Origin of the sequence: Streptomyces sp. NPDC006643, from assembly GCF_042870175.1 — a bacterium.
In the GTDB taxonomy this organism is placed as follows: Bacteria; Actinomycetota; Actinomycetes; order Streptomycetales; family Streptomycetaceae; genus Streptomyces.
Map to the genome: position 1 here is coordinate 57,672 of NZ_JBIAHA010000002.1, position 56,805 is coordinate 114,476.

A 56,805-nucleotide genomic window follows, 5' to 3' on the forward strand; every position below is an offset into this window, starting at 1 on the left:
CTTGGCGACGGAGTCGATGAGGGCACGCAGGTCTTCGGGGCGGTTGCCCATGGTGATGATCACCGCACCGAGACGCATGTCACTCACCTCAGCCTGCTGGACGCGAGGATCGACACGAGGTGCAGCAGCGTCTGCACGACGGCGATACCGGCCAGGACGGCGACGCCGAGCCGGGAAAAGAACAGATCGTCCCGGACCGTGTCCAGGATCGCCAGGAGCAGGATCAGCAGCGACGCCTCGATCCCCAGGATGAGCCGGTGGAACTTCAGCGCCCCGGCGGCCCTGCGGGCGAGCGCCATACCGGACGAGCGCGGCTCGGAGGCCGCCTCCTTGACCGGGGCCAGGCCCTGCTGGTGGCGGGCGACGCCGACCAGATCGGTCTCGGCCTTGATCATGATGGCGCCGAGGGCGGCGAGCGTACCGAGGAAGGCCCACAGCCAGTCGATCCGTCCGGTGCCCCACAGGTCGGCGGCGCGCAGCCCGAAGCCGACCAGGACGGCGGCGTCGCACAGATAGGCGGCGACCCGGTCCAGATAGACCCCGGTCATCGAGTACTGCTTCTTCCAGCGCGCGATCTCGCCGTCGACGCAGTCCAGCAGCAGATAGAGCTGGACCGCCAGCACACCGAGCACCGCGCCCGCGATGCCCGGCACCAGGAGGGCGGGCAGGGCGAGGGCGCCGGCGACGGTCATCACGTAGGTGATCTGGTTGGGCGTGACGCTCGTGTTCACCAGGTACCGGTCGACGCGCAGGGAGATCTCGCGCATGTAGAGCCGGCCGCCCCAGTGCTCGCCGCTCCGCCGGTCCTTGACGCCCGGCGGGTGCACGACCGGACGGAGTTCAGCTACTGATGGTCTTGGCATAGTCGGCGTACGCGTCCCTGATCTGGTCGGTGGACAGGTCGAGGTGTTCGAGGATGGTGAAGCGGCCCGGCCGGGTCTGCGGCGCGTACTCGACGGCCTGGACGAACTCGTCGGCGGTGAAGCCGATCTCGGCGGGCAGCACGGGCAGTTCGTGTCTGCGCAGCACCTCGGCGAAGAGCCGCGACTGCTCGTGGGCGCCGCGCAGATACATCGCGAAGGCGGCGCCGATGCCGACCTGCTCGCCGTGGCTGGCGGCGCGCTTGGGGTGGAGCAGGTCGAAGGCGTGGCTGATCTCGTGGCAGGCGCCGGACGAGGGGCGGGTGTCGCCGCTGATCGAGATGGCGATGCCGGACAGCACGAGTGCCTCGGAGAGCACGGTGAGGAACTCGTCGTCGGCGACGGTGCCGGGGTGGCGCAGGACCGACTCGCCGGCGGTACGGGCCATGGCGGCGGCCAGTCCGTCGATGGGCTCGCCGTTGACCTCGTGGGACAGCTCCCAGTCGGCGATCGCCGAGAGGTTGGAGATGGCGTCGCCGATCCCGGAGCGCACGAAGCGGGGCGGGGCGTCCCGTACGACATCGAGGTCGATGACCATCGCGATGGGCATCGGGACGCCGTAGGAGCCGCGGCCGTTGTCGTTGTCGAGGGTGGCGACCGGTGAACACAGGCCGTCGTGGGCGAGGTTGGTGGCGACGGAGACCATCGGCAGGCCGACCCGCGCGGCGGCGTACTTCGCGACATCGATGATCTTGCCGCCGCCGAGGCCGACCACCGCGTCGTACCGCTTGCCCTTGATGTCGTCGGCGAGCTTGACGGCGGAGTCGATCGTGCCGTCGGCGACCGGGTACCAGGCGGCGCCGGGCAGCACCGGTGACAGCTTCTCGCGCAGCGCCTGCCCCGAGCCGCCGCTGATGGCGATGGCGAGCTTGCCGGACGCGGAGATCCGCTGGTCGGCGAGGAGGCCGGCCAGATCGTCCAGGGCGCCGCGGGTGATGTCGACGACGACCGGGGACGGGATGAGTCGGGTCAGTACTGGCACGCGATGACACGGCCCTTCGCGAGGTCGTCGTGGTTGTCGATCTCCACCCAGGGGACGTCGCCGATGGGGGCGACGTCGATGGTGAAGCCTCTGTCCACGAGTTCCTGGTAGCCGTCCTCGTAGTAGAGGTCGGGGTCGCGCTCGAAGGTGGCCTTCAGGGCGTCGGCGAGTTCGTCGGCGGCCTCGGGCTCGATGAGCGTGACGCCGATGTACTCGCCGGTGGCGGTGGCGGGGTCCATCAGCTTCGTGATGCGCCGTACGCCCTTGTCGCCCTCGGTGATGACCTTCATCTCCTCGTCGGCGAGCTGCTTCACCGCGTCGAGAGCGAGGATGATCTTCCGGCCCTCGCCACGGGCGGCGAGCAGTGTGCGCTCGACGGAGACGGGGTGGACGGTGTCGCCGTTGGCGAGGATCACGCCGCGCCGGATGACGTCACGGGCGCACCAGAGGGAGTAGGCGTTGTTCCACTCCTCGGCCTTGTCGTTGTCGACGAGGGTGAGGGTGAGGCCGTACTTCGCCTCCAGGGCCGCCTTGCGCTCGTACACGGCCTCCTTGCGGTAGCCGACGACGATCGCGGCCTCGGTGAGCCCGATCTCCGCGAAGTTGCCGAGGGTCAGGTCGAGGACGGTCGTGTCGCCGTCCACCGGCACGAGGGCCTTGGGGAGGGTGTCGGTGTAGGGGCGCAGGCGCCTGCCGGCACCGGCTGCCAGTACGAGGCCGATCATGCGGTTTCTCCTTCGTCGTGTACGGCGGGGGCTCCGGAGGACACCCAGAACCGGATGGACTCCGCGAGCGCGATCACGGCGACGAGGACGGCGATCACCGTCAGTTCCGGCGGAAGGTCGGACTCAGCTGTGGTGACGGCGGCGAGTACGGCGACGAGCAGCGTGCGGCCCTCGTGTCCGCCGAGCGCCCGGACCAGCCCGCGGGGCGGGGCCCCGGCGCCGCCGCGGATGCGGTACACCGTGTCGTAGTGGTGGTAGGCCACGGCCGCGACCAGCCCGAACGCGGCGGGCAGCGCGCCGGGGACGTCGGCGCGGGCGGCGAGGAGCAGGACGACGCAGTACTCGGTCGCCCGGAAGACCGGCGGGACGAGCCAGTCGAGGGGGCCGCCCATCCGGTGGGCGACGGCGATGCCCGACGTCACGACGTAGATCAGGGCGCCGACGACGAGTACGGGGCTGCCGAGCGGGCCGAAGGCGGCCATGGCGACGGCCGCGGCGGCGCCGACGACGGCGATCAGGAGCGGCAGCACGGCGGGCAGGGCGCGCGCCGGACGCCGTACGAGGCGGGCGACCAGCTCGGCGAGCGGTCCGGTGTCGGAGAGGTCGGAGAGCGCCTGGGCGGCCCGGTCGGTGCGGACGGCCTTGCGGGTCACCGAGCGCAGCACACGGCCGGCGGTGGTGTAGCAGGCGGCGAAGGCACAGCCGACGAGGAGCGCGTAGAAGACGATCCGGGGTGTGGTGAGGGCGGTGAGGACAGCGATCATCGCCCAGCGCTCGCCGATCGGCAGGACGATCATCCGGCGCACCCAGACGGTCCAGCCGACGCTGTCGAGCCTGCTGGAGAGCGCGGTGGTGGGGGTGCCGACGACGGCTTTGCCGTTGACCGTCGCGGCGGTGCTGTCGGCGTTGGCCTCGTTGAAGGAGAAGTCGACGAAGTGGCGGACGGACTGGAGGACCATCGCGGCGAGCGCGAGCGCCCATACGTCGTCGCCGCCCCGGGCCGCGCCGAGGGCGAGACCGGCGTAGTACGCGTACTCCTTGGCCCGGTCGAAGGTCGCGTCCAGCCAGGCGCCCATCGTGGAGTACTGGAGCGAGTAGCGGGCGAGTTGTCCGTCGGTGCAGTCCAGGACGAAGGAGAAGAGCAGCAGCAGTCCGGCCGCGACATAGCCGCCCCGGGTGCCGGTCGCCGCGCAGCCCGCCGCGATCAGGGCGGTGAACAGGGACGCGGTGGTGACCTGGTTGGGCGTCAGTCCGCGCCGGGCGCACCAGCGGGCGAGATAGCGGGAGTAGGGGCTGATGCAGAAGGTGGTGAAGAAACCGTCGCGTGCCTTCACGGCGGAGCGCAGCCGTACGGCCTCGTCGTCCACGGCCGCGACGGCGGCGAGCGCCTGTTCACGGGCGGCGGGTCCGTCGGGGACGGCTGCGACGAGCGAGCCCAGTTCGGGGTGCTGCACGGCGGTGCCGTCGGCGTCGAGCGCGGCGGCCACCCGGTCGGCGAGCGGGAGTTCGGCGGTCGCGGACGCGGTGGCGGGCGTGGACGCGGTGTACGTGGCGGGCGCCGGGTGCGTCGCGGACACGGCGGCGTCCGCCGTGGCGTCCGCGCGGTGCGCGTCGTCGGTACGGCCGGCCGGCGTGCCGTGCGTCACGGTGGCCAGCGCCACGGACAGCGCGGCACGCGCCTCGGGTTGAGCGGTCAGCGCGCCGGGGACGGCCGCCGCCGGGAAACGGGGATCGGTCAACGCCAGCCGCAGCGTGTGGAGATGGCCCACGAAGCGCTGGTCGACGAGGGCGACACGGTCGGCGGCCGGCACCGAGGCGAGCAGACCGATGGCCGCCGCCGCGTCGGGGGCGGTGCGCACGTCGAATCCCAGCGACCGCAGATCGCCTTCGAGCGGCGATCCGGGTACCGGCGTACCGGTGAGGATGGCGGTCGACAGACGAATTCACTCCTTGACACTGCGGGGCGGACGCGGCGGCTCTGCCCGGGGTCCGGGCCGGCGGCATGTCGGCAGAGGCTATCGGATGAACGGAAGGCCGAGTTCACCGCCCGTTCACGCACCGGACGCCATGAGCCGGGCCAATTCCGACCCGCCGGGAGATCATCATTGTCGATCGATGCCCCGCCCCACAAACCGTGGCCGCCGGGGACCCGTGCGGCTCCCGTAAGACATATCCGACTCCGCACGGTCTGCACCGTCGAAGCCACGACCGCCAGGTGAACGTCCGGTAACCGTACGACCACCGGGGCCGTCCCGCGGCAGGCTCTATGGTGACGGCATGACTTGGCTGATCACAGGTGGAGCGGGGTACATCGGGGCGCATGTGGCGCGGTCCATGGCCGGGGCGGGTGAACGGGTCGTGGTGCTGGACAACGTCTCGTCCGGTGTCGCGGACCGGCTGCCCGCCGAAATCCCCCTGGTGCGGGGCTCGTTGCTCGACCGGGAGGCCGTCGACCGGGCGCTGGCCGACCACGCCGTCACCGGTGTGGTGCATCTCGCGGCCAAGAAGCAGGTCGGCGAGTCGGTCGAGCAGCCGCTCGCGTACTACCGGGAGAACGTGCACGGGCTGACCGTGCTGCTGGAGGCGGTGGTCGCCGCCGGGGTCGGGCGGTTCCTCTTCTCGTCGTCGGCCGCCGTGTACGGCGTGCCCGACGTGGAGCTGATCACCGAGCGGACACCGGCCGTGCCGATCAACCCGTACGGCGAGACGAAGCTCACGGGCGAGTGGCTGGTACGCGCCACCGGCCGGGCGCACTCGCTGTCCACCGCGTGTCTGCGCTACTTCAACGTGGCGGGGGCGGCGAGCCCCGAACTGGCGGACACCGGGGTGTTCAACATCATCCCCATGTTCTTCGACCGGATCACCCGCGGCGAGCCGATGCGGATCTTCGGCGATGACTATCCGACACCGGACGGCACCTGTGTACGGGACTACATCCATGTCGCGGATCTCGCCGACGCCCATCTCGCGGTGGCCCGCCGGCTGGCCGAGCGGGAGACGCCCGGCGACCTGACGTACAACATCGGGCGCGGCGAGGGCGTGTCGGTGCGCGAACTCGCGGATCTGGTGGCCGAGGTCACGGGCCGCAGGACTCCCCCGGTCGTCGAGCCGCGGCGGGCCGGTGACGCGGCGAAGGCCGTCGCGTCGGTCGACGCGATCACCACGGACCTGGGCTGGACGGCCCGGCGCGGGGTACGCGAAATGGTCGAATCGGCGTGGGAAGGGTGGCTGCTGCGCCACCCCGAACTGCCCGCCGGCTGACCCGTAAAAGATCTTGGCGCATCGCTGACCTGCGGGCATTCCCGCAGGTCAGAGGGAATGACAACGGTGTTCACTCCCGTGTTGCTCGATACCCCCCACCCGTAGTTCACTGGGCCGCGTCGGCACGATCGAACTGACCGGGAGGCAACCTCATGGGGGCTGGGCACGATCACGGACACACACACGGCGGCGCGCCGCCTCCCGGGACCGCGACCGCCGCGTACAAGGGGCGGCTGCGGATCGCGCTGGGGATCACCCTGTCCGTCATGGTCATGGAGATCATCGGCGGGATCGCGTCCGACTCGCTGGCCCTGATCGCCGACGCCGCGCACATGGCGACGGACGCGGTCGGGCTGGCCCTGGCACTCCTCGCGGTCCACTTCGCCAACCGGCCGTCGACCGGCAACCGCACGTTCGGCCTCGCCCGCGCCGAGATCCTGGCCGCGCTCGCCAACTGTCTGCTGCTGCTCGGCGTCGGCGGCTTCCTGCTCTTCGAGGCGGTCGAGCGCTTCATCACCCCCGCCGACACCAAGGGCGGACTCGCGATCATCTTCGCGGCGGTCGGTATGGTCGCCAATCTGATCTCCCTCTCCCTGCTGATGCGCGGCCAGAAGGAGAGCCTCAATGTGCGCGGCGCGTATCTGGAGGTGCTGGCCGACACGCTGGGTTCGGTCGCCGTGCTGATCTCGGCGACGGTCATCCTCACCACCGGCTGGCAGGCGGCCGACCCGATCGCCTCCCTGGTGATCGGGCTGATGATCGTCCCGAGGACGGTGAAGCTGCTGCGCGAGACGCTGAACGTGCTGCTGGAGGCGGCGCCCAAGGGTGTGGACATGGCCGAGGTCAGGGCGCACATAGTGGCACTGCCCGGGGTGGAGGACGTGCACGACCTGCACGCCTGGACGATCACCTCCGGTATGCCGGTGCTCTCGGCGCACGTGGTGGTGAGCCAGTCCGTACTGGACTCCGTCGGCCACGAGAAGATGCTCCACGATCTCCAGGGCTGCCTCGGCGACCACTTCGACGTCGAACACTGCACCTTCCAGTTGGAGCCGATGGGGCACGCCGAGCACGAGGCGAATCTCTGCCACTGATCGCTGCCACTGCTCTCTGCCACTGAGGGGGGCCCGCGCCCCGGGTTGGGGCCCTGTTAGAGTCGCGGCCGGAGGCGCGGTGCCTCCCCCTGTCGTGAGAGGAGCTGAGGTTGATGACCGTCGCAGTGGAGGTCGCCATGCGCGGCACACGGTCCTTCCTCACCTTCCGGGCTGCCGGCTGACCGGTCCGCACCACACCGGTCCGCGTCGGCCGGAGCCCCTCACACAAGGGTTCTCACGTTGTCCGACAACGACACGCACGACATCAACGACATCCACGAAGCGTTCTTCGCTCTCCACCACGGGCTGCCCCGGCAGGGGCCCGGCTCCGACGCCACCACCCGGCGGCTGCTGTCCTACGCCGGACCGCTGCCGTCGCAGCCGCGTGTGCTCGACCTGGGCTGCGGCCCCGGCCGGGTCTCGCTGCTGCTGGCAGCCGAGGCCGACGCGCGGGTGACCGCCGTCGATCTGCACGAGCCGTTCCTGGCCGAGCTGCGGCAGAGCGCCGAAGCCCGGGGGCTCACCGGCTCGATCCGCACGCAGGTGGCGGACATGGCCGAACTCCCCTACCCGGACGGGTCGTTCGACCTGGTCTGGGCGGAGAGCTCGATCTACTCCATCGGCTTCGACACGGGTCTGTCCCGCTGGCGGCGGCTGCTCGCACCCGGCGGCGCCCTGGTCGTCACCGAGTGCGAGTGGACGACGGCCGACCCGAGCGCCGAGGCGCGTGCCTTCTGGGACGAGCAGTACGCGCTGCGTACGACCGCGGAGAACACGGCCGCGGCCGTCGCCGCCGGTTACGCCGTGCTGGAGGTGTACCGGCAGCCTTCGGGCGACTGGGACGAGTACTACGGCCCGCTCACCGAGCGGGCCGACTCGGCCGACCTGCGGGCGCCGGGTATGGCGCAGGCGCTCGACCTGACCCGTGCGGAGATCGCGATGCGCCGCGAGCACGGTTCGGAGTACGGCTACACCGGCTATGTCCTGCGTCCGGATCCGGCGGCCGGGGCCGCCGGCGGGACGTCCGGGGCGCCGGCGGCGTAACGGTTCCCACCTCGGCGACAGCCGGGACGTGACGCCCGTGTCCGCCCCCGTGGAGCACACCACGGGGGCGGACATGCCCGTTTCGCGGAAGTGCGGACAAGACGCTCTCGTACGGCAGACTTGGGGGCCGAGGACCGAAGCGAAGGATGGCTATGCCGACCACACCTGTCACTGCCACGAGCACCTCGCCGAACGGCGCCCAAGAAGCGATCATGCTGGAGCTGGTCGACAAGGACGGCAATACCATCGGCACGGCGGAGAAGCTCGCGGCACACCAGCCACCGGGTCAGCTGCACCGCGCGTTCTCCGTGTTCCTCTTCGACGAGCGGGGCAGGTTGCTGATCCAGCGCCGCGCGCTCGGCAAGTACCACTCCCCCGGCGTCTGGTCGAACACCTGCTGCGGGCACCCGTATCCGGACGAGGCGCCCTTCGCCGCCGCCGCCCGGCGTACGTACGAGGAGCTCGGCATCTCGCCCACGCTGCTCGCCGAGGCGGGCACGGTCACCTACCACCACCCGGACCCGGGGTCCGGTCTGGTCGAGCACGAGTACAACCACCTCTTCGTCGGGCTGGCCCAGGGGACGCTGCGGCCCGACCCGACCGAGATCGGCGACACGGCCTTCGTCACACCGGCGGAGCTGGACGAGCGGCACCGGTCGGCGCCGTTCTCCGCCTGGTTCATGACCGTGCTGGACGCGGCGCGCCCCGCGATGAGGGAACTCACAGGGCCGGCCGGGGGCTGGTAGCCGGGCCGCGCTCCTCCTGGATCACCGGGGTCAGGGCGGGCACCACGACGGCGTCCGGCGTCAGCGGCAGCAGGGCCCAGACGATCTTCCCGCCGCTCGCCGTGTGCTCGACGTCGCAGGTGCCGCCCGCCTCCAGGGTGATCTCCCGTACGAGCAGCAGTCCGCGCCCGCCGGTCTGCGCGTAGTCCCGCTCCAGCGGCTTCGGCCGGTAGGGGTGGCTGTCCTCCACGGACACCCGGATCCAGTCGGCGGCGATGGCGACCTCCACCGCCAGCTCGGGCGAGAGCAGGGCCGCGTGCCGTACGGCATTGGTCACCAGCTCCGACACGATCAGCAGCAGCCCCTGGGCGGTGTCGTCGGACAGCGGGACGCCCTGCCGGTCCAGCAGGTCCCGGACGGCGTGCCGGGACTGCGGCACGGAGACCTCGACGGTGGGCGCCGTGAACCGCCAGACCCCCTCGTACGGCTCCGGTCTGGCCGGCACACTCCCGAGGCTCTCCATCACCGCGACACCCATCCTCGGTTCCCCAGCGCTCCGGGCGCGCTGTCCGTCGGACACCGAGTCTTCGGAACAACGCCGGACGGACCGGGGCACTGAACAGAAGTCAGCGCCTATCGATGGATAGTGTCCGGGCCCGCCCGACCCTGTTGCGCGTTTGACCGACCGTGTCTTTTTCCGGCCGCCTCGTGATCATGGGTTCGGCTTGGTGATCACGCGTTCACCGGCCCCGGATAGCATCCGGCGCATGGATCCCACGCCCACCGAAACCGCGGCGCCACGGCTGACCGCGACCGTCGCCGACGGGGTCGCCACCGTGACCATCGCGCACCGGGCCAAGCGCAACGCGCTGACGCCGCAGATGTGGCGGGCGCTGCCCGAACTGCTGGCCCGGCTGGCGTCGGATCCCGCCGTACGCGCCCTGGTGCTCACCGGCGCTGGTGACGTCTTCAGCGCGGGCGCCGACATCGGCGCGCTGCGTGAGCCCGGCGACGCCACGCAGGATCTCAGCGTGCGGGCGGAGGAGGCGCTGGCGGCGTTCCCCAAGCCGACGCTGGCGGCCGTACGCGGCTACTGCGTGGGCGGCGGCGCCCAGTTGGCGGTCGCCTGCGACCTGCGGTTCGCGGAGGAGGGCGCCCAGTTCGGGATCACACCCGCGAAGCTCGGTGTCGTCTACCGGTCGTCGTCGACCCGCCGGCTGGTCTCCCTGGTCGGGCCGTCGACCGCCAAGTACCTGTTGTTCTCCGGGGAGTTGATCGAGACCGGGCACGCCCTGCGGGTCGGCCTGCTGGACGAGGTGCTCGCGCCGGGCCAACTGGGCGTGCGGGTGGCCGAGTTCACCCGCGTACTGGCCGCGCGCTCGCAGCTCACCCAGGCGGCGGCGAAGGAGTACGCGACGGGCCGCGAGGACCGGGACGCGTACTGGGACGAGCAGGCCCGCGGCAGCGGCGACCGGGAGGAGGGCGTGACCGCCTTCCTGGAGCGCCGGACGCCGCGGTTCGGGTGGACGGTGCGGGACGGGGCCTGAGACGCCGCCCTGGGACGGCTGACGGCCGCCACCCCGGGCTTCCCGGCGTACTGACCAGTCGGTAACGTGCGGGCATGACGACTCTCGCCCCACGCGCCGGACGCCGCTGCCACAACGCCGTCAATCCGCTCCACTCGACGGTCTACTTCTCCCCGGACCTCGGCAAGGAACTCGCCGAGGTCGGTGTCGGCGACCCGAGGGCCGCCTATTTCGCCGGGCGCGGCGCCGCGATGGGCGCGGTCGGGCCCGGCGTGATCGCCGCCGCCTTCTACAACTTCAACTACGAGCTGGTCGCCCGGCACGTCCCGGCCGTGTGGCGGGTCGCCTCGCCCGAGACCGTCCTCGACGCCCGGCTGCGCGCCGTCGACTCCACGCTGCGGCGTGTCCTCGGTGACGAGGCCGTCGCGTCCGACGAGATGGCCGAGGCCGCCCGGCTCGCGCTGCGCGCCGCCGAGGCGTGCACCCGGCACGCACGGCCGCTGTACGCCGCGCACGCCGATCTGCCGGTGCCCGAGCAGCCGCACCTCGCGTACTGGCACGCCGCCACGCTGCTGCGCGAACACCGTGGTGACGGCCACGTCGCCGCGCTGCTGTCCGCCGGGCTCGACCCCGTCGAGGCGCTCGTCAGCCACACGGCGACCGGCAAGGGCATGTCACCGCGCTGGGTGCTCCGTACCCGGGGCTGGGCCCGTACGGACTGGGACGCCGCCGCCGGGCGGCTGCGGGAGCGCGGGCTGCTGGACGACGCGGAGGAGCTGACCGAGGCCGGCGTCGCGCTCCGTGCCGAGCTGGAGGAGCTCACGGACCGGCTGGACACCGCTCCGTACGAGCATCTGGGCACCGACGGGGTCGAGCGTCTCACCGAGCTGGGACGCGGGTTTCTCCTGGCCGCGGCCGGTGCCGGGGCCTTCCCGGACGACCTCATCGGGAAGGACTGACGTTTGCGGACGCGCTGAGCGGCAAACTGGAGTGTGTGGGTCAGTACAACCGATCCGCACATCTATCGGGAGGTTTCAGTCATGCGTGCCATCGCAGATGCACTTCGCGCCGTCGGTGGCGCCATCGCCACCGTGGTCACCCTGCCGTTCCGGCTCGTCGCCAAGCTGTTCGGCGGCGCCTCGCGCGGCACCGGTGGTGGTGGTCGCCCGCGCCGCGCCTGACCCGGTCACGTCTGCCGCACCCCGACTCCGAGAGGGCGCGCGACACGGCGCCCGGCCACCCGGCACAATGCAGGCACAAGCACAGCCAGCACGAGAGCCGAGTCGGGGAGAACGTGACGACGTCCATCGAAGGCAGGATCGCCGGGGAGCTCGGCGTACGCGAGCGGCAGGTGAAGGCGGCCGTCGAGCTGCTGGACGGCGGATCGACCGTGCCGTTCATCGCTCGCTACCGCAAGGAAGCGACCGAGATGCTCGACGACGCGCAGTTGCGTACGCTCGAAGAGCGCCTGCGCTACCTGCGTGAACTGGAAGAGCGCCGGACGGCGATCCTCCAGTCCGTGAACGAACAGGGCAAGCTGGACGAGGCCTTGGAGGCGCGGATCCGGGCCGCCGACACCAAGTCGCGGCTTGAGGACATCTATCTGCCCTTCAAGCCCAAGCGCCGTACGAAGGCGCAGATCGCCCGCGAGGCCGGGCTCGAACCGCTCGCGGACGGACTGCTGAACAACCCGTCGGTGGACCCCCTGACGGCCGCGGCGGCATTCGTCGACCCCGACAAGGGTGTCGCGGACGCCGCCGCCGCGCTGGACGGCGCGCGTGCCGTCCTCACCGAGCGCTTCTCCGAGGACGCCGACCTGATCGGCGAGCTGCGTGAGCGCATGTGGACGCGCGGCCGGCTCACGGCGAAGGTCCGGGAGGGCAAGGGCAACGCGACGGAGGGTCCCGCCGCCAAATTCGCGGACTACTTCGACTTCGCCGAGGCCTTCACGGCGCTCCCCTCGCACCGCATGCTCGCGCTCTTCCGCGGCGAGAAGGAGGAGATCCTCGATCTCAGCCTGGAGCCGGAGGCCGACGACGCCGACGCGCTGCCGGGTCCGAGCGCGTACGAGAACATGGTCGCGCGCCGCTTCGGCGTCGCGGACCGCGGCCGGCCGGGCGACAAGTGGCTTGCCGAAACGGTCCGTTGGGCCTGGCGTACCCGGATCCTCGTCCACCTCGGTATCGATCTGCGGCTGCGGCTGCGTACGGCCGCCGAGGACGAGGCGGTACGGGTCTTCGCGTCGAACCTGCGCGATCTGCTGCTGGCCGCGCCCGCGGGGACACGCGCCACGCTCGGGCTCGACCCCGGTTTCCGTACGGGGGTCAAGGTCGCCGTCGTCGACGCGACGGGCAAGGTCGTCGGTATCGACACGATCCACCCGCACGTCCCGGCGAACAGGTGGGACGAGTCCCTGGCGACGCTCGCGCGGCTCTGCGCCGAGCACTCCGTGGACCTCATCGCCATCGGCAACGGCACGGCGTCCCGTGAGACGGACAAGCTGGCGGGTGAACTGATCGCGAAGCACCCGGAGTTGAAGCTGACGAAGGTGATGGTCTCGGAGGCGGGCGCCTCCGTGTACTCCGCCTCCGCGTTCGCCTCCCAGGAGCTGCCGGACCTCGACGTGTCGATCCGCGGCGCCGTCTCCATCGCGCGGCGCCTCCAGGACCCGCTCGCCGAGCTGGTCAAGATCGACCCCAAGTCGATCGGCGTCGGCCAGTACCAGCACGACCTGTCCGAGGTGAAGCTCTCGCGCTCGCTCGACGCGGTCGTGGAGGACTGTGTGAACGGCGTCGGTGTCGACGTCAACACCGCGTCCGCGCCGCTGCTTTCGCGGGTCTCCGGCATCGGTGCCGGTCTCGCCGAGAACATCGTCGCGCACCGGGACTCCAACGGGCCGTTCCGCTCACGGCGCGCGCTGAAGGACGTGGCGCGGCTGGGGCCGAAGGCGTACGAGCAGTGCGCGGGCTTCCTGCGGATCCGGGACGGGGACGATCCGCTGGACGCGTCGTCCGTCCACCCGGAGGCGTATCCGGTGGTTCGCGCGATGGTGAAGACGACGGGCGGCGAGGTCGCGGCGCTGATGGGCAACGCGGGGGCGCTGCGCTCGCTGCGGCCCGCCGACTTCGTCAGCGACGCGTTCGGTCTGCCGACGGTCACGGACATCCTGCGCGAGCTGGAGAAGCCGGGGCGGGACCCGCGGCCGGCGTTCAAGACGGCGACGTTCAAGGACGGCGTCGAGAAGATCGGCGACCTCACCGCCGGGATGGTGCTGGAGGGCGTCGTCACGAACGTGGCGGCGTTCGGGGCGTTCGTGGACATCGGGGTGCACCAGGACGGACTGGTGCATGTGTCGGCGATGTCGAAGACGTTCGTGAAGGACCCGCGCGATGTCGTGAAGCCGGGCGACGTGGTGCGGGTGAAGGTGCGGGAGGTCGACATCCCGCGCAAGCGGATCTCGCTGACGCTGCGGCTGGACGACGAGGCGGAGTCCGGCGGGGGCGGTGGCGACGAGCGGGCGCCGCAGCAGCGGCGGGGCGGCGGCGGTGGCGGTGGCAAGGGCCGCGGCTCCGGCGGCGGCGACCGGGGCGGCGACCGGGGCGGTTCGAAGCGCCAGCAGCCCGCGAGGCCGGCGAAGCCCGCGCCCACGAACAGCGCGATGGCCGACGCGCTGCGCAGGGCGGGGCTCGGCGGCTGAGCGAGGGCTACTGCGTCCTCGGACCGTTCCTCCGGGAACGGTCCGAGGGGCCCGCAGCCGCCCGCTTCCCCCGCTGACTCGTCAGGACTCCGTCACCTTGCCCGCCGCGATCTCGATACGGCGGGTCGTGTTGACCGACTCCAGCATCCGGCGGTCGTGCGTGACCAGCAGCAGCGTGCCCTCGTAACTGTCGAGTGCCGACTCCAGTTGTTCGATCGCCGCCAGGTCCAGGTGGTTCGTCGGCTCGTCCAGGACCAGAAGGTTCACGCCCCGGCCCTGGAGCAGCGCCAGGGCCGCGCGGGTGCGTTCGCCCGGGGAGAGCGTGGTGGCCGGGCGCAGCACATGGGCCGCCTTGAGGCCGAACTTGGCCAGCAGCGTGCGGACTTCGGCCGGCTCCGTGTCCGGTACGGCCGCGCAGAACGCGTCGAGCAGGGTCTCCGTGCCGTGAAAGAGCGCGCGGGCCTGGTCGACCTCTCCCACCACCACGCCCGAGCCGAGCGAGGCCGCGCCCGTGTCGGGTGAGAGCCGGCCGAGGAGGAGCGCCAGCAGGGTGGACTTGCCCGCGCCGTTCGCGCCGGTGATCGCGACCCGGTCCGCCCAGTCGATCTGGAGCGAGGCGGGTCCGAAGTGGAAGTCGCCGCGCCGGACTTCGGCGCCGTTCAGTGTCGCGACGACCGAGCCGGAGCGCGGGGCCGAGGCGATCCGCATCTGGAGTTCCCACTCCTTGCGGGGCTCGTCGACGGCCTCGGCGTCCAGACGTTCGATCAGGCGCTGGGTCTGACGGGCCTTCGCGGCCTGCTTCTCGGTGGACTCGGAGCGGAACTTGCGGCCGATCTTGTCGTTGTCCGTCGCCTTGCGGCGCGCGTTCTTGACGCCCTTCTCCATCCAGGAGCGCTGCGTCTGTGCCCGCCCCTGGAGAGCCGTGCGCTTGTCGGCGTACTCGTCGTACTCCTCGCGGGCGTGCTGTCTGGCCCGCTCGCGCTCTTCGAGATACGCCGCGTAGCCGCCGCCGAAGAGGCTGACCTGCTGCTGGGCCAGGTCGAGTTCGAGGACCTTGGTGACGGTGCGGGTCAGGAACTCACGGTCGTGGCTGACCAGGACCGTGCCGGCGCGCAGGCCCGTGACGAAGGATTCGAGCCGTTCGAGTCCGTCGAGATCGAGGTCGTTCGTGGGCTCGTCCAGGAGGAAGACGTCGTAGCGGGAGAGCAGCAGGGACGCGAGTCCGGCGCGGGCCGCCTCACCGCCGGAGAGCGCGGTCATGGGCTGGTCGAGCCCGACGGTCAGCCCGAGGGACGCGGCCACTTCCTCGGCGCGCTCGTCGAGGTCGGCGCCGCCGAGTCCGAGCCAGCGCTCCAGCCCGACGGCGTACGCGTCGTCGGCGCCGGGCGCGCCGTCGACCAGGGCCTGCGTGGCCGCGTCGAGCCCGGCCTGGGCGTCGGTGACGCCCGTACGGCGGGCGAGGAAGTCCCGTACGGATTCACCGGGGTGGCGCTCGGGCTCCTGCGGGAGATGGCCCACCGCGGCGGTGGGCGGGGAGAGGCTCAGCGCCCCGTCCTCGGGCGTGTCGAGCCCGGCGAGCAGCCGGAGCAGGGTCGACTTCCCGGCCCCGTTGACCCCGACGAGACCGATCACGTCGCCGGGCGCGACGACGAGGTCGAGCCCGGTGAAGAGTGCGCGGTCGCCGTGGCCGGCGGCGAGATTCTTGGCGACGAGAGTGGCAGTCATCAGACCGTCGATTCTAGATGGTGGGTGGTCGGAGGAGGCCGGCCGGCTTGTAGAGGGCCAGGCTGCCCGCCACGGCGCCGGCCGAGCGGATCGCCCGTCCAGTGGACGCAGGCGGGCCGCCGCAGCGTGTTCCCGCGTGCCAGGGGGTGTCTTGCCGATCAGGCCGGATCAGGGAGCGCCCGCCGCGCAGCGGCTGATGTCACGTTGGTGCGGTGCGTCGCGAGGCGGAGGATCGGCCTCGTACCGGGCGTACTCGCATAACCCAGCGACTCCGGGACCCAGGGGAAGCGCGGGAGCCGAGGGTGCCGAGGGTGGCGCCGTGCAGGGGGCACAGGGGCGCCGGCATCGGCGCGAGGCCGTCGGTCTCCGGGATTCGAGACGCATGTGTCGTACGGCGATTCGCGGCTCGCCGGGGCCGTCGTCGGTACGTCGTGGGCGGGCCCAGTCTCGCCCGTCGGGCACGGGCTGTCCGGCGAATCGCGCCCTCGGCTACCGTCCCGGCATGACTGAGACCGTGATCGTGATCGGTGGCGGGGTCGTCGGGCTGACGACCGCCGTCGTACTGGCCGAACAGGGCCGACGGGAGCGGCGCGTCCGCGTGTGGTCGCGGGACCCCGCCGCGGACACCACGTCCGCGGTGGCGGGCGCGCTGTTCTGGCCGTACCGGATCGAGCCCGCCGAGCTGGTCGGTCCGTGGTCGCTGCGCTCGCTGCGCGAGTACGTGACGCTGGCCCGGGATCCGGAGGCGACCGGCGTACGCGTGGTGGCGGGCGTGACGACCGACACCCCGTGGACGGAGCTGGGGAGCTGGGGGCGGGAGCTGCCCGAGCTGCGGGAGGCGCGCGCCGACGAGCTGCCCGCCGGGGCCCGTCAGGGGCTGCGCGGCCGGGTGCCGCTGATCGACATGCCGACGCATCTGCGGTATCTGGAGGAGCGGTTGCGCGCGGCCGGCGGGAGTGTGGAGCGGCGTACGGTCGCCGGCTTCGAGGAGGCGGCGGCCGAGGCGGCCGTCGTGGTCAACTGCTCGGGGCTCGCCGCCCGCGAGCTGGTGCCGGACGCGTCGGTGTTCCCGGTGCGGGGGCAGCTCGTGATCGTGGAGAACCCGGGGATCGAGGAGTGGCTGGTGTCCAAGGGCGAGGACCCGGCCGGCCCGTCGTACCTCTTCCCGCAGCCGTTCGGTCTGATACTCGGCGGCACCGCCGAGGAGCACGCGTGGGAGCCGCGTCCCGACCCGGCGACCGCCGCCACGATCGTCGAGCGCTGTGCGGCGCTGCGGCCGGAGGTGCGGGGCGCGCGGGTGCTCGGGCACCGGGTGGGGCTGCGTCCCGCGCGGCCGGCGGTGCGGATCGAGGCCGTCCAACTGCCGGGCGGGGCCCGGCTGGTGCACAACTACGGCCACGGCGGCGCGGGCGTCACCGTGGCCTGGGGCTGTGCGGAGGAGGCCGCCCGGCTGGCGGGGTGAACCCCGACGGGGCCGCCCGCCGGGGTGAATCCCGGCGGGCGGCCTCCGTACCCAGGAGGCCGGTCAGCGTGGAGCCGACGTCTCCGGGGTGCTGCCGGTCGGCTCGTCGTCGGGCGTCGGGCCGATCTGGATCTCGAAGTCGCCGTCGTACTGCTCGTGTCCGGCGATGACGGCCGACTCGACGACCTCGGCGCCCCGTTCCCCACGGATGATCAGGGGGTCGTGGCGCAGGTCGCGCAGGAGGGCCACACACATGCCGATCATGACGAGCGCGAAGGGCGCGGCGACGAGGATCGTCATGTTCTGGAGCCCCTGGAGCGCGTCCTTCTCGCCGTCGCCGACGAGCAGCATCACCGCCGCGACGGCGCCGGTCACCACACCCCAGAAGACGATCACGTACTTGTTGGGTTCGAAGTGGCCCTTCTGGGAGAGCGTGCCCATCACGATGGACGCGGCGTCGGCGCCGGAGACGAAGAAGATACCGACGAGGATCATCACCAGCACGCTGGTGACGGTGGCGATCGGGAAGTCCTGGAGCAGCTGGAACAGCTGCCCCTCGGCCGTCGCCTCGTTGCTGAGGTCACCCTCGCGCCGCTGGAGCCTGATGGCCGACCCGCCGAAGATGGCGAACCAGATCAGGCTCACGGTGCTCGGTACGAGGATGACGCCGCCCACGAACTGACGGATCGTCCGGCCCCGGCTGATCCGGGCGATGAACATACCGACGAAGGGCGTCCAGGAGATCCACCACGCCCAGTAGAAGACCGTCCAGCTGCCGAGCCAGTCGGCGACGCCCCGGCCGCTGCTGGCCTCGGTACGGCCGGCCAGTTCGGCGAGGTCGCCGAAGTAGGCCGCGATCGATGTCGGCAGCAGGTCGAGGATGAAGACGGTGGGGCCGAGGATGAACACGAACAGGGCGAGGAACAGCGCCAGCACCATGTTGGTGTTGGACAGCCACTGGATGCCCTTCTCCACACCGGAGACCGCCGAGGCCACGAACGCCAGGGTCAGGACGGCGATGATGACGACGAGCAGCGCCGTGCTGACGTTGTCCCGCCAGTTCAGCTCGGTGAATCCGCTGCCGATCTGGAGGGCGCCGAGGCCCAGCGAGGCGGCCGAGCCGAAGAGCGTCGCGAAGATGGCGAGGATGTCGATGACGCGGCCGGGGCCGCCGTACGCGTTCTTCTCGCCGATGAGCGGCACGAAGACCGCGCTGATCGTCTGGCGCCGCTTGCGCCGGAAGGTGCTGTACGCGATGGCGAGCCCGACCACGGCGTAGATGGCCCAGGGGTGCAGCGTCCAGTGGAAGAGCGTGGTCGCCATGGCGGTCTCGGTGGCCGCCGCCGCGTCCTGCGGATTGGTGCCGGGGGGCGGGTCGGTGAAGAAGGTGAGCGGTTCGTTCACGCCGAAGAACATCAGGCCGATGCCCATGCCCGCGCTGAACATCATCGCGACCCAGGACACGGTCCTGAACTCGGGTTTCTCACCCTCTTCACCGAGTGTGATCCTGCCGTAGCGGCTGATCGCCAGCCAGAGGGCGAAGACCACGAAGCCCGACGCCACCAGGACGAAGGCCCAGCCACCGTTGTGGATCAGGCCGGAGAGCATGGAGCTGGACGCGTCCTCCAGGGAGTCGGTGGCGGCCACCCCCCAGACCACGAAGGCCAGTGTGAGGACGGCCGTGACCCCGAACACCACCCGGTCGGTCCGGGGGCGTTGGGAGTCCTGGGGATGTCCCGGCCCGGCCGTCGTGACCGGCGGCGGGCCTCCTTCGGCTCCCGATTTCTGAGCGTCCTGCGACACGGGCAACACCTTTCGGGGTTTCACGGAGATTGCGTCGGCGCTCCGTTACGCCTTAGCACATGTGACGTGGGTCTCTTTCTATCAACAAGCCTCCACCGGTTGTCCAACGGTGAGGTGGTAGGTGGCGCGTCCGTCGAGGAGAAGCGGCACCAGATTGCGCTGGGACTGACGCAGCGGCACGAAGGCGCCGTCGCCACGCGCGGGCAGGGCCTTCACGCCGTGCAGCGCCAGTTCGTCCTTCACGTCCGCGTACTGGGCGGCGTCGAGCCGGTAGCCGCAGGGCGGGTTCTCGACCGTGTCCTCGGGGGTCGCGGGCTCGTTGTCCCCGCCGCCGAAGTAGACCGGGCCCCGGTCGAGCAGTCCGGCGGCGCGGGAGAGTGCGGTGGCGGCGGAGAGCTGTACGCGGCGCTCGTCGGCGTAGCCGAACAGGCCCTTCAGGGAGTCGAGTTGACTGTCGACACGGCGCCGGTTGTTGAGCGCCGGGTCGTTCTCCTCCGCCTCGGACGCCGGGTCGACGCGGCTCTCGATGAGCAGGCCGACGGAGTGCTTGACCCCGGACGCGTTGCGCAGGATGCGCTCCTGGCCGTCGCCCGCGGTCTGCTTGATCGGGTCGCCGGTGACGGGGTCGGTCCAGATGCCGTACGTGCCGATGGTGTGGTCACCGGCGCGGGCCGCCGGGCGTACGTACGCCTCAGACAGGGTCTGGGCCTCCTTGTGCACCCGGGAGGAGGTGTTGAGGTTGCGCGGCCAGAGGTCGAAGAGGTCCTTGTCGTAGTACGGCGGGGTGGCGCCGTACTCGTGCAGGTCGTAGATGACGTCGGGCTTGCGGTCGCGGGTGAGGGCGGCCATGGCGCGGCCCTCGGCGGTCTTGAGCGCGATGTGGTCGCGGTTGATGTCGACGCCGTCGGAGTTGCCGCGGGTGTCGGCGGCCCGGCCGTCGGGGTTGGCGGTCGGGACGACGAGAACGCTCGTACGGTCCAGGAAGCGCTTCGTCGCGCGGTCCTTGGGGTAGGCGAGGTCGCGGACGGTGGTGAGGCAGGCTTCCCGGCCCGACGGCTCGTCGCCGTGCTGGCTGCAGATCAGCAGGAGGCTGGTCACCGAGCGCTTGTTGCCCAGCTCGACGAGGTTGAGCGGTCGGCCCTGCTTGGTGGTGCCGATGGTGCTGACGGCTGCCCGGTCGCCGCCGCGGTCGACGGCGGCGAGGAATTCCTGCTCCTGCGCCAGGGTGGTCCACTCGGCGCCGTCGCTCTGCTCGAAGCCGGTACGCGGCGGGGTCTGGGCCGGGGCGCCGGCGGGGGTCGCGGGGAGGGCCGACGAGGGGAGCGCGGTGAGGGGGACGACAAGGGCGGCGGCGGCCACCGTCAGTGCGAGCGTGCGAATCCGGGACGTCATCTGGTGCGGTCTCCGATGCTCGGCGGGGTGGTCCGGTGGACACATGCCCCGTGAACGGATTTCCATGGGGCGGAAACGTACTCCGGTGAACAACGGTGCGACAGAGGGCTGTCCGTGATCAGCCGTATGTCGGGAGAGACCCGCCGCCGCCGGCCGGGTGAGGCGGACCGTCCCTGCTGAGGCGTGTACGCGAGTGCTTGGGAGCGCTCTCTTGCCGCCGGGGCCAGCGGATACCCTGTACCGGTCCCGGCAGCCCGTACGGGCGTCCGCAACCACGAGGAGCGCCCGTCTTGCCCGATCAGTCGCCTGGTTCCCGGCCCACATTGGAAGCCGTCGCGGCGCGTGCCGGCGTCTCCCGGGCCACCGCGTCCCGGGTGGTCAACGGTGGCGCCGGGGTGCGGCAGCCGCTGGTCGACAAGGTGCTCAGGGCCGTGGACGAGCTGGGGTACGTCCCCAACCACGCGGCCCGCACCCTGGTCACCCGGCGGACCGGCGCGGTCGCCGTGATCATCGCGGAGCCGGAGATCCGGATCTTCTCCGACCCGTTCTTCTCGCAGCAGATACGCGGCATCAGCAAGGAACTCACCGCCCACGACACCCAGTTGGTGCTGCTCCTGCTCGAAGGGCCCGGCGACTTCGAACGGATCGCCCGGTATCTGGCGGGCGGCCATGTCGACGGCGCGCTGGCGTTCTCGCTGCACATCGACGACCCGCTGCCGGGGATCATCCGCCGGTCGGGGACACCGACGGTGTACGGCGGGCGGCCGAGCTGGACGTCGGCGCCGAGCGACCAGGGCGTGCCGTACGTGGACGCGGACAATCGCGGTGGCGCGCGGGCGGCCGTGCAGTATCTGCGGGATCTCGGGCGGGAACGTATCGCGCACATCGCGGGACCGCGCGACCAGACCTCCTCCACGGACCGGCTCGACGGCTACCGCGACGTACTGCTCGACGCCGACCCGACGCTGATCACCGAGGGCGGGTTCACGGTGGAGAGCGGTGCGCGGGCGATGAAGGAACTCCTGGACCGGCGCCCCGACCTGGACGCGGTGTTCGCGGCCAACGACCTGATGGCGTCCGGCGCGCTGCGGGTGCTGCGTGAGCGCGGGGTGTCGGTGCCCGACGAGGTGGCGCTGGTCGGTTTCGACGACATGGTCTCCGTCGCCGAGGACACCGATCCGCCGCTGACCACGATCCGGCAGGACGTGGAGGGGCAGGGGCGGCTGATGGCGCGGCTGTTGCTGCGGGGGCTCGACAAGGACAGCGAGGAGGCGCGGGCGCCGGCGTCCGTGATCACCCCGACCACATTGGTGCGGCGGGCCTCGGCCTGAGGAGTGTCACTCCGATCAGACCGGGACCCGCCGCGGGTGGGGGGTTGGGCGGTGGTTCGCCGGTGCCGTGGACCGGTGGGATCAGCCCGTGGTGCTCGCCGCCGAACGTGCGGGCACCGTGAGCGTCGTACCGTCCGAGAAGGTGACCGTCTGCTGCGTCGAGGCGAAGTTGTGGGCCGCGTACGTGCTCACCCCGCCCTTGGTGAAGACGGCCGAGGTCGGGATCGACCCGGTGATCGCCGGGTCGGGGGCGCCGACCGCGTCGAGGGTGTTGATCCAGTGGTTGACATGGGCCTTGGACTCGCCCGCCTCCGGGGAGAGGGCCGCCTGACCGGCGTCCCACTTGGCCTTCGCCTTCGCCGGGTCGGAGATCGCCTCGAACTCCCAGAGGATGTCGCGCCATTCGACGGCGGGGCCGCCGTTCTGCTGCTCCATCTCGGCGATGTTGCGGCCGATGGCCTCCTTCTCACGGCCCAGGTGGAGTGAACCGCCGGTCACGGGAAGGACGTTGATGCCGTGGATCTCCTCGGGGTTGGCGGTCCACCAGGTGGAGTACGCGCCGCCGCTGCCCCACACCATGCCGACCGTGCCGCGCTGGAAGCTCTCGGGGAAGACCTCCTGATCGGCGTCGAACCAGTACTGCCCGATCGCCTCGGACTCGGTGGCCAGCAGATACGAACCCAGCTCACGCAGTTCGTCGTTGCCGGTCGCCGAGCCCCAGAGGACCAGTCCCGCGCTGAGGTTGATGGACTCCGACGACGACTCCTGGTTGTTGCCGGCGGCGAAGCCCTGATGGCCGGAGGCCCAGCTGTGGCCCGCGTACACGTCGAAGCCGCGCAGGAAGGGGAAGTCGCTGTCCGTACGGCTCGGGTTGGCCGCGTCGCGTACCAGCGTCTCGACCATGCCGCCCCAGGCGGACTCGGCGGCCCACGCCTGGTCGTACTGGGCGACGATCGCCGCCGCGTACACGTAGTAGCTGTAGTGGAAGTGGTGGTCGTTGAGTTCGGTGTCGCTGCCGTACGACGCGGGGTAGCCGGTCAGCGTCTTCCAGTCGTTGTCGTAGCTGAACTCACTGGCGCCGCCCGCCGTGAACCACTCCTCCAGCCGGCCCTTGAGCAGGCCCACGATCTTGTCGCGGGTCGCCGTCTCACCGATCTGGTCGGCTATCGGGGCCAGTTGGGCGAGCCGGCCGAGCGCCTTGCCCGTCCAGTAGGTGTCGGTCGCGCCCGAGAACGGGTCGCCGGCGTTCACCACGTCGTCCAGCTGCGCCTTGAGCGTGGCCGCGTCGACCCCGTTCGACTCCGGCAGCGCGGGCAGCACACCGGACGCCCGCTGGCTGGTGGTGAAGGACGTGGACTCCCGCACCTTCATCGTGCCGCGCGGTGACACATAGGTGTACGGGGTGAGTTCGTCGGTCGTGTTGAGCCACTGGTGGCGGTAGAGGGCCTGGAGCGTGCCCGTCTCGGTGCCTTCCTGCGGCTCGGTGGTGAGGGTGTACGTCGCCTCGACGTCGCCGCCCTCGGCGTTCCAGCTGGTCGTGGAGCCGGTGACGAAGCTGTAGGCGTACTTGGCGTACGTCGCGAGCGCGTCCTCGGACGGCAGCAGCGCGAGCGAGAAGTAGTCCTTGTCGCCCAGCGCGGCCGTGACGCTGGAGCCGGAGACCGACCAGTCGCTGCCGGTCGGCGCGAAGAGCGCGTAGTGGTGTCCGGCGACGGTGATGCCGAGGACGTTGCCGTCGTCGGAGAAGACGGTGGGCGCCGACGCGGTGGTGATGCTGGCGTCGCCGCCCGAGCCCTTCGCGTACACGTACGGCATGCCGTGGCCGATGGTGGTCCGCAGGGTGCGGGTGCCGTCGGACCAGTAGGGCGTGACCGTCCAGTCGGACCAGTCGTCGGCCTTGGTGTCCGGGGAGTTGAGCCCGGTCAGACCGAGGGTGAGGTCGGCCTTGTGCGCGTACTCGTACTGGCGGCCGTCACCCACGATGGCGGGGGTCGTGGGATAGCCGACCTCCAGTCCGCCGGCGGTGGCCTGGTAGGTGAGGGGGTGGCCGTACATCGGGGTGGAGTACGGGTTGTCGCCGTAGCGCTGGTAGGCGACCGATGTCCACCAGTCGTTGGTGGGCACCGGCCGGTCCTTGGCCGCCTCGGTCAGCTTGGGCGTGACCGGGGCGCCGACGTTGTTGGTGGGGCCGGAGGTCCCGGCGGGGCGGGTGTCGGAGTAACTGCCCGAGCCGACGGGGATGTTCGCCGCCGCGGCGGGACCGGCGGCGGGGCCGAGCCCTACGGCGGCCATGGCGGTGACCAGAACCAGCACCGAGGCCGGTCGTCTGGAGCGGGAGGTGGGCATGTGACGGCACCTCGAAGTCATGGGGGGAGAGTGGGTCCGAGAGCGCTCTCAGATGTAAAGGAACGTAAAACTTCTGAAACCTGAGTGTCAATAGAGCGGACAGAGAAGGCAGTTGTGTTCGAGTCTTGACGGAACGGCACCGTGTCGCGCGTGGATCAGCGGCGGCGCGGGTCCGGTGCGAACGCCACGGATCCGAGCCGGGCGCCCCGGAGTTGGGCGACGACGACCGTCGCGTCCCACTCCTCGGAGGTCACCACCCGGGGAGCGAGTCCGGCGCCCCGGGCCGTATCCACCGCGCCGGGCACCTGGCGCTCGCTCGTCTCGAACAGCAGATGGCCGCCGGGTGCCAGCCAGCGGGACGCCCCGGCCGTCACACGCCGCAGGACGTCGAGCCCGTCGGCGCCGCCGTCGAGCGCCACCAGCGGCTCGTGTTCGCGCGCCTCGGACGGCAGGAGTCCGACCTCCTCGGTCGGTACGTAGGGGACGTTGGCGAGAAGGATGTCGATACGGCTCCGAAGGTCGTCCGGCAGGGCGTCGAAGAGGTCACCTTCGAGGACCGTGCCGCCCGAGCCGATGTTGCGGCGGGCGCACGCGACGGCCGAGGGGTCGATGTCGGAGGCGTACAGCTCGACCGGGCCGTGCGCCGTCGCGAGCAGCGCGGCGCCGAGCGCGCCGGAACCGCAGCACAGATCGACCACGACGGCGGGCCGTCCGGCACCGGTCTGGTGGGCCAGGGCCGCCGCCTGCCGTACGAGGAACTCGGTGCGGCGCCGGGGGACGAAGACCCCGGCGTCGACGGCGATCCGCAGGCCGTAGAACTCGGCCCAGCCGATGACGTGCTCCAGGGGCAGTCCGGCGGCGCGGCGGCCCACCATGGCGGTGAGATCGGCGGGGGTTCGCGCGGCGGAGACCAGGAGCCGGGCCTCGTCCTCGGCGAAGACACAGCCGGCGGCGCGGAGTCTGGTGACGACGGCGGGGAGGGAGGGCAGGGCGGAGGAGAAGGGGGTGGAGGCTGTTGCCGACATGGAAACCTTTCGGGGCGCCTACGGGCGCTCCGGCGGTCTCAGTCTGTCGGACGGACCGCGCGGCCGTGGAAGGGGAGCACCCGGCCTGACACTGCGGTAATGGGTCCCACCTCCTGGGTCTTGGTACGGGCTCTGCGTAGGTCGGGGGTCACAGTACCCCACCGGTGCGGCGGGCACGATCGTGTGCTGTCGGGCTCCCGCGTGGGTGCGTGACCGGTTGGTGAGGGTGAATCGCGGCGGGGCGGCCCCCGGCGACTCCCCACGTCGCCCGATGTCGCCGTGTCGCCCGATGTCGCCGCGTGCTGTGCGGAATCACTTCGCCCGGTGGCTACCGGGAAGTAACTACGCCTGGTTTGATGAACGGCGCCGCTCCGCCCCCACCGACCCGGGAGTCCCCGTGCCGCACCCCGTGCTCCGCCGCGTCCCCGCCGTCGCGCTGTCCGGCGTGCTCGCCCTCGCGACCCTGACCGCGACCGCGCCCACCGCCTCGGCGTCGCCCGCCACCCCGGCGCCCCGACAGGCCGCCGACACACCGGCGTTGAAGGTGCTGACCTACAACACGTTCCTGTTCAGCAAGCTCCTCCATCCCAACTGGGGGCAGGACCACCGGGCGGCGGCGATCCCGGCGGCCCCGTTCTACGGCGGCAACGACGTGGTCGTCGTACAGGAAGCCTTCGACAATTCGTCGTCGGACGCGCTCCAGCGCGACTCGGCCGCCCAGTACCCGTACCAGACACCGGTGTTGGGCCGGAGCAAGAGCGGCTGGGACGCGACCGGCGGTTCGTACTCCGCCCTCACCCCGGAGGACGGTGGCGTCGCCGTCCTCAGCAAGTGGCCGATCGTCCGCCAGGAGCAGTATGTGTTCCAGGACGCCTGCGGCGGCGACTGGTTCTCCAACAAGGGCTTCGTCTATGCCGAGTTGGACGTCGACGGCAGCAAGGTCCATCTGGTCGGCACCCACACGCAGTCGACCGACCCCGGCTGCGCGGCGGGCGAGGCGGCCGTGGTGCGGAGCAGTCAGTTCAAGGCGATCGACGCGTTCCTGGACGCCAAGGGCATCCCGGCGTCCGAACAGGTCCTGGTCGCGGGGGATTTCAACGTCGACTCGCACAGCGCGGAGTACGCGTCGATGCTCGCCGACGGGGGGCTCGCCGACGCGGACGCGCGGACCGGGCACCCGTACTCCTTCGACACGACGGACAACTCGATCGCGTCCGAGCGCTACCCCGACGACCCGCGCGAAGACCTCGACCATGTCCTGCACCGCGCGGGCCACGTGAGGCCCGGCGGCTGGACGAACGAGGTGGTGAAGGAGCGGAGCGCGCCCTGGACGGTGTCGAGCTGGGGCACCTCGTACACGTACACCAACCTCTCCGACCACTATCCGGTCGTCGCCTCGGCCGCCCAGGACTGAGGGACCGCCAAGGCCGGACAGCCCCCGACCGCGTCCTCGCCCGTCTTTCGCAGTAGTGGTGAGACAGCAATACTGTCGCCATGGACACTGAGGCCGGGACCGCGCACGCGGCCGGGGCCGGCCGGGAGCCGACGCTCACCGTCGACGAACTGGCCGCCCGCGCCGGGGTCACCGTGCGCACCATCCGCTTCTACAGCACGCGCGGTCTGCTGCCGCCGCCGGTGATCGGCCCGCGCCGCGTCGGCCACTACGGCCCCGACCATCTCTCGCGACTCGCGCTCATCGAGGAGCTTCAGCACCAGGGCATGACGCTCGCGGCGATCGAGCGCTATCTGGAGCAGCTGCCGCCGGATCTGAGCGCGCACGACCTGGCGATCCACCGCGCGCTGGTGGCGACCTGGGCGCCGGACTCGGCGGAGGACGCGACCCGCGCCGAGCTGGTGCGGCGCGCGGGGCGGGCCCTGTCCGACGAGGACATCGACCGGCTCGCGGCGATGGGAGTCCTGGCCCGCGCGGACACGGCCGAATCCACAGACTCCCCCGACTCCCCCGACTCGCCCGACTCCTCCCACTCCCCCGGTCATTACCGGCTCGATCCGGGGCTGCTGCGGCTGGGTGTCGAGCTGCTGGACGTGCCGATCGCGCACGAGACGATCCTCGCCGCGCGCACCGTCCTGCTGGAGCACACCCGCTCGGCCGCGCACGAGCTGTCGCGCCTCTTCCGGGACGAGGTGTGGAATCCGTACGAGAAGAGCGGGCCGGCCCCGGAGCGGGTCGCGGAGATGAAGGCCCTGTCGGCCCATATGCAGCCGATGGTCGTGCAGGCGCTGGTCACCGCGTTCCAGCGGTCGCTGAAGGAGGAGTTGCGGGCCGCGTTCACGGACGGGTGACGCGGCCCGCGCCCGGCGATCAGCCGTCGTGGTAGGTCTCGCCGCGCTCGGCCTTCGCCACCAGCGACGCGGGCGGTGCGAACCGCTCCCCGTAGGTCGCGGCCAGCTCGCGCGCCCGTGCGACGAAACCGGGCAGACCGCCCTCGTACCCGTTGATGTACTGGAGCACCCCACCCGTCCAGGGCGGGAATCCGATGCCCATGATCGAGCCGATGTTGGCGTCGGCGACCGTCGTCAGGACGTTCTCGTCCAGGCAGCGCACGGAGTCCAGCGCCTCCGAGAAGAGCATGCGCTCCTTGAGGTCGGTGAACGGCACCTCGGTGTCCGGCTTGGTGAAGTGCTCGCGCAGGCCCGGCCAGAGACCGGTGCGGGTGCCGTCCTCGGCGTAGTCGTAGAAACCGGCGCCGCCGGCGCGCCCCGGGCGGCCGAACTCGTCCACCATGCGGTCGATGACCGCGTCCGCCGGGTGCGGGGTCCAGGTGCCGCCCGCGTCCTCGACCGCGCGCCGCGTCTCGTCGCGGATCTTGCGCGGCAGGGTGAGGGTCAGCTCGTCCATCAGGGACAGGACCTTGGCGGGGTAGCCGGACTGGGCCGCCGCCTGTTCGACGGAGGCGGGCTCGACGCCCTCGGCGACCATCGCGACGCCCTCGTTGATGAACCGGCCGATGACGCGCGAGGTGAAGAAGCCACGGGAGTCGTTGACGACGATCGGTGTCTTCTTGATCTGCCGGACCAGGTCGAAGGCGCGCGCGAGTGCTTCGTCGCCGGTCTTCTCGCCCTTGATGATCTCCACGAGCGGCATCTTGTCGACGGGGGAGAAGAAGTGCAGACCGATGAAGTCGGCGGGCCGGGTGACACCGTCGGCGAGGGCGGTGATGGGCAGTGTCGAGGTGTTGGAGCACAGGAGCGCGTCGGGTTCGACGACGTCCTGGATCTCCTGGAACACCGTGTGCTTGAGCGCCGTGTCCTCGAAGACCGCCTCGATCACGGCGTCGCAGCCCGCGAGGTCGGCGGCCTCGGCGGTCGGGGTGATCCGGGCCAGCACCGCGTCCCGGCCCGCCTCGGTCGTACGGCCCCGGGCGACCGCCTTGGCCAGCAGCTTCTCGGAGTACGCCTTGCCCCTGGCCGCCGCCTCGGCCGTGACGTCCTTGAGGACGACGTCGATACCGGCGCGGGCGCAGGAGTAGGCGATGCCCGCTCCCATCATCCCGGCGCCCAGCACGGCGACCTTGCGCACCGGGCGCTTCTCGACGCCCCTGGGGCGGCTGGCGCCCGAGTTGACCGCCTGGAGGTCGAAGAAGAACGCCTGGATCATGTTCTTGGCGGTCTGCCCGGTGACCAGCTCGGTGAAGTACCGGGCCTCGATGGTCTGCGCGGTCTCGAAGTCGACCTGCGAGCCCTCGACGGCGGTGGCCAGGATGTTGCGCGGGGCGGGGTAGGGGGCGCCGCCGGTCTGCTTCAGGAGGTTGGCGGGGAAGGCCGGGAGGTTGGCGGCGAAGCGGGGGCTGGACGGCGTACCGCCGGGGATCTTGTAGCCCTTGACGTCCCACGGCTGCGCCGACTCGGGGTGGGCGTCGATGAACGCGCGTGCCCGCTCGATCATCTCCTCGGCGGTGGCGGCGACTTCATGGACGAGGCCGTTCTCCAGCGCACGCGCCGGGCTGTACTGGGTGCCCTGGAGCAGCACCTTGAGCAGCGCGTCGGAGATGCCGAGGAGCCGTACGGTACGGGTGACGCCGCCGCCGGCGGGCAGCAGGCCGAGGGTGACCTCGGGCAGTCCGATCTTGGAGCCGGGCGCGTCGAGCGCGATCCGGTGGTGGCAGGCGAGCGCGATCTCGTAACCGCCGCCCAGGGCCGCGCCGTTGATGGCGGCGACGACGGGCTTGCCGAGTGTCTCGATGGTGCGCAGGGCGCGTTTGACGGCGAGGCCCGCGTCGAACGCCTGCTGGGCGTCGCCGGGGCCGAGCTTGATCATGTCCTTGAGGTCGCCGCCGGCGAAGAAGGTCTTCTTGGCCGAGGTGACGATGATGCCGCGGATGCTGTCCTTCTCGGCCTCCGCGCGTGCCGCGACGGCGGCGACGGAGGTCCGGAACGCCTGGTTCATGGTGTTGGCCGACTGGACGGGGTCGTCCAGGACGAGGGTGACGACGCCGGTCGCGTCCTGCTCCCAGCGGATGGTGGTGGACTCGCTCATGCTGCTGCTCCGTAGCGAAGAGAGGCGTGGGGACGGTCAGACGCGTTCGACGACGGTGGCGACTCCCATGCCGCCGCCGATGCAGAGCGTGGCGAGGCCGTACCGCTTGTCCTGGCGCTCCAGTTCGTCCACGAGGGTGCCGAGGATCATCGCGCCGGTGGCGCCGAGGGGGTGGCCGAGCGCGATGGCGCCGCCGTTGACGTTGACCTTGTCCAGGGAGAGCCCCATCTCGGCGACGTACCGCAGGACGACGGCGGCGAACGCCTCGTTGATCTCCACGAGGTCGATGTCGTCGATGGTCAGCCCGGCCTTGGCGAGTGCCTTGCGGGTGGCGGGCGCGGGCCCGGTGAGCATGATCGTGGGCTCGGAGCCGGACACGGCGGCCGAGACGATCCGGGCGCGCGGCCTCATCCCGTACCGCTCGCCGGACTCCTTCGAGCCGACCGCGACGAGCGACGCGCCGTCCACGATGCCGGAGGAGTTGCCCGCGTGATGGACATGGTCGATCTTCTCGATCCAGTGGTACTTCTGGAGCGCGACCGCGTCGAATCCGCCGAGGTCGCCGATCTGGGCGAACGAGGGCTTGAGCGCGGCGAGCGAGTCGGCCGTGGTGCCGGGCCGCAGATGCTCGTCGTGGTCGAGGACGGTGAGTCCGTTGGCGTCGCGGACGGGGACGACGGAGCGGGCGAAGCGGCCGTCCTTCCAGGCCGCCGCCGCGCGCTCCTGCGAGAGCGCGGCGAACTCGTCCACGTCCCGCCGGGTGAATCCGCCGATGGTGGCGATCAGGTCGGCGCCGATGCCCTGGGGCGCGAAGCCCGTACGGATGCTGGTCATCGGGTCCATGGCCCAGGCGCCGCCGTCGGAGCCCATCGGCACGCGGGACATCGACTCGACGCCCCCTGCCAGGATCAGGTCCTCCCAGCCCGAACGGACCTTGGCGGCGGCCAGGTTGACGGCTTCGAGGCCGGAGCCGCAGAACCGGTTCTCCTGGACGCCGGCGACGGTGTGCGGAAGTCCGGCGGCGACGGCGGCGGTCCGCGCGATGTCGGAGCCCTGGTCGCCGAGGGGGCTGACGACGCCGAGGACGACGTCGTCGACGGCCGCCGGGTCCAGGTCGGGGAACCGGCCCTGGATCTCGTGGATCAGACCGACGACGAGGTCGATCGGCTTGGTGCCGTGCAGGGCACCGTTGGCCTTGCCGCGACCGCGCGGGGTGCGGATCGCGTCGTACACATAAGCTTCGGTGCTCAAGACGGCGGCCTTTCGTGGGTCGTTGGGTGTGGTCCGGTCAGTGCTGCGGATGTTCGGCGGTACGGAGGCTCGGTACGTCCCAGTCGTCGGCGATCCGCTCGGTGTCCGCCCCCGGCAGCGCGGGCGCGCTCCGTACGGAGGTGGGCGTGGCCGAGAAGCGCGGCGCGGGGGCCGGCTGGGTGATGCCCGCGTGGTCGGTGAAGGTGCCACGCGCCACGAGGTGGGGGTGGGCGGGGGCTTCGCGCAGGGAGAGGACGGGCGCCACGCAGGCGTCGGACTCCTCGAAGACGGCCGTCCACTCCGCGCGGGTCTTCTCCTTGAAGCGGGCGGTGACGGCGGACCTCAGCTCGTCCCAGCGGGCGAAGTCCTTACGGGCGGGGACGTCGTCCTTGATGCCGAGCAGATCGATGAACTCGTTGTAGAAGCGCTGTTCCAGCGCGCCGACGGCCATGTACTCACCGTCGGCCGTCTCGTAGTTGCCGTAGAAGGGCGCTCCGCCGTCGAGCAGGTTCGCCCCGCGCCGGTCCTGCCAGCCGCCCGCCGCCGTCATCGCGTGGATCATCGTGGTCAGATGCGCGGCGCCGTCGACGATCGCCGCGTCCACGACCTGGCCGGAGCCACCGGGGGTGCGGGCGTGCTGGAGGGCGGCGAGGACACCGATGACGAGGTAGAGCGAGCCGCCCGCGTAGTCGCCGACGAGATTGGCGGGGACGGTGGGCGGCCGGTCGGCCTCGCCGAACATGGACAGGGTGCCGGAGACGGCGATGTAGTCGATGTCGTGCCCGGCGCGCTGGGCGAGCGGGCCGTCCTGGCCCCAGCCGGTCATCCGGCCGTACACCAGCCGGGGGTTGCGGGCGTGGCACTCCTCGGGGCCGATGCCGAGGCGTTCGGCGACTCCGGGGCGGAAGCCCTCGATGAGGATGTCGGCGCGCTCGACGAGATCGAGGATCCGGGCGGGGCCGTCGTCGGCCTTGAGATCGAGGAGTACGGAGCGTTTGTTGCGGTTCATCAGGTCGTACGCCGGGTCGATCCCGAGGCCGGCGCCGCCCGGCCGGTCGACACGTACGACATCGGCGCCGAGGTCGGCGAGCTGCATGGCGGCGAACGGGCCCGGCCCGATACCGGCCAGTTCGACCACTCGCACCCCGGCGAGCGGGCCGTTCGCTGTCGCTGTCATGTGGGCTCCCGGAAGTGTGACACCAACGATGTAACAGCAATGATGTTAGGAACGCCCCTCACCGCGCACAAGCCCCGCCGGGGCCGCTCGGCAAGCAAGCGCTTGTTCCTGGTCGATGGTCGCAGACTTCCGCCCCCGGCGTCCGATGCTGGTCACCCACTCCCCTGATCCGCCCGCCCAGCCGCTAGCCTCGGCCCCCGACCCTCACCGACAACGGCATCGACTACGGCATCGACAGCGACGGCGACAGCGACTCGGCTGGAACGGCGGATTCACGATGAACAGGCAGAACAGGGCGGAACGCCCGTACCACGTGGTGCTCTTCGGGGCGACGGGCTTCGTCGGCACGCTCACGGCCGAGTATCTCGCCCTGAGCGCGCCGGACGACTGCCGCTGGGCGATCGCCGGCCGCGACCGGGCCAAGCTGGAGAGACTGCGGACCCGGCTCGCCACGCTCTCCCCACGCTGCGCGGACCTCCCCCTGCTGGTCGCCGACGCCGCCGACCCGGCGTCGCTGCGGACGCTCGCCGAGTCCACCCAGGTGCTCGCCACGACCGTCGGGCCGTATCTCTGGCACGGGGAGGACCTGGTCGCCGCCTGCGCGGAGGCCGGCACGGACTACGCGGACCTCTGCGGTGAGCAGGAGTTCGTGGACCGGATGTATGTGGCGTACGAGGACCGGGCCCGGCAGACCGGGGCGCGGCTGGTGCACGCCTGCGGCTTCGACTCCGTACCGCACGATCTGGGCGCTTACTTCACGGTCATGCGGCTCCCGGCGGATGTGCCGCTGCGTATCGACGGGTTCGTCCGTACCAGCGCGTTCTTCTCCGGCGGGACCCTCGCCACCGCGCTGAACGCGCTGAGCCGTGGCCGGCAGACCATGGAGGCCGCGAAGCAGCGGCGGCTGCACGAGCCGCGGCTGGTCGGGCGGCGGGCCGTCGCGGCGCCGGGCACACCGCACTTCAGCAAGGAGACCGGGGTCTGGGCGCTGCCGCTGCCCACGCTCGATCCGCGCGTGGTGGCGCGCTCGGCGGCGGCGCTGCCCCGCTACGGTCCCGACTTCCGCTACCGGCACTTCGCGGGCGTCAAGTCGCTGCCGGTCGCGCTGGGCGGCACGGTGGCCGCGGGGACGGGCGCGGCGCTGGCGCAGGTGCCGGCGGTGCGGCGGGCGCTGATGAACCGTTTCGCGCCGGGCTCCGGCCCCGGTGAGGCGCGCAGGAGCGCCAGTTGGTTCACGGTGCGGTTCGTGGGCGAGGGCGGTGGGCGCAGGGTGTTCACCGAGGTCGCGGGCGGTGATCCGGGGTACGACGAGTCGGCGAAGATACTCGCCGAGGCGGTGCTGAGCCTGGCCTTCGACGAGCTGCCCGAGACGGCGGGGCAGGTCACCACGGCCACCGCGATGGGTGACGCGCTGCTGGGGCGGCTGCGGTCGGCGGGGATGACGTTCCGGGTGGCGCACTCGCGCTGACGCCGGGCCGGTGCCGGGGCCGGGGCCGCTGGGGCAGCGGTGAGGAGATCGGTTCGGATCGGATCGGTTCGCAGGAGCGCGGCGGCCCGCCCCCAGCACGGGCCGCCGCGCTCGTACCGGACCCGCCGCCGGGCTCGGGGACCGACGGCGGGTCAGCTATCGGGTCGGCTGTCGGGTCACTCGCTCCGAGAGGAACTCGCGGAGCAGGGGCGCCAGCGCCGCCGGGTCGAACTGGTGGCTCTGGCCGGGGAGTTCGCGGTACTCACCGTTGGGCAGCAGCCCGGCGGCCGACTCGGCTCCCGCCCGCATGAACGGCTCGCTCTCGCCGCCGCCGACCACCAGCACCGGCGCGCTCACACCGCTCCAGAGACCGGCAGGGAGGGGCTTGCCGGACATGGTGTCGCCCAGGACGAGCCCGTCGTAGGCGAGGGTGTGGGCGATCTTCTCCATGTCCGCCCAGGACGGCGGCTGGATCTCGCCCTCCGCCGCCTCGGGCGCGGGCGCGTTCTTCATGGCGTCCACGTACTCGGCGGGTATGCCGACCGCGTCGGTCATGAACAGCGCCACGGCCCGGTCCCGGTGGCCCGCCGCCACGAACGCCCTGATCCGCTCGACGTAGTCGGCTGGCAGCGGCGGACGGCTGTCGTCGATGATGAACGGCGGCTCGTACAGGGCGACCCCGGCGACCTTGGCGCCCAGCGCCTCGGCCGCCGCCAGGGCGAGCGCCGCGCCGGACGAGAAGCCGAAGACGGCGGCGCGTCCGCCGTGGGCGTCGATGAGCGCCTCGATGTCCTCGACCTCGCGCGCCACCGCGTAGGGCTCGGTGTCGCCGCTGTGGCCGCGCCCGCGCCGGTCGTAGTCGACCACCGTGTGGTCGGTGGCCAGGGGCGCGCCGACGGCGGCGTCCGGCGGGGCCGTACCGGTGCCCAGCGCGCCGCTCACCATGATCACGACGGGGCCCGAACCACTCGTCCGGAACGCGATCGGTGTGCCGTCCTTCGAGGTCACGTGCTGAAGTCCGGTCCGGGTCGCGTCTGTTGTGCCGGTCATTGCCTGGCCCCTCACCTAGGTCTGTCCGCTTTCAGAAGGTCAGACCGGGGCGGCGGGCGAAACTCATCGCCGCGCGCGAGATCAATTTCCGGCCGCCGCCTCCGTGGCCGCCACTGCCGCGCTCAGCGCCTGACGGCAGAGCGTGTCGGCGCGCCGGGTCGTCTCCGGGACGCGGAAGTCCGGGGCCAGCCGGAGGGTGTGCGCGCAGGCGGCGTCGAGCGAGGTCCGGTGCCCGACGGAGACGAAGACGGGCTTCACACCGTCCTGGGTACGCAGCGCCCGGCCCACCTCCTCGCCGTCGTCGGCAAGCAGCGGCGAGAAGTCGCCGCGCCGGGGGCCGGGCTGCTCGTACGAGAAGGTGAACGGGTTCTTGGCGACACCGATCACCGGCAGCCCCGTCAGCACCCCGAGATGGCTCGCGAGTCCGAACCGGCGCGGGTGGGCGCGGCCGTAGCCGTCGCAGACGACCAGTCCGGGGCCGGACGTCAGGGCGTCGAGAGCGGCGAGGACGGTCGGGATCTCGCGGAAAGCGAGCAGCCCCGGCACATACGGAAAGGCGACCCGCCCGACGGCGGTCGCCTCGTCCACGACGGCGAGGGTGGCCGCGTCGAGGACGACGGCCGCGGCGGCGACGATGTCCCGCTCGTCGTCGTACGCGACGTCGACCCCGGTCACCAGGCCGGTCCCGGCGGCCGGGCCCTCCTCGTCCAGGACGACGCGCCCGCGCAACTCGTCCTGGATCGCCCTGGCTTCGGCCTCGTCGGCGGGAGTCCTGATCGTCGTCATGGTGCGTCAGCCTAGGTGTTCGACGGGGGCGCCGGCGCACCGCCCGTGCGGCGTTCCGCGCCGCCGCTAACCTGGCGATCATGTTTGTACTGGAGCTGACCTACACCGCCCCGCTCGACCGTGTCGACGCGCTCTCGGCGGAGCATCTCGCCTGGGTGGACGCGCACTTCGCGGCGGGGACCTTCATCGCGTCGGGCCGCAAGAAGCCGCGCGACGGAGGCGTGATCCTGGCCGTCGGGGACGATCGCGCGGCGATGGACGCGCTCGTCGCGGCGGATCCCTTCGTGACCGGCGGAGTGTGCGCGTACCGGATCACGGAGTTCGTCGTGGGACGGACGGCCGACGGACTCACACGGTATCGGGAGCAACCGCCGCAATGAGTCCGGGCGACGGACCGCGCCGCCGGCCACCGACCCGCGAGTAGGGAAAACGGTGACGTAGGTCACGCCGTTCGGCGAGCACTCTTCAGCGTCTCGCGTCGTCCTTCCCTGTAGCGGAGGAGACTCATCCGCCCGAGCCGCGCAAAGGGGAGCTGGCCTTGTCCAACGTCATCGAGCAGGCCCTGCAAGCCCGGCTGGTCGCCTCGGCGCCACAGCTGGAGACCGTTCCCGCGACCCTGCGCTACGACGGCGAGGATCCGTTCGCCGTGCGGATGGCGTTCCCGGCCATGGCGACCCTGGAGGGCACGGAGGTGTCCTGGGCGTTCTCGCGGGAGTTGCTGACCGTCGGGATGGACGAACCGGCCGGGCTCGGGGACGTACGGGTGCGCCCGTTCGGCTACGACCGTACGGTCCTGGAGTTCCACGCCCCCGAGGGTGTCGCGATGGTCCACGTCCGCACCTCGGAGGTGCGGCGCTTCCTCGACCGGTCGCTGGGCGTCGTGCCCGTCGGCCGTGAGCATCTGTATCTCGATCTGGACCACGACGTCGCGGAGTTGCTGCGCGACGCCTGCTGACGGGCGCCCGCGCCCGGCGCCGCCCGCGTCCCATGCCCTGAGCCCAGCGCCCCGCCCCGCGCCCGTAAAACACGTTGCGCCCGCCCCCGCCCGTTCGTACGGTGTACAGCGTTCCTTGTTGTCGCCGAACGGAGTAGGACGTTGCTCTTCTGAGGTCCTGAGACACCGTGCAGCGCCGCTTCCCAGCCGGCGCGCACCGCGTGTGACCTCGGCTGTCGGCCGTCCTTCCCCGGTGCCCTCTTTGCCGGTGTCTCCCACCGTTGCCACGCATCCCCATCGCAGCGACCTCGGAGACCCGTATGTCTACTTCCCCTCATCTCACCTGCTCCGCGCTCTCCTTCGCCTGGCCCGACGGTTCCGTCGTGTTCGAGGACTTCCACCTGGCCGTCGGGCCGGGCAGGACCGGGCTGGTCGGCGTCAACGGGTCAGGTAAATCAACCCTGTTGAAGCTGCTGGCCGGCGCGCTCACACCCACCGAAGGCAGGACGAACGCGGTGGGTGAGGTCGGCTATCTCCCGCAGGACGCCGTGCTGGACACCGGACTGCGCGTCGACCAGGCGCTCGGCATCGCCGCCACCCGTGCCGCGCTGCTCGCCGTCGAGGCGGGTGACGCGAGCGCGGAGAACTTCGCGACGATCGGCGACGACTGGGACGTCGAGGAACGGGCGCACGCCACCCTCGACCAGCTCGGGCTCGCCCACATCGGCCTCGACCGGACCATCGGCGAGGTGTCGGGCGGCGAGTGCGTGCTGCTGCGCCTGGCGGCCCTGCTGCTGGCCCGCCCGTCGGTGCTGCTGCTCGACGAGCCGACGAACAATCTGGATCTGTACGCGCGCCGGCGGCTCTACGCGGCCGTCGAGGCCTGGTCGGGGGTGCTGGTCGTGGTCAGCCACGACCGTGAACTGCTCGATCTGGTCGACCGGATCGCCGACCTGCGGGACAGCGAGGTCGCCTGGTACGGCGGGAACTTCTCCGCGTACGAGGAGGCCCTCGCCGTCGAACAGGAGGCGGCGCTGCGGATGGTGCGCGTCGCCGAGAGCGACGTGCAGCGGCAGAAGCGCGAACTGGCCGACGCGCAGGTCAAGTTGGCGCGACGTAAGCGCTACGGACAGAAGATGTGGGACACCAAGCGCGAGCCGAAGGCCGTCATGCAGGAGCGCAAACGCCAGGCGCAGGTGTCGGCGGGCAAGCACCGCATCATGCACACCACGAAACTCACGGAGGCACGCGAGAGGCTCGACGAGGCCGTCGAGGCGGTGCGCGACGACGACGAGATCCGGATCGAGCTGCCCGCCACGCAGGTGCACTCGGGCGTCGGCGTGCTGCGGCTGCGCGAACTTCAGCTGCGGTACGGGGCGCGGGCCGCGGGCGAGTTCGCGATCCACGGACCGGAGCGGATCGCGCTGGTGGGCCGGAACGGGGCGGGCAAGACGACGCTGCTGCGGACGGTCGCCGGGGAGCTGGCGCCGGTCTCCGGCGAGGCCGAGTCGCTGGTGCCGACGCGCTTTCTGCCGCAGCGGCTCGATGTCCTGGACGACGCGCTGAGTGTGGCCGCGAACGTGGCGCGGTTCGCGCCGGCCGCCACGGACAACGAGATCCGGGCCCGGCTCGCCCGCTTCCTGTTCCGGGGCGCGCGGGCGAACCAGCCGGTGGGGACCCTGTCGGGCGGGGAGCGGTTCCGCGCCTCGCTCGCCGCCCTGCTGCTCGCGGAGCCGGCGCCCCGGCTGCTGATGCTGGACGAGCCGACGAACAATCTCGACCTGGCGAGCGTGCGCGCGCTCACGGCGGCGCTGGGGGCGTACCGGGGCGCCCTGGTCGTGGCGAGTCACGACATGCCGTTCCTGGAGTCGATCGGCGTCACACGGTGGCTCGTGCTGGACGGCGAGCTGCGGGACACGACGGCGGAGGAGGTACGGGCGGGGCTGTCGTCGCCGGGCGGCTCCTGAGAAAGAGGCCCCCGCTGGTCGGAAATCCAGACAGTAGCTGTCTGGATTTCCGATTAGCTTCGGGCCCATGCCTCAGAACATCACCATCGTGGGCGCCCGTGAGAACAACCTCAAGGACGTCTCGCTGACCATTCCGAAGGACCGCATCACCGTCTTCACCGGCGTCTCCGGCTCCGGCAAGTCCTCGATCGTCTTCGACACGATCGCCGTGGAGTCGCAGCGCCAGCTGAACGAGACCTTCACGACGTTCATCAGGAACCGGCTGCCCAAGCACGAGCGCCCGCACGTCGAGGCGATCGACGACCTGTCCGTGGCCATCGTCGTCGACCAGAAGCCGGTCGGCAGCAATGTGCGCTCCACCGTCGGCACGATGACCGACATCTACTCGGTGATCCGGGTGCTGTTCTCGCGGTACGGCACGCCGAGCGCGGGGGCGGCCACCGCGTACTCCTTCAACGACCCGGCCGGCATGTGCCCGGAGTGCGACGGTGTGGGGCGGGTGGTCCGGCTCGACCTCGACCGCGCGGTCGACTGGTCGAAGTCCCTGAACGAGGGCGCGCTGCTGCTGCCCGGACTGACGGTGGGCGGCTGGGAGTGGAACCTGTACGCCGGATCGGGGCGCTTCGACCCGGACAAGCCGATCGGGCGGTACACCGCCGAGGAGCGCCAACTGCTGCTGCACGGCGGCGGTTTCACCGTCACGGTGGAGATGCGGACCGGGCCGGCCGACGCGCGGTTCGAGGGAATCGTGGACCGGTTCACCCGGCTCTTCCTCAATCGCGACACGGCCACCATGTCCACCAAGCGCCAGGAGGCCGCTCACCGGTTCACCGTGCAGCGGGTGTGCGACGCGTGCGGCGGGGCGCGGCTGAACAAGGCGGCTCTCGCGACCCGTATCGACGGTCTGACCATCGCCGACCACACACGCATGGAGGTCGCCGACCTGGCGGAGGTGCTGGCGCGGATCGACGATCCGGTGGCGACGCCGATCGCCGCCGCCGCGCGCGCCCGGCTCGACCGGCTGGTGGGGATCGGGCTCGGCTATCTGAGTCTGGACCGGGAGACGACCTCACTCTCCGGGGGCGAGGGGCAGCGCCTCAAGATGGTGCGCCACCTGGGGAGTTCACTGACGGGGCTGACCTTCATCTTCGACGAGCCGAGCGTGGGGCTGCACCCGCGCGACGTGGGCCGGCTGAACGATCTGCTGGTACGGCTGCGCGACCGGGGCAACACGGTGCTGGTGGTGGAGCACGACCCGGACGTGTTGGCGATCGCGGACCATGTCGTCGACATGGGGCCACGGGCGGGCGCCGACGGCGGGCAGGTGGTGTTCGAGGGGACGGTGAAGGGGCTGCGGGACGCCGGCACCCTCACCGGCCGGCATCTGGTGAGCCGTACCCCCATGAAGACGGCCTTCCGCTCCCCCACCGGCCAACTGCCGGTGCGCGGAGCCGCGTTGCACAATCTGAAGGACATCGACGTGCGGTTCCCGACGGGGGTCCTGACGGCGGTGACCGGTGTCGCGGGGTCGGGAAAGTCGACGCTGGTCTCCCAGGTGTTCACGGCGGCGCACCCGGACGCGATCGTGATCGACCAGGGCGCCATCACCGCCTCGTCACGGTCCACCCCGGCGTCGTATCTGGGCGCCATGGACATCATTCGCAAGGTGTACGCGAAGGTGAACGGGGTGGAGCCGGGGCTCTTCAGCTTCAACTCCTCTGGCGCGTGCGGCGAGTGCGCGGGGCGTGGGGTCATCCACACCGATCTGGCGTTCATGGACCCGGTGACGACGGTCTGCCAGGTGTGCGAGGGACGGCGGTTCAACGACGACGTACTGGCGCTCCGGGTCGGCGGCAAATCGATCGTCGACGTGCTGGACATGACGGCCGCTCAGGCGATTCCGTTCTTCGAGGAGTTCGGCGACGGCGACCGGGCGATGGCGCGCAAGCTGCGGACGCTCAACGACGTGGGACTCACCTATCTGACGCTCGGTCAGCCGCTCAGCTCACTGTCGGGCGGCGAGCGGCAGCGCATCAAGCTGGCGACCCAACTGCACCGTACGGGCAGCGTGTACGTCCTGGACGAGCCGACCACCGGGCTGCACATGGCGGACGTGGGGACCCTGCTGGCACTGCTCGACCGGCTGGTGGACGGGGGGAATTCGGTGATCTGCGTCGAACACAACATGGACGTGGTCAAACGCGCGGACTGGGTGATCGACCTCGGTCCGGACGGCGGGAAGCACGGCGGCGAGATCGTCTTCGAGGGAACACCGGCCGAGCTGCTGCGCCATCCCACGTCCTTCACCGCCGAGTATCTGCGGCGGGACGTCGCGACGTGAGGTGGGGCATGAGGTGGCGGTGTGAGAAGGCGATGTGAGAGGGCGGTGTGAGAGGGCCGCCGATGCGGGGGCGTGGGCGCGCCGCTCCGATGAGCGCCGGCTGACGTAGCGTGGTCGGGTCCGGCCCCGCCGTGGCCACGGACCCGACCACGACCGATCCGGAGAAGCCCCATGCCCAGCAGGAAAGCCCTGATCCGACGCCCCGGCCCGCGGCTCACCGAGGGGCTGCTGACCCATCTGGAACGCACACCGGTCGACGCCGACCTGGCCCTCGCCCAGTGGGAGTCGTACACGGCCGCGCTGCGGGAGCACGGCTGGGAGACCACCGAGGTGGCGCCCGCCGACGACTGCCCGGACGCGGTGTTCGTGGAGGACCCGGTGGTGATCTTCCGCGATGTCGCGCTGATCGCCCGTTCGGGCGCCGAGTCGCGCCGCCCGGAGACGACCGCGGTCGAGGAGGCGCTGTCCGCGCTCGGCTGCCGGATCGAGCGGGTGACGGAGCCGGGCACGCTCGACGGCGGCGACGTGCTCAAGGTCGGCGACACGGTGTACGTGGGGCAGGGCGGGCGGACGAACGTCGAGGGTCTGCGGCAACTGACCGCCGCCTTCGAGCCGTTGGGCGCGCGGGTCGTCTCCGTACCGGTGACCAAGGCGCTGCATCTGAAGTCGGCGGTGACGGCGCTGCCGGACGGGACCATGATCGGTTACGCGCCCCTCGTCGACGACCCGTCACTCTTCCCGCGTTTCCTGTCCGTGCCCGAGGAGGCGGGGTCGCACGTGGTGCTGCTCGGCGACGGGAAGCTCTTGCTGTCGGCGGGCGCTCCGCGCAGCGCGGAGTTGTTCGCGGGGCTCGGTCATACGCCCGTACCGGTCGACATCGGGGAATTCGAGAAGCTCGAAGGGTGCGTGACCTGTCTCTCCGTACGGCTGCGTGACCTGCGGGCATAACCGCCGGTAGCCGGGAGTCGTGGATGCGGGCTTGGCTCTCCGCTTACTGCGCCCTTAACCTACGGTCACGTAACCTACGAACCCGTAGGTACTACTCCCGTCCCCAGGAGCACACGTGACACTCACCTCTCCCCATCTCGGCAGTTCGGAGGCGTGGACCGACGCCCGGCTGCTGTACGCGCTGGAAGAGGTGGTGGAGAAAGAACTCAACCGCCATCTCAAGGTCGCCAAGGACTGGATGCCGCACGAGTACGTGCCCTGGTCCGACGCGCACAACTTCCCCGGTCTCTTCGAGGACGGCACGGCCTGGGAGCCGCAGCAGTCCAAGGTGACCGACATCGGCAAGATCGCCCTCGTGGTGAACCTGCTGACCGAGGACAACCTCCCCAGCTACCACCACGAGATCGCCAGTCTCTTCGGCCGTGACGGGGCCTGGGGCACCTGGGTGCACCGCTGGACCGCCGAGGAGGGCCGGCACGGCATCGTGATGCGCGACTATCTGCTCGCCTCGCGCGCCGTGGACCCGGACAAGCTGGAGCAGTTCCGGATGACGCACATGTCGGAGGGCTTCACCTCCGACAACCGGCACTCGATGCTGCACTCCGTCGCGTACGTCGCCTTCCAGGAGCTGGCGACGCGCGTCTCGCACCGCAACACCGGCCACCAGTCCGGCGACCCCGTCTGTGACCGGATGCTGGCGCGTATCGCCACCGACGAGAACCTGCACATGGTCTTCTACCGCAACCTGCTCGGCGCGGCCTTCGACATCGCCCCGGACCTGACCATGCAGTCCGTGCGCGACGTGGTCGTGGACTTCCGGATGCCGGGACACGGCATGCCGGGCTTCGAGCGCGCCGCCGCGCAGATGGCCATCGGCGAGATCTACAACATGCGCATCCACCACGACGACGTGATCCAGCCGGTGCTGCGCTATCTGAAGGTGCTCGACATCGACGGACTGGGCCCCGAGGGGCTCAAGGCGCAGGAAGAACTCGGCCTGTACATGGCCGGGCTCGACTCGGAGGCGTCCAAGTTCGACGAGAAGCTCGCCGCCCGTAAGGCCCGGATGGCCGCACGCGCCGCAGGCTGATTCCGCCCGGCCGGTCCCGCCCGGCCGATCGCCCGACGACCAGGGCCGGCGTCCCCGCCGACGCCGGCTCCGCGGTCCCGCGCCAACGCGAGGCCGCGAGATCGCGGGGTCACGGGGTCACCGGCGGGTGCGGTGCCCGAGGAGGCCGGGGCGCTCAGACGGTGGTGCCGGTGGCCGCCGCACCGGTGCGGCGCAGGCGCTCGCGCTCCTTCTCGGACAGCCCGCCCCACACCCCGAAGCGTTCGTCGTTGTCGAGGGCGTACTCCAGGCACTCCCGCCGCCCCTCGCAGGCACCGCACAGCTGCTTCGCCTCGCGGGTGGAGGAGCCGGGGGCCGGGAAGAAGAACTCGGGGCCGGTCTGGGCGCACAGCGCGTTCTCCTGCCAGGAGAGTTCCTGCCACGTGCGCCCGGTGATGCTGGTGATGGTGTTCATGGGATCGATCGGCATGACACACACGCTGCCTGGTGCCGATAAACATTCGATCAATGACCTGATGGCGCGGCCGTCCGAAAGATATCCCTCCGGACCGCCGCCGGGGATTTCCCCCGTACGCCCCTGGCCGGGGCCCTCGGTCACGGCCCTCGGTCACGGCCCTCGGTCAGGTGTCCTGCGAGACACCCTGCATGACCGCCAGGCGCGCGCCGTACGGGTCGGCCAGTACGGCGAAGCGGCCGACGCCCTCGATGTCGGTGGGCTCCTGAACGGTCGTGCCGCCGAGCCGGTCCGCGGTCGCCACGGCAGCATCGCAGTCGGCCGTGCCGAAGTACAGGAGCCAGTTCGGCCCTGTCGCGCCGGGGCCGGAGTCCGCGCCGTTGGGGACGACTCCCGCGAACATGCCGTCCGGGCCCTTGCCCGCGGGCTGGACCATCACATAGTCGCCGCCGCCTCCCGGCATCGGCATCGTGGTCGTGTCCCAGCCGAACACGGAGCCGTAGAAGCCGGTGGCGGCGTTGACGTCCGGGGTGTAGAGCTCGGCCCAGCACAGGGTGCCGGGGGCGTCGGTGGCCTCCAGGCCGGTGTTCTTGCCCGGCTGCCAGGTGGCGAAGCCCGCCCCGGCCGGGTCGGCGCACAGTGTCATCCGGCCGAGGTCCTCGACGTCCATCGGCTCGTTCACGACCGTGCCGCCGTTGTCCTTCACGGCCGTGGAGGTGGCCGTGGCGTCGTCCGTCTGGAAGTACAGGGTCCAGGACGGCGGGGCCTGCTCGGCGGGCAGCTGCATGGCCCCCGCGACGGTCTTGCCGTCGAGCTGGAACATGCCGTAGCCGCCGAATTCGGGGCCGGCCGGCAGATGGGTCCAGCCGAGGACGCCTCCGTAGAAGGTCTTCGCGCCCTCGATGTCGGGCGTGGCGAGATCCGCCCAGTTCGGCGAACCCGGGACGTAACGGGTGGTGAGCATCATGGCTCCTTCGAGAGACCCCCGAGTGCTTCTTCTCCCGAGTCTGCTACCGATCCGAGGCTCCCGCATGTGTACGGCGAGGGCGGCCGACCGTGCCGGACGGGCGTACGGGAGCCCGCCCGGCAGGTCGGATCGGCCAGCCCGTCGGACGGGCCGGCGCGCGTCGGTCCGGCCGGTGTGCCGGCCGATCCGACGCACATGTCAGCGACGCACATGTCAGTGACGCGCCTGTCAGTGACCCGCGTGGGCGCCCTGTGCGCTCGCGCCCTTCGCGCCCTTCTTCGCCGGGGCCGGGTGGTGCGGCTCGTACCCGGGAATCGTGCCGTCCGGCTTGGCGATCAGGAACAGGCCCGCCATGCCCTGGTCGGAGTGGCTCTGTACATGGCAGTGGTACATCCACGCGCCCGCGCCGACGCCCTCGCCCGCGATGATCTGTAGGCCGAACGAGTCCGCGGGCCCGGTGATCTTGTTGTCGACGATCCGGCTGGTGTCGTTGGCGCCGCTGAGCAGCCCGGTCCTGTTGTCCGCCCAACGGTGACCGTGGATGTGGAACGTGTGGTAGTACTCGCCGTGCGTGATCATGATGACTTCGAGCCGTTCACCCACGGTGGCCTCGAAGTTGGGGCTCTCGGCGCCCGGCAGATTGTTGATCTGCATGTCGTTGAAGACGATCGTGAACTGCTTGTCGGGAAGGATGTCCCCCTCCCTGCGCACCACGAGGCCGCCGTACAGGCCCTGCCTGATGCCACCCGTGCCGTGGTCCGTGCCGACGACATGGTCGTGGTAGTGCCAGTAGCCGGCGCTGCCCTCGCGGTACGTACCGTCCGCGCGCTTGCCGGGCTTGTGGGTGCGCCAGGTGTACGTGCGCTTGCCGCCCGGCTCCACATGACTCTTGTTCATACGGGTGCCGTCGTTGGCGATGTCGTAGTCGACACCGTGCACATGCAGGCTGGCGTCGACGTCCGTGAGATTGGTGAACTCGATGTGGACGGTGTCGCCTTCGACGATGTCGATCAGCGGACCGGGGACCGTCGCCTTGCCCTTCTCGAAGCCGTAGCCGATCTTCCCCGTGCCCAACCGCTCGGCCACCATGGTGAGATGGTGCACCTTGCCGCCGGCGGGTGCCCTCTTCGGGCCCGCCGCCGCGGCCATCGGCGCGGGTGCGGCCGAGGACGCCGAGGCAACGGACAACGATGTCACGCCCGTTGCCGCGACCGCGCCGCCGGCCATCAGGCGCCGGTTGAAACTCCGTCTGTCCATCGCCATGCCGAACTCCCCACATGCGGTGCTGAGACTGTCGGGACACAGTGAAGCCCCGGGACGGCCACACGGTAGCTCGGGGATCTTCGTTTATCCACACTCAGGACAAAGTTAGTTCCATTCTGGTGATACCTCTTGGCGCGCCACCGAAAGAGGTCTAGCTTCACGCCTGTTGCTGTGACCAAAGATGGGTGGGTGAACACATGCAGCGCGTACCACATCGCCGGTCAAGATCCCGGCGCGTAATGGGCGCCGCCGTGGTGGCCGGCACGATGGCCGCGTCTCTGCTCGGCGGGAACGCCATGGCGGGTCCGTACCCGGAGCCGCCGTCGACAACGTTGTCCCTTCCTTCGCCGCCCGGCGGCAAGAACGTGAAGGTACTCGTCTTCCACGGTTCGACGTCGGAGGAGTCCCCGATCGTCAACGCCGGAATCGAGGCGATCGAGAAGATCGGCCTCACCGGCCCCGCCGCGCAGCGGTTCAAGACCGAGACCAACGGTGACGGTTCGGTCTTCACCAACGCCACCAAGCTCGGCAAGTACAACGCGGTCGTCTTCCTGACGGGCGGCGGCGATGTACTGGATCCCGAGCAGGAGGCGGGACTTGAAGCCTTCGTCGAGGCCGGCGGAGGCTTCCTCGGCATTCGGGACGCGGCGCGCACCGAGCCGTACTCGGACTGGTTCACCGGACTGATCGGCGCCCGCCCCAAGGCGGCGAGCCCGGACACGGTGCAGCGCGCGACCGTCGAGGTGGGCGACCGTCAGCACCCCGCCACGAAGAACCTGCCGCAGGAGTGGAAGCGCTCCGACAAGTGGTTCAACTGGGACAAGAACCCGACGGGCACCGTGCACACCGTGGCCCGTGTCAGGGAGAGCACCTACAAGCCGGGTGAGGGCGCCAACGGCGCGGACCACCCGGTCTCCTGGTGCCGCGACTACGACGGCGGCCGGTCCTTCTACACGGGCATGGGCGCCACCGTCGACTCGTACGCCGAGACCGACTTCCGCGACCACCTGCGTGGCGCGCTCCAGTGGACCACCCGTATCTCGCGCGCCGACTGCAAGGCGACGATCGACGCCAACTACACGGCGGAGCGCCTCACCCAGCCCAACAAGCCGGGCGAGTCGGACCAGATCGGCGAGCCGCACGGCACCGTCGTCGCGCCCGACGGCCGGGTCTTCTACATCGGCCGCGGCGGCGGCGACAACACCCAGCCCGTCGTGACCGACTGGGCGAACCCGGACATCGGCAAGGGCGAGGGCCAGATCCACGTCTACGACCCGAAGACCAAGAAGGTCACCAAGGCCGGCGGCCTGACCATCTTCGGCAACAAGGGCGGCGGCGACGAGCTGGTCAAGAACGAGGAGGGCCTGCTCGGTATCGAGCTGGACCCCGACTTCATGACCAACGGCTGGGTGTATCTGCACTACACACCCCACTCCAAGATCAACCGTGACACCCGGATGGCGCAGCGTCAGGTCTCGCGGTTCACCCTGGACCTCGCGACGAACAAGCTCGACCTCGCCACCGAGAAGGTCCTGCTGAGCTGGCCGGTGCAGATCAACAGCTGCTGCCACTCCGGCGGCGGTATGGCCTGGGACTCCAAGGGCAATCTGTACATCGCGACCGGGGACAACAACTCCTCGCAGTTCAGCGACGGTTACTCGGGCAACAACCCGCAGCCGAACTACAAGGGCGTCTCCTTCGCGGACGCGCGCCGTACGGCCGGCAACACCAACAACCTCAACGGGAAGATCCTGCGGATCCACCCCGAGGACGACGGCACGTACACCCTGCCCACCGGCAACCTCTTCACGGGTGAGGAGACCGCCGAGGGCGGCGGCAAGACGCGCGGCGAGATCTATGTGATGGGTGTTCGCAACCCGGCACGTATCTCCGTCGACAAGACGACCGACACCCTGTACGCGGGCTGGGTCGGCCCCGACGCGGGCGCCCCGAGCACCACCTGGGGTCCGGCGAAGTACGACACCTTCGCCGCCATCACCAAGGCGGGCAACCAGGGCTGGCCGTACTGCATGGGCAACAAGCAGCCGTACCGCGACCGCAATCTGCCGGACCCGACGAAGCCGCTGGGCTGGTACAACTGCGACGCGCCGAAGAACGAGTCGCCGAACAACGACGGTCTCGTCAACATCCCGCCGATCACGGGGAACACCATCTGGTACTCGCCCCAGGGCGGCGCGCCGGACTACCCGCGGGACGCGAACGGTGTCCCGAGCTACAAGGAGGCGGAGGCGACCTACCTCCTGCCGTGGCTCAAGGGCGGTGGCCAGGCGACCATGAACGGTCCCCTCTACCGGTTCGACGCCGACAAGGCGACGGCGGAGAGCTGGCCGTCGTACTGGGACGGCAAGTGGTTCGTGGGTGACTTCTACGACCAGACGCAGCCGCGGCACGCGGTCAATCTGGACCCGAAGACCGCGGGCAAGGGCGGACTGCCCGTGCACGCCGAGTCGTTGAAGAAGATCATTCCGGTCGGTGAGAGCGGTATCCGCAACCTCATGGACTGGAAGTTCGCCCCGGACGGCTCGCTCTACGTGCTCGACTACGGACGTGGCTTCTTCACCTCCGACGCGAAGTCCGCGCTGTGGCGCGTGACGTACAAGGGCGGCGAGGCCACACCGGCCGCCGCGGATCTGGCCAGGAAGGCGACGCAGTGAGGCAACGCGGCGCACTGAGACGGCGACCTCTACGCCTGTGGACGGCCCTGCTGGGCTCGTTGATGCTGGTGCTGGGGCTGACCTCGACTCAGGCATACGGACGTTCCGACAACGGGAAGTCGCCGACGGCGGCGGCCCAGGTGCTCAACTGGACGGCGGGGAACTCCACCACGGAGTACCTGACGTTCCCCAAGACGGCCGTCGCGGGTCCCGCGACGATCGTCTTCGAGAACAGCAAGGCCACCGGCAACACCACGTCGATGCCGCACACGGTCACGTTCGACACGTCGAACCCCGACTACAACACCGACGTGACGCTCAACCTGATGGCGAGTCCGGAGGACGCGCAGGGCGGCAAGCAGACGGCCGAGGTCGTACTGACCCCGGGCACCTACCGCTTCTTCTGCACGATCCCCGGTCACGGCATGATGACCGGCACCTTCACCGTCACCGACGGCGGCGGCGGTGACGACACCACCGCGCCCGAGACGGCCGCCAAGATCGACGGCGACCAGAACGGCGACGGCGCGTACATCGGCCAGGCCACGGCGACGCTCTCGGCCACCGACGCCGGTTCCGGTGTCGACAAGATCGAGTACGCGGTCGGGGCCGACGGCGAATGGCAGCCGTACACCACGCCCGTGGTGGTCAACACGGTCGGCGACCACGCCATCAGATACCGGGCGAGCGACAAGGCCGGCAACGTGGCGGCCGAGAAGACGGCCGAGTTCAAGGTCGTCGCGCCGGACACGGACGACACGACCGCGCCGGAGACCTCGGCGACGGTGACCGGTGAACAGGACGCGGACGGCGCGTACTTGGACATGGCCACGGTGACCGTGACCGCGTCGGACGCCGGTTCCGGTGTCAACAAGATCGAGTACGCGCTCGGTGCGGACGGGGCCTGGCAGGACTACACCGCGCCGGTGATGGTCCATGAGGTCGGTACGCACAAGGTCCGTTACCGGGCCACCGACAAGGCGGGCAACGCCGCCGCCGAGAAGGCCGTCGACTTCACGGTCGTCACCCCTCCGGTGAAGGACACGACGGCGCCGGTCTCGACGGCCGCCGTGAGCGGTGACAAGAACTCCGACGGCGCGTACATCACCAGCGCCACGGCGACGCTCAAGGCGACGGACGACGACTCGGGTGTCGAGAAGATCGAGTACTCGCTCGACGGCGGTCCGTACCTCGCGTACACCAAGCCCGTGATCGTCGACGCGGTGGGCTACCACAAGCTCGCGCACCGGGCGACGGACAAGGCGGGCAACACCTCGGCGGCCAAGGAGGTCACGTTCACCATCGCCAAGGGCGGTGGCGTTCCGGCCCCCAACTGCCCTGAGTACGACGTGCGGTTGACGGTCATCGTCGGCGCCGTCGACACCGGTGTGCCGAACCGGCTCACCACCAGCCGCTGCACGATCAACGAGCTGATCGAGGACGAGAAGGACTGGTCCTCGCAGGCGCTGTTCCTCAAGCACGTCGAGTCGGTGCTGACCAAGCTCAAGTCGGACGGTGTGATCGACCAGCGCGAGCGCACGAAGATCACGAAGGCCGCCAAGCAGTCGAAGATCGGCAAGCCGGGTCAGACGACCGGCTACCGCACGATCTTCGACGGCACGGAGGACACCTTCTCCAAGTGGGCCCAGGTCGGCGGCGGCAAGTTCGCGCTCACGGCCGACGGCGCGATGACGAGCAGCACCACCGTCGAGGGCATGGGCATGCTCTGGTTCCCGGAGCGCAAGTACGACGACTTCTCGCTGAAGCTCCAGTTCCGTGACGACGCGCCGGGCACGGGCAACGCCAACGGCGGTGTCTTCGTGCGCTTCCCGAACGTCAACGGTCACCCGCTGGAGAGCCGGCCGGAGTGGGTCGCCATCAACTACGGGCACGAGGTCCAGATCCTGGACCGCCCGGACGGCGACATGTACAAGACGGGATCGCTCTACGGCTTCGACCGGGTCGGCCTGGCCGGCGCGGGCGTCACGCCCAAGGGCAGCTGGAACGACTACGAGATCAAGGTGGTCGACCAGCACTACACGATCCTGCGCAACGGTGTCGTGATCAACGAGTTCGACAACATCGGCGGCCAGGAGTTCACTCCGCCGCGCGCCGGTGACGTGGGTACCGACGGCCGGCGTTACTCGTCCGGCTATGTCGGACTCCAGGTGCACGGCACGACGGACGTCATCTCGTACCGCGACATCCGGATCAAGCAGCTCTGACACCTCCTCCCGCAGGAGACTGAACCGACAGAGGTGCCCCTTCCCGTACGGGAGGGGGCACTTCGCCGTTCGCGCCACCCGTGGCGAGAGGCGCTCCGGCCGCCCCGAAAACCGATGGCGGTCCCCGCGGCGGCGCGGCTGGCTTGGCCGCCCGTGACTGATCAACTGAAGGTGACGCCGGGGGCACCGGGTCCCGTCGAGGCCGAACCGGCCTCCGGGGAGGGGCTGTTCTCCGGCAGATACGCCTCGGGCGGGACTTCAGATCACCGCCCGGGTTGAATGAACGCGGACAGCCCGATAGGACTGTCCGGGTGACTGATCAACGCAGCTTCTCCCGTACCGTCATGACGCTCGCCCTGGCCGTGATCGCCTGTTGCGCGCTCACTTTCACCATCATGCTCCTGGCCGGGAGCCCGGCCGTGCAGCCGCAACGCGTGCTGGACCAGGACGCGTTGGCGCGGACCGTGCTCAACGGCGTCGAAACCGACCCCGCCTTCGCCAAGCCCCCGACCCTGGACGATGTCATCTGCCCCGCCTCCGTCCCCGTCGAGGCGGGCCGGGAATTCGAATGCACCGTGGCCGGCGTCGGCGACGGCAACAGCAGTGGCCGTGCCTGGGTCAAGGTGAAGATCAAGAACGATCAGGGCGAACTGTCACTGGACTGAGGCACGGTGGAAGGGGCGGTCTTGCCGGCCGTTCCTCAGGGCATCGCCACCGTTCCTCAGGGCGTCGCTACGGTTCCTCGGGAGCGTCCGGCCGGGCCCGGCTCGGCTGGACCCGTTTCGGTTCGCCCGGCATCTTCGGATAGTCCGGCGGGTACGGCAGATCGCCGTGGCCGTGGTCGCGCTCGTCGCGGGCGGCCAGTTCCAGCAGGCCCTCCAGACTGTGCGCCTCGGAGTCCATGTCCGCGTGCAGATCGCCGAGTTCGGCGAAGCGGGCCGGCATCGTCGCGATGTCGAAGTCACGCGGGGCGACGTCGTCCAGCTCGTCCCAGCGCAGCGGCGCGGAGACCGTGGCGTTCGGATTGGGGCGTACGGAGTAGGCCGACGCGATGGTGCGGTCGCGCGCGGTCTGGTTGTAGTCCACGAAGATCCGCTCCCCGCGTTCCTCCTTCCACCACGCCGTGGTGACCCGCCCCGGCATGCGGCGCTCCAGCTCCCGGCCGACGGCGATGGCGGAGCGCCGTACCTGGGTGAAGGTCCAGCGGGGTTCGATCGGCACGAACACATGGAGACCGCGACCGCCGGAGGTCTTGGGCCAGCCGTGCAGACCCTGCTCGTCGAGGATGCCGTGCAGCTCGTGCGCGGCCCTGACGGCGTCGTGGAAGTCGGTGCCGGGCTGCGGGTCCAGGTCGATGCGCAGCTCGTCGGGGTGCTCGGTGTTCCCCCGCCGTACGGGCCAGGGGTGGAAGGTCAGCGTGCCGAGATTCGCCGCCCAGAGCACCGCGGCCGGTTCGGTGGGGCAGATCTCGTCGGCGGTGCGTCCGCTGGGGAAGGAGATGCGGGCGGTGGGGATCCAGTCGGGCAGGTTCTTGGGTGCCCGCTTCTGGTAGAAGGACTCGCCGGTGATGCCCTCGATGTAGCGCTGGAGGGTGGTCGGCCGGTTCCGCAGGGCGCGGGTGATCCCCTCCCCCACCGCGATGTAGTACTGGGCGACGTCCAGCTTGGTGAAGCCCCGGTCGGGAAAGTAGATCTTGCCGGGGCTGGACAGCCGTACGGTCCGCCCGCCGGCCTCCAGCTCCATCGCCGCGCCCTTGCTCGCCATACGCGCCACCGTAGGCCGGGCTCCCCCCGCCCGCATATCGAGCGGACGGGCCTTGTTCCGCGCACAATCGGGGGCATGGATCTGCCGGTGATGCCTCCGATGAAACCGATGCTGGCCAAGTCCGTGGCGAGAATCCCGCCCGGTATGCAGTACGAGGCCAAGTGGGACGGCTTCCGTGCGCTGATCCACCGCGACGGCGACGAGGTCGTCATCGGCAGCCGGAACGGCAAGCCCCTGACCCGCTACTTCCCCGAGCTGGTCACCGCCTTTCTGCGGGAGCTGCCCGAGCGGTGTGTGATCGACGGCGAGATCGTGATCGCGTACGAGGGACGGCTGGACTTCGACCGGCTCAGTGAGCGCATCCACCCGGCGGACTCCCGGGTGCGGACGCTCGCCGAGCGGACCCCGGCGAGCTTCGTCGCCTTCGACCTGCTGGCGCTCGGCGACCGGTCGCTGCTCGGCACCGCGCAGTCCGAGCGCCGCGCCGCTCTCGTCGACGCGCTCGCGGGTGTCGCCGCCCCCGTGCATCTGGCGCCGGCGACCACGGACGTGGAGCTGGCCCGGGAGTGGTTCCTCCGTTACGAGGGCGCCGGGCTCGACGGGGTGGTCGCCAAGCCGCTTGACCTGCCGTACCGGCCGGACGTACGCGTGATGTACAAGATCAAGCACGAGCGGACGGCGGATGTGGTCGTGGCCGGATATCGCCTCCACAAGAGCGGTCCAATCGTCGGCTCCCTGCTGCTCGGGCTGCATGACCCGGCCGGGACGCTTCAGCACGTGGGGGTGTGCGCCGCGTTCTCGATGAAGCGCCGGGCCGAGCTGGTGGACGAGCTGGCTCCGCTGCGGATGGATCCCGCCGACGGCCATCCGTGGGCCGCGTGGGCGCAGGAGTCGGCGCACGAGAGCGCCAGGCTGCCGGGCGCGCCGAGTCGCTGGTCGGGCAAGAAGGACCTGTCGTGGGTGGCGGTGCGGCCGGAGCTGGTGTGCGAGGTCGCTTACGACCATATGGAGGGTGACCGGTTCCGGCACACGGCGCAGTTCCGCCGGTGGCGCCCGGACCGTACGCCCGAGGAGTGCACGTACGCGCAGCTGGAGGAGCCGGTGCGGTACGACCTGGCGGAGGTGCTCGCGTCGGGCGGCTGATCCCGGGCGGCTGATCCCGCGCGGAGGCCGGCCTACTGCTCGACGAAGGTGCCGTCGACGTAGACCCAGGCGCCCTCGTGCCGTTCGAATCGGCTGCGCTCGTCCAGCACGCCCTCCTCGCCGCGGCGGGTGTAGCGGGCGCGGAAGGTGACGGTGCCGGTGGTGTGGAAGGCGCTGCCCTCGGTGGTGGCCCGGATCTCCAGGCCCGACCAGCGCATCACCGGGTCGAGGTCGACTCGCGACGGTCGGGTGGCGGGGTGCCAACTGCTCAGCAGATACGGCTCGTTACCCACCGCGAAGGCGCTGTAGCGGGCGCGCATCAGGCGCTCGGCGGTGGGCGCGGCGGCGACGGCGGCGTGGAACCGGCCGCAGCACTCTCCGTAGGAGGCGGGCAGACCGCAGAGACAGGGCGAGGCGTCGCGTGAAGCGCGTGGGGCCGCCGCCGGGCGGGCGGTGGCTGAGCTTCGCGTGGGACGTGTGGGGCGTCGGGCCATCCGCATATTGTGCCCGGCCGCCGGAGGGGCCGATGCCCGGCGAGAGCGGGGACATGGGCGTGGACGGGGGCCGGGAAGGGGTCCGGAGGGCCGCTGAACGGCTCCGGGGCCGCGCGTGCGTGTCGCAAGGCCGCGCCACGGCTTCCGGCGCTGTGACGCGGCACACACGCGATCCTCGGCGGGCCGGGGCATGGGAGGGGGTTGCAGCGGTGCCGGAAGGTACGGAAAGGTGCCGGAAAACGCCTCGGCGCCGCTGCACCCCCCGAGAGTGCTGCGGCGCCGAGGCGCTTGCCTGCCCGGACCCCCGCCGGTCCGGACCGTGTGGTCTGTCGGTCAGGGCTTGCGGGCGACGCCCACGAAACCGGGGATGAGCCCGTTGTCCGGGACGGGGACGACCTCGCCCAGCTCCGGGCGCCACTCGGTCACCAGGGAGACACCGGGGTCGACGAGTTCGAGACCCTCGAAGAACTCGCCGACCTCCTCGCGAGAGCGCAGCGCCAGCGGTACGCCCTTCGCCTTGTACAGCTCCTGCGCCTTCTCCGAGCCCTCCGGGTCGAACTCGCCCGTGGTGTGGGAGATCACGAGATAGCTGCCGGACGCCAGCGGCGCCAGCAACTTGCGTACCAGCTCGTGCGCGCCGTCCTCGTCCGGGACGAAGTGGAGCAGCGCGATCAGCGACAGGGCGACCGGCTTGTCGAAGTCCAGTATCTTCCCGGCCTGTTCGACGATCGCGTCGGGCTCACGCGCGTCGGCCTGGATGTACTCGGTGGAGCCTTCGGCGCTGCTGCGCAGCAGCGCCTCCGCGTGCCGCAGCACGATGGGGTCGTTGTCGGTGTAGACGACGCGCGAGTCCGCGGCGACCTGCTGGGCTATCTGGTGCAGGTTGGGCTCGGTGGGGATGCCCGTACCGATGTCGAGGTACTGGCGGATGCCGGCCTCGGCGCCGAGCCAGCGGGTCGCCCGGTGCATGAACGCCCGGTTGCACTTGGCCATCTCCCGCCCGAGCGGGTTCAGTTCGAGGAGCTGGCGGGCCATCTCCTCGTCGACGGGATAGTTGTCCTTGCCGCCGAGGAACCAGTCGTACATGCGAGCCGGGTGTGGCCTGCTGGTGTCGATGGGGTCATGCCCGGTCATGTGCACTCCATGAGTCTCAGCGTCACTGGCAAGAACAGGTGGCGGAACAAGTGGCGAAACATGTGGCAAAGAACAGATGAGTGGAGATCCGATCAGCCCTGATCGGTTCGTACCAGGTGGGATCCGGCCGATCCGGACGTCAGGTGAGCAGGAAGTCTGCCTGGCCGGACTTGGCGCCTTGAATGAACGCGGCGATCTCACCGTGGGTGTAGATCAGCGCGGGGCCGTCAGGGTCGTTGGACTGGCGTACGGCGATTCTGCCGTCGGCCAGCTTCATGGCCTCGACACAGTTGCCGCCGTTGCCGCCGCTCCACGGCTTGTGCCAGCCTTCGGCGCCGAGGTCGGTGGCGGGCATGCCGTTGTATATCGGATCCATTCACAGCTCCTTGCGGACATCCTTGAGGATCTCCTTCGTGCGTTGTGCAGTTGCAGCCTGAGCCGCCATGCGGTCCATGACCTCAAGGTGGGTCGCCACCTCAGGACGCGAGTCGAGGTAGACGGCGCCGGTCAGGTACTCGCTGTAGATCATGTCGGGCAGTTCGGGCATGGCGAAACGGAAAAGCACGAACGGCCCGTACGTCCCGGGGTGGTGTCCGGAGGAGAACTCCGCGATCTGCAACGTCACATTGGGCATCTCGGTCGCGTCGATGAGCCGGTCGACCTGCTCGCGCATGATGTCCGGCGTTCCGACGGGACGGCGAAGCACCGTCTCATCCATGATCACCCACAATCTGGGTGCGTCCGACCGCGTGAGCAGGGACTGGCGTTGCATACGGAGTGCGACGTGCCGCTCGATCGCCTCCGGCTGGACCTGACCCACCGCGCCGGCGTGCATGACCGACAGGGCGTACCCCTCCGTCTGGAGCAGCCCCGGCACGAAGTGCGGTTCGTACGCCCTGACCAGGGAGGCGGCGCCTTCCAGGCTGACGTACATGCTGAACCAGTCCGGCAGGATGTCGTGGAACCGCTGCCACCAGCCGGGCTTGTTGGCCTCCTCGGTCAGCTCGACGAAGGCGTTCGCCTCGTCCTCGCCGACTCCGTAGGCCCGGAGAAGTACCTGCACATAGGGGACTTTGAGCGTGACCTCGGCGGTCTCCATCCTGCGGACGGTGGCCGACGCCACCCGGAGAAGCTTCGCGGCTTCCTCGCGTTTCAGGCCGGCTCTCTCGCGCAGATCCATCAGGCGTTTGCCGAGTACGACCTGTCCCACGGTCGGGGCAGACCGCGGTTCACTCACTTTGGAACCTCCCCATGCACGGTTGCCAGCAGTGTGCCATGCCCTTGCCACGAAGAACACGGCACTCTGAAAATTTCACAGTGCTACTTGCCAAGTGTCCCGCACGGGTAGAGAGTGGTTCGGTGAACCAGTTCATGCAGTTGTCGTGCTCCGCCCGGAGGTTTCGCACGGTGCTGCTTCCCCACCGTTAGGAATCGGTCGTGGCACCTGGTAACGCGCTCACCCCCCCGCTGATGACCGTGTGCCCTGGCAACGTTGTCCGCCGCTACGGTTTCGCCCTACCCGCCCACGCGGAGTCGGTCTGTCGCGCCAGACGGCTCACCCGTGCGCGGCTCGACCGGTGGGGCACCACGGACGAGACACGCGAGACCGCGATCCTGATCATCTCGGAGCTGGTGACGAACGCCGTCGTCCACGCGCCCGGCGACCATGTCATGTGCGAATTGCGCGAAGGAAACGGCCGCCTCCACATAGCGGTCGAGGACCAGGGTTTCGGGCCCACCGGGCCGCAGTTGCACCGGTCGACCGACGACGAGCACGACGAGCACGGCCGGGGACTGCTCCTCGTGGACGCCATGAGCAGCAGCTGGGGAACACGGGACACATCCGGTTACGGCGCCGGGCGTGTCGTCTGGGCGGAGCTGCCGCACGAAGCCGGGCAGGGGCAGGGGCAACCGTGCTGATGGGTGCGATGCGCCGGTTCGCCCGGGGGCTGCGCGAGGAGCGGAGCGGATTCGCGCAACTGCCGCTGCCGCCGACGCTGCCCGCCTCGCTCGGCTGTGACGCGGTGGGCGTCCCCGCGAGGCACGGGTTCCGGCTGATGGGCAGGCTGCCCAGCACCGGCTGCGTCTTCGCCGACACCGAGTGGTGGTGGTGGATCGTCCCCGCCGGCTCGAATCTCG

General features: G+C 70.7%; 48 protein-coding genes and 1 pseudogene (2 of these 49 running past the window's edge). 25 read left to right on the plus strand and 24 right to left on the minus strand.

Annotated features, from left to right (window positions below; translation table 11 throughout):
* The 5 genes in view from ACFYNU_RS02900 to ACFYNU_RS02920 are tightly spaced (at most 5 nt apart) and all read right to left on the minus strand, a layout consistent with a single transcriptional unit that may run on beyond the window.
* Window positions 1-78, minus strand: the start of a protein-coding gene (locus ACFYNU_RS02900) for a glycosyltransferase (RefSeq protein WP_329074662.1). The gene continues 795 nt to the left of window position 1, outside the view; the window shows 78 of its 873 coding nt (coding positions 1-78); its start codon is at window positions 76-78; the stop codon falls past the left edge of the window.
* A gap of 5 nt (window positions 79-83) precedes the next feature.
* Window positions 84-863: a CDP-alcohol phosphatidyltransferase family protein gene (locus ACFYNU_RS02905; protein WP_356589445.1), complete on the minus strand. Its 780-nt coding sequence runs from the start codon at window positions 861-863 to the stop codon at window positions 84-86.
* Window positions 841-1,902, minus strand: a complete 1,062-nt coding sequence (locus tag ACFYNU_RS02910; protein WP_356589447.1) for an iron-containing alcohol dehydrogenase family protein — start codon at window positions 1,900-1,902, stop codon at window positions 841-843. Before ACFYNU_RS02910 ends, ACFYNU_RS02905 begins: the two co-directional genes overlap by 23 nt.
* Entirely contained in the window at window positions 1,890-2,627 is a 738-nt protein-coding gene (locus ACFYNU_RS02915; RefSeq protein WP_356589449.1) for a phosphocholine cytidylyltransferase family protein, read from the minus strand. Before ACFYNU_RS02915 ends, ACFYNU_RS02910 begins: the two co-directional genes overlap by 13 nt.
* Entirely contained in the window at window positions 2,624-4,564 is a 1,941-nt protein-coding gene (locus tag ACFYNU_RS02920; protein WP_356589686.1) for a DUF5941 domain-containing protein, read from the minus strand. The genes ACFYNU_RS02915 and ACFYNU_RS02920 overlap by 4 nt, the downstream gene beginning before the upstream one ends.
* Before the next feature lie 340 nt (window positions 4,565-4,904).
* On the opposite strand from ACFYNU_RS02920, the gene galE reads away from it, so the two are divergent.
* The 4 genes and pseudogenes from galE to idi all read left to right on the plus strand — a co-directional run bounded on the left by galE (window position 4,905) and on the right by idi (window position 8,772).
* Window positions 4,905-5,888, plus strand: coding sequence for a UDP-glucose 4-epimerase GalE (gene galE, locus ACFYNU_RS02925; protein ID WP_356589451.1), 984 nt, complete (start codon window positions 4,905-4,907; stop codon window positions 5,886-5,888).
* A 152-nt stretch (window positions 5,889-6,040) separates the two neighbouring features.
* The gene (locus ACFYNU_RS02930) at window positions 6,041-6,982 is read left to right on the plus strand and encodes a cation diffusion facilitator family transporter (RefSeq protein WP_356589453.1); all 942 of its coding nucleotides are present in this window, start codon (window positions 6,041-6,043) and stop codon (window positions 6,980-6,982) included.
* Window positions 6,983-7,222: 240 nt separating this feature from the next.
* Window positions 7,223-7,981: pseudogene (locus ACFYNU_RS02935) on the plus strand (class I SAM-dependent methyltransferase); the annotation flags it as partial.
* Window positions 7,982-8,178: 197 nt separating this feature from the next.
* Entirely contained in the window at window positions 8,179-8,772 is a 594-nt protein-coding gene (idi, locus tag ACFYNU_RS02940; protein ID WP_356589455.1) for an isopentenyl-diphosphate Delta-isomerase, read from the plus strand.
* Here the strand turns inward: idi and ACFYNU_RS02945 are convergent.
* On the minus strand, window positions 8,747-9,274 hold the full coding sequence (locus ACFYNU_RS02945) for an ATP-binding protein (RefSeq protein ID WP_356589688.1): 528 nt from the start codon (window positions 9,272-9,274) through the stop codon (window positions 8,747-8,749). The genes idi and ACFYNU_RS02945 overlap by 26 nt on opposite strands.
* 244 nt (window positions 9,275-9,518) lie before the next feature.
* Between ACFYNU_RS02945 and ACFYNU_RS02950 the strand changes: the two genes are divergently transcribed.
* The 4 genes from ACFYNU_RS02950 to ACFYNU_RS02965 all read left to right on the plus strand — a co-directional run bounded on the left by ACFYNU_RS02950 (window position 9,519) and on the right by ACFYNU_RS02965 (window position 13,974).
* Window positions 9,519-10,298, plus strand: a complete 780-nt coding sequence (locus ACFYNU_RS02950) for an enoyl-CoA hydratase-related protein (protein ID WP_356589457.1) — start codon at window positions 9,519-9,521, stop codon at window positions 10,296-10,298.
* Between the two features lie 74 nt (window positions 10,299-10,372).
* Window positions 10,373-11,236: a hypothetical protein gene (locus ACFYNU_RS02955; protein ID WP_356589459.1), complete on the plus strand. Its 864-nt coding sequence runs from the start codon at window positions 10,373-10,375 to the stop codon at window positions 11,234-11,236.
* Between the two features lie 81 nt (window positions 11,237-11,317).
* The gene (locus ACFYNU_RS02960; protein ID WP_356589461.1) at window positions 11,318-11,458 is read left to right on the plus strand and encodes an LPFR motif small protein; all 141 of its coding nucleotides are present in this window, start codon (window positions 11,318-11,320) and stop codon (window positions 11,456-11,458) included.
* Between the two features lie 113 nt (window positions 11,459-11,571).
* Window positions 11,572-13,974, plus strand: coding sequence for a Tex family protein (locus ACFYNU_RS02965; RefSeq protein ID WP_356589463.1), 2,403 nt, complete (start codon window positions 11,572-11,574; stop codon window positions 13,972-13,974).
* Between the two features lie 81 nt (window positions 13,975-14,055).
* Here the strand turns inward: ACFYNU_RS02965 and ACFYNU_RS02970 are convergent, their stop codons facing one another.
* Window positions 14,056-15,699, minus strand: a complete 1,644-nt coding sequence (locus ACFYNU_RS02970) for an ABC-F family ATP-binding cassette domain-containing protein (RefSeq protein ID WP_356589465.1) — start codon at window positions 15,697-15,699, stop codon at window positions 14,056-14,058.
* Window positions 15,700-16,201: 502 nt separating this feature from the next.
* Between ACFYNU_RS02970 and ACFYNU_RS02975 the strand changes: the two genes are divergently transcribed.
* Window positions 16,202-17,161 (plus strand): FAD-dependent oxidoreductase, encoded by a 960-nt coding sequence (locus tag ACFYNU_RS02975; RefSeq protein WP_356589467.1) that lies wholly within the window; start codon window positions 16,202-16,204, stop codon window positions 17,159-17,161.
* 63 nt (window positions 17,162-17,224) lie between these two features.
* Here the strand turns inward: ACFYNU_RS02975 and ACFYNU_RS02980 are convergent, their stop codons facing one another.
* Together ACFYNU_RS02980 and ACFYNU_RS02985 are read right to left on the minus strand one after the other, a co-directional pair.
* Window positions 17,225-18,964 (minus strand): BCCT family transporter, encoded by a 1,740-nt coding sequence (locus tag ACFYNU_RS02980; RefSeq protein ID WP_388764925.1) that lies wholly within the window; start codon window positions 18,962-18,964, stop codon window positions 17,225-17,227.
* An 81-nt stretch (window positions 18,965-19,045) separates the two neighbouring features.
* Window positions 19,046-20,356 carry a M14 family metallocarboxypeptidase gene (locus ACFYNU_RS02985; protein ID WP_356589469.1) on the minus strand — a complete coding sequence of 437 codons (1,311 nt, stop codon included), beginning with the start codon at window positions 20,354-20,356 and terminating at the stop codon, window positions 19,046-19,048.
* 290 nt (window positions 20,357-20,646) lie between these two features.
* Here ACFYNU_RS02985 and ACFYNU_RS02990 point away from each other — a divergent pair, with 290 nt between their 5' ends.
* Window positions 20,647-21,687: a LacI family DNA-binding transcriptional regulator gene (locus tag ACFYNU_RS02990; protein ID WP_356589471.1), complete on the plus strand. Its 1,041-nt coding sequence runs from the start codon at window positions 20,647-20,649 to the stop codon at window positions 21,685-21,687.
* 81 nt (window positions 21,688-21,768) lie between these two features.
* Here ACFYNU_RS02990 and ACFYNU_RS02995 read toward each other — a convergent pair whose 3' ends face one another.
* Window positions 21,769-24,033 (minus strand): glycosyl hydrolase, encoded by a 2,265-nt coding sequence (locus ACFYNU_RS02995; protein WP_356589473.1) that lies wholly within the window; start codon window positions 24,031-24,033, stop codon window positions 21,769-21,771.
* 155 nt (window positions 24,034-24,188) lie between these two features.
* On the minus strand, window positions 24,189-25,058 hold the full coding sequence (locus tag ACFYNU_RS03000; protein WP_356589475.1) for a putative protein N(5)-glutamine methyltransferase: 870 nt from the start codon (window positions 25,056-25,058) through the stop codon (window positions 24,189-24,191).
* 397 nt (window positions 25,059-25,455) lie between these two features.
* Between ACFYNU_RS03000 and sph the strand changes: the two genes are divergently transcribed.
* Window positions 25,456-26,472: a sphingomyelin phosphodiesterase gene (sph, locus tag ACFYNU_RS03005; RefSeq protein ID WP_356589477.1), complete on the plus strand. Its 1,017-nt coding sequence runs from the start codon at window positions 25,456-25,458 to the stop codon at window positions 26,470-26,472.
* An 80-nt stretch (window positions 26,473-26,552) separates the two neighbouring features.
* On the plus strand, window positions 26,553-27,362 hold the full coding sequence (locus ACFYNU_RS03010; RefSeq protein WP_356589479.1) for a MerR family transcriptional regulator: 810 nt from the start codon (window positions 26,553-26,555) through the stop codon (window positions 27,360-27,362).
* A 19-nt stretch (window positions 27,363-27,381) separates the two neighbouring features.
* On the opposite strand, the gene ACFYNU_RS03015 is transcribed toward ACFYNU_RS03010, so the two are convergent.
* Genes ACFYNU_RS03015 through ACFYNU_RS03025 form a run of 3 tightly spaced genes read right to left on the minus strand, consistent with a single transcriptional unit; the run spans window position 27,382 to window position 31,984 of the window.
* Entirely contained in the window at window positions 27,382-29,556 is a 2,175-nt protein-coding gene (locus ACFYNU_RS03015) for a 3-hydroxyacyl-CoA dehydrogenase NAD-binding domain-containing protein (RefSeq protein WP_356589481.1), read from the minus strand.
* Window positions 29,557-29,592: 36 nt separating this feature from the next.
* On the minus strand, window positions 29,593-30,807 hold the full coding sequence (locus tag ACFYNU_RS03020) for an acetyl-CoA C-acetyltransferase (RefSeq protein ID WP_356589483.1): 1,215 nt from the start codon (window positions 30,805-30,807) through the stop codon (window positions 29,593-29,595).
* Between the two features lie 37 nt (window positions 30,808-30,844).
* Window positions 30,845-31,984 (minus strand): CaiB/BaiF CoA-transferase family protein, encoded by a 1,140-nt coding sequence (locus ACFYNU_RS03025; protein ID WP_356589485.1) that lies wholly within the window; start codon window positions 31,982-31,984, stop codon window positions 30,845-30,847.
* Window positions 31,985-32,261: 277 nt separating this feature from the next.
* Here ACFYNU_RS03025 and ACFYNU_RS03030 point away from each other — a divergent pair, with 277 nt between their 5' ends.
* Window positions 32,262-33,452: a saccharopine dehydrogenase NADP-binding domain-containing protein gene (locus ACFYNU_RS03030; protein WP_356589487.1), complete on the plus strand. Its 1,191-nt coding sequence runs from the start codon at window positions 32,262-32,264 to the stop codon at window positions 33,450-33,452.
* A gap of 156 nt (window positions 33,453-33,608) precedes the next feature.
* Here ACFYNU_RS03030 and ACFYNU_RS03035 read toward each other — a convergent pair whose 3' ends face one another.
* Both ACFYNU_RS03035 and ACFYNU_RS03040 read right to left on the minus strand, forming a co-directional pair.
* Window positions 33,609-34,502, minus strand: a complete 894-nt coding sequence (locus ACFYNU_RS03035) for an alpha/beta hydrolase (RefSeq protein ID WP_356589489.1) — start codon at window positions 34,500-34,502, stop codon at window positions 33,609-33,611.
* An 81-nt stretch (window positions 34,503-34,583) separates the two neighbouring features.
* A complete protein-coding gene (locus ACFYNU_RS03040) occupies window positions 34,584-35,288 on the minus strand; it encodes an endonuclease V (RefSeq protein ID WP_356589491.1) in 705 nt (234 codons plus the stop codon).
* 80 nt (window positions 35,289-35,368) lie between these two features.
* Here ACFYNU_RS03040 and ACFYNU_RS03045 point away from each other — a divergent pair, with 80 nt between their 5' ends.
* From ACFYNU_RS03045 to ACFYNU_RS03070, 6 genes are all read left to right on the plus strand, one after another.
* On the plus strand, window positions 35,369-35,668 hold the full coding sequence (locus tag ACFYNU_RS03045) for a YciI family protein (protein ID WP_356589493.1): 300 nt from the start codon (window positions 35,369-35,371) through the stop codon (window positions 35,666-35,668).
* A gap of 158 nt (window positions 35,669-35,826) precedes the next feature.
* Window positions 35,827-36,243, plus strand: coding sequence for an SsgA family sporulation/cell division regulator (locus tag ACFYNU_RS03050; RefSeq protein WP_356589495.1), 417 nt, complete (start codon window positions 35,827-35,829; stop codon window positions 36,241-36,243).
* 299 nt (window positions 36,244-36,542) lie between these two features.
* Entirely contained in the window at window positions 36,543-38,189 is a 1,647-nt protein-coding gene (locus ACFYNU_RS03055; protein ID WP_356589497.1) for an ATP-binding cassette domain-containing protein, read from the plus strand.
* Between the two features lie 67 nt (window positions 38,190-38,256).
* On the plus strand, window positions 38,257-40,530 hold the full coding sequence (locus ACFYNU_RS03060) for an excinuclease ABC subunit UvrA (protein ID WP_356589499.1): 2,274 nt from the start codon (window positions 38,257-38,259) through the stop codon (window positions 40,528-40,530).
* Between the two features lie 171 nt (window positions 40,531-40,701).
* Entirely contained in the window at window positions 40,702-41,478 is a 777-nt protein-coding gene (gene ddaH, locus ACFYNU_RS03065) for a dimethylargininase (protein ID WP_356589501.1), read from the plus strand.
* Between the two features lie 115 nt (window positions 41,479-41,593).
* Window positions 41,594-42,568, plus strand: coding sequence for an acyl-ACP desaturase (locus ACFYNU_RS03070; RefSeq protein ID WP_356589503.1), 975 nt, complete (start codon window positions 41,594-41,596; stop codon window positions 42,566-42,568).
* A gap of 154 nt (window positions 42,569-42,722) precedes the next feature.
* Here the strand turns inward: ACFYNU_RS03070 and ACFYNU_RS03075 are convergent, their stop codons facing one another.
* From ACFYNU_RS03075 to ACFYNU_RS03085, 3 genes are all read right to left on the minus strand, one after another.
* Window positions 42,723-43,016 (minus strand): WhiB family transcriptional regulator, encoded by a 294-nt coding sequence (locus ACFYNU_RS03075; protein WP_356589505.1) that lies wholly within the window; start codon window positions 43,014-43,016, stop codon window positions 42,723-42,725.
* Between the two features lie 151 nt (window positions 43,017-43,167).
* Window positions 43,168-43,965, minus strand: coding sequence for a VOC family protein (locus ACFYNU_RS03080; RefSeq protein WP_356589507.1), 798 nt, complete (start codon window positions 43,963-43,965; stop codon window positions 43,168-43,170).
* A 231-nt stretch (window positions 43,966-44,196) separates the two neighbouring features.
* On the minus strand, window positions 44,197-45,225 hold the full coding sequence (locus tag ACFYNU_RS03085; protein WP_356589692.1) for a multicopper oxidase domain-containing protein: 1,029 nt from the start codon (window positions 45,223-45,225) through the stop codon (window positions 44,197-44,199).
* 203 nt (window positions 45,226-45,428) lie between these two features.
* Here ACFYNU_RS03085 and ACFYNU_RS03090 point away from each other — a divergent pair, with 203 nt between their 5' ends.
* The 3 genes from ACFYNU_RS03090 to ACFYNU_RS03100 all read left to right on the plus strand — a co-directional run bounded on the left by ACFYNU_RS03090 (window position 45,429) and on the right by ACFYNU_RS03100 (window position 50,796).
* Window positions 45,429-47,906 carry a ThuA domain-containing protein gene (locus tag ACFYNU_RS03090; RefSeq protein ID WP_356589509.1) on the plus strand — a complete coding sequence of 826 codons (2,478 nt, stop codon included), beginning with the start codon at window positions 45,429-45,431 and terminating at the stop codon, window positions 47,904-47,906.
* Between the two features lie 62 nt (window positions 47,907-47,968).
* Window positions 47,969-50,131, plus strand: coding sequence for an OmpL47-type beta-barrel domain-containing protein (locus ACFYNU_RS03095; RefSeq protein WP_356589694.1), 2,163 nt, complete (start codon window positions 47,969-47,971; stop codon window positions 50,129-50,131).
* Between the two features lie 311 nt (window positions 50,132-50,442).
* Window positions 50,443-50,796 carry a DUF4333 domain-containing protein gene (locus ACFYNU_RS03100; protein WP_356589511.1) on the plus strand — a complete coding sequence of 118 codons (354 nt, stop codon included), beginning with the start codon at window positions 50,443-50,445 and terminating at the stop codon, window positions 50,794-50,796.
* Window positions 50,797-50,863: 67 nt separating this feature from the next.
* Here ACFYNU_RS03100 and ligD read toward each other — a convergent pair whose 3' ends face one another.
* Window positions 50,864-51,895 carry a non-homologous end-joining DNA ligase gene (gene ligD, locus ACFYNU_RS03105; RefSeq protein ID WP_356589513.1) on the minus strand — a complete coding sequence of 344 codons (1,032 nt, stop codon included), beginning with the start codon at window positions 51,893-51,895 and terminating at the stop codon, window positions 50,864-50,866.
* Between the two features lie 75 nt (window positions 51,896-51,970).
* On the opposite strand from ligD, the gene ACFYNU_RS03110 reads away from it, so the two are divergent.
* Window positions 51,971-53,038: an ATP-dependent DNA ligase gene (locus ACFYNU_RS03110; RefSeq protein ID WP_356589515.1), complete on the plus strand. Its 1,068-nt coding sequence runs from the start codon at window positions 51,971-51,973 to the stop codon at window positions 53,036-53,038.
* A gap of 32 nt (window positions 53,039-53,070) precedes the next feature.
* Here ACFYNU_RS03110 and ACFYNU_RS03115 read toward each other — a convergent pair whose 3' ends face one another.
* The 4 genes from ACFYNU_RS03115 to ACFYNU_RS03130 all read right to left on the minus strand — a co-directional run bounded on the left by ACFYNU_RS03115 (window position 53,071) and on the right by ACFYNU_RS03130 (window position 55,903).
* Window positions 53,071-53,532 (minus strand): YchJ family metal-binding protein, encoded by a 462-nt coding sequence (locus tag ACFYNU_RS03115; protein WP_356589517.1) that lies wholly within the window; start codon window positions 53,530-53,532, stop codon window positions 53,071-53,073.
* Between the two features lie 333 nt (window positions 53,533-53,865).
* The gene (locus ACFYNU_RS03120) at window positions 53,866-54,666 is read right to left on the minus strand and encodes an SAM-dependent methyltransferase (protein WP_356589519.1); all 801 of its coding nucleotides are present in this window, start codon (window positions 54,664-54,666) and stop codon (window positions 53,866-53,868) included.
* 139 nt (window positions 54,667-54,805) lie between these two features.
* The gene (locus tag ACFYNU_RS03125) at window positions 54,806-55,042 is read right to left on the minus strand and encodes a DUF397 domain-containing protein (RefSeq protein WP_356589521.1); all 237 of its coding nucleotides are present in this window, start codon (window positions 55,040-55,042) and stop codon (window positions 54,806-54,808) included.
* Entirely contained in the window at window positions 55,043-55,903 is an 861-nt protein-coding gene (locus tag ACFYNU_RS03130) for a helix-turn-helix transcriptional regulator (RefSeq protein WP_356589523.1), read from the minus strand.
* Window positions 55,904-56,103: 200 nt separating this feature from the next.
* Between ACFYNU_RS03130 and ACFYNU_RS03135 the strand changes: the two genes are divergently transcribed.
* The gene (locus ACFYNU_RS03135; RefSeq protein ID WP_356589525.1) at window positions 56,104-56,586 is read left to right on the plus strand and encodes an ATP-binding protein; all 483 of its coding nucleotides are present in this window, start codon (window positions 56,104-56,106) and stop codon (window positions 56,584-56,586) included.
* On the plus strand, window positions 56,586-56,805 hold the 5' portion of the coding sequence (locus ACFYNU_RS03140; protein ID WP_356589696.1) for a hypothetical protein. Its footprint extends 206 nt past the window's final position; only the first 220 of its 426 coding nucleotides appear in the window; it begins with the start codon at window positions 56,586-56,588; its stop codon lies beyond the right edge, outside the window. Before ACFYNU_RS03135 ends, ACFYNU_RS03140 begins: the two co-directional genes overlap by 1 nt.

Excerpts from the sequence above, each read along its gene's own strand:
- ACFYNU_RS02905 (WP_356589445.1), bottom strand. The coding sequence starts at position 863 with ATGCCAAGACCATCAGTAGCTGAACTCCGTCCGGTCGTGCACCCGCCG.
- ACFYNU_RS02915 (WP_356589449.1), bottom strand. The coding sequence starts at position 2,627 with ATGATCGGCCTCGTACTGGCAGCCGGTGCCGGCAGGCGCCTGCGCCCC.
- galE (WP_356589451.1), top strand. The coding sequence starts at position 4,905 with ATGACTTGGCTGATCACAGGTGGAGCGGGGTACATCGGGGCGCATGTG.
- ACFYNU_RS02930 (WP_356589453.1), top strand. The coding sequence starts at position 6,041 with ATGGGGGCTGGGCACGATCACGGACACACACACGGCGGCGCGCCGCCT.
- idi (WP_356589455.1), top strand. The coding sequence starts at position 8,179 with ATGCCGACCACACCTGTCACTGCCACGAGCACCTCGCCGAACGGCGCC.
- ACFYNU_RS02945 (WP_356589688.1), bottom strand. The coding sequence starts at position 9,274 with ATGGAGAGCCTCGGGAGTGTGCCGGCCAGACCGGAGCCGTACGAGGGG.
- ACFYNU_RS02950 (WP_356589457.1), top strand. The coding sequence starts at position 9,519 with ATGGATCCCACGCCCACCGAAACCGCGGCGCCACGGCTGACCGCGACC.
- ACFYNU_RS02955 (WP_356589459.1), top strand. The coding sequence starts at position 10,373 with ATGACGACTCTCGCCCCACGCGCCGGACGCCGCTGCCACAACGCCGTC.
- ACFYNU_RS02960 (WP_356589461.1), top strand. The coding sequence starts at position 11,318 with ATGCGTGCCATCGCAGATGCACTTCGCGCCGTCGGTGGCGCCATCGCC.
- ACFYNU_RS02970 (WP_356589465.1), bottom strand. The coding sequence starts at position 15,699 with ATGACTGCCACTCTCGTCGCCAAGAATCTCGCCGCCGGCCACGGCGAC.
- ACFYNU_RS02975 (WP_356589467.1), top strand. The coding sequence starts at position 16,202 with ATGACTGAGACCGTGATCGTGATCGGTGGCGGGGTCGTCGGGCTGACG.
- ACFYNU_RS02985 (WP_356589469.1), bottom strand. The coding sequence starts at position 20,356 with ATGACGTCCCGGATTCGCACGCTCGCACTGACGGTGGCCGCCGCCGCC.
- ACFYNU_RS02995 (WP_356589473.1), bottom strand. The coding sequence starts at position 24,033 with ATGCCCACCTCCCGCTCCAGACGACCGGCCTCGGTGCTGGTTCTGGTC.
- ACFYNU_RS03000 (WP_356589475.1), bottom strand. The coding sequence starts at position 25,058 with ATGTCGGCAACAGCCTCCACCCCCTTCTCCTCCGCCCTGCCCTCCCTC.
- ACFYNU_RS03010 (WP_356589479.1), top strand. The coding sequence starts at position 26,553 with ATGGACACTGAGGCCGGGACCGCGCACGCGGCCGGGGCCGGCCGGGAG.
- ACFYNU_RS03015 (WP_356589481.1), bottom strand. The coding sequence starts at position 29,556 with ATGAGCGAGTCCACCACCATCCGCTGGGAGCAGGACGCGACCGGCGTC.
- ACFYNU_RS03025 (WP_356589485.1), bottom strand. The coding sequence starts at position 31,984 with ATGACAGCGACAGCGAACGGCCCGCTCGCCGGGGTGCGAGTGGTCGAA.
- ACFYNU_RS03030 (WP_356589487.1), top strand. The coding sequence starts at position 32,262 with ATGAACAGGCAGAACAGGGCGGAACGCCCGTACCACGTGGTGCTCTTC.
- ACFYNU_RS03035 (WP_356589489.1), bottom strand. The coding sequence starts at position 34,502 with ATGACCGGCACAACAGACGCGACCCGGACCGGACTTCAGCACGTGACC.
- ACFYNU_RS03040 (WP_356589491.1), bottom strand. The coding sequence starts at position 35,288 with ATGACGACGATCAGGACTCCCGCCGACGAGGCCGAAGCCAGGGCGATC.
- ACFYNU_RS03045 (WP_356589493.1), top strand. The coding sequence starts at position 35,369 with ATGTTTGTACTGGAGCTGACCTACACCGCCCCGCTCGACCGTGTCGAC.
- ACFYNU_RS03055 (WP_356589497.1), top strand. The coding sequence starts at position 36,543 with ATGTCTACTTCCCCTCATCTCACCTGCTCCGCGCTCTCCTTCGCCTGG.
- ACFYNU_RS03060 (WP_356589499.1), top strand. The coding sequence starts at position 38,257 with ATGCCTCAGAACATCACCATCGTGGGCGCCCGTGAGAACAACCTCAAG.
- ddaH (WP_356589501.1), top strand. The coding sequence starts at position 40,702 with ATGCCCAGCAGGAAAGCCCTGATCCGACGCCCCGGCCCGCGGCTCACC.
- ACFYNU_RS03075 (WP_356589505.1), bottom strand. The coding sequence starts at position 43,016 with ATGCCGATCGATCCCATGAACACCATCACCAGCATCACCGGGCGCACG.
- ACFYNU_RS03080 (WP_356589507.1), bottom strand. The coding sequence starts at position 43,965 with ATGCTCACCACCCGTTACGTCCCGGGTTCGCCGAACTGGGCGGATCTC.
- ACFYNU_RS03085 (WP_356589692.1), bottom strand. The coding sequence starts at position 45,225 with ATGGACAGACGGAGTTTCAACCGGCGCCTGATGGCCGGCGGCGCGGTC.
- ACFYNU_RS03090 (WP_356589509.1), top strand. The coding sequence starts at position 45,429 with ATGCAGCGCGTACCACATCGCCGGTCAAGATCCCGGCGCGTAATGGGC.
- ACFYNU_RS03095 (WP_356589694.1), top strand. The coding sequence starts at position 47,969 with ATGCTGGTGCTGGGGCTGACCTCGACTCAGGCATACGGACGTTCCGAC.
- ligD (WP_356589513.1), bottom strand. The coding sequence starts at position 51,895 with ATGGCGAGCAAGGGCGCGGCGATGGAGCTGGAGGCCGGCGGGCGGACC.
- ACFYNU_RS03110 (WP_356589515.1), top strand. The coding sequence starts at position 51,971 with ATGGATCTGCCGGTGATGCCTCCGATGAAACCGATGCTGGCCAAGTCC.
- ACFYNU_RS03115 (WP_356589517.1), bottom strand. The coding sequence starts at position 53,532 with ATGGCCCGACGCCCCACACGTCCCACGCGAAGCTCAGCCACCGCCCGC.
- ACFYNU_RS03120 (WP_356589519.1), bottom strand. The coding sequence starts at position 54,666 with ATGACCGGGCATGACCCCATCGACACCAGCAGGCCACACCCGGCTCGC.
- ACFYNU_RS03125 (WP_356589521.1), bottom strand. The coding sequence starts at position 55,042 with ATGGATCCGATATACAACGGCATGCCCGCCACCGACCTCGGCGCCGAA.